At 41.8% G+C, this 57,671-nt stretch carries 44 protein-coding genes and 1 pseudogene (1 of these 45 cut by a window edge); 16 read left to right on the top strand and 29 right to left on the bottom strand.

Annotated elements, in window-relative coordinates; translation table 11 throughout:
* Positions 1–482, top strand: partial view of a calcium/sodium antiporter gene (locus BCU57_RS12665; protein WP_241901121.1) — the 3' end only. 514 nt of this gene lie to the left of the window's left edge; 482 of the gene's 996 nt are visible here — the last part of the coding sequence; the start codon falls outside the window, past its left edge; it ends in the stop codon at positions 480–482.
* A gap of 134 nt (positions 483–616) precedes the next feature.
* Here the strand turns inward: BCU57_RS12665 and BCU57_RS12670 are convergent, their stop codons facing one another.
* The 4 genes from BCU57_RS12670 to BCU57_RS12685 all read right to left on the bottom strand — a co-directional run bounded on the left by BCU57_RS12670 (position 617) and on the right by BCU57_RS12685 (position 6,628).
* The gene (locus BCU57_RS12670) at positions 617–3,907 is read right to left on the bottom strand and encodes an EAL domain-containing protein (RefSeq protein ID WP_102439131.1); all 3,291 of its coding nucleotides are present in this window, start codon (positions 3,905–3,907) and stop codon (positions 617–619) included.
* A gap of 472 nt (positions 3,908–4,379) precedes the next feature.
* Positions 4,380–5,276: a dienelactone hydrolase family protein gene (locus BCU57_RS12675; RefSeq protein ID WP_102439133.1), complete on the bottom strand. Its 897-nt coding sequence runs from the start codon at positions 5,274–5,276 to the stop codon at positions 4,380–4,382.
* Between the two features lie 157 nt (positions 5,277–5,433).
* The gene (locus tag BCU57_RS12680; RefSeq protein ID WP_241903533.1) at positions 5,434–6,165 is read right to left on the bottom strand and encodes an LrgB family protein; all 732 of its coding nucleotides are present in this window, start codon (positions 6,163–6,165) and stop codon (positions 5,434–5,436) included.
* A gap of 1 nt (position 6,166) precedes the next feature.
* Positions 6,167–6,628 (bottom strand): CidA/LrgA family protein, encoded by a 462-nt coding sequence (locus BCU57_RS12685; protein WP_102439135.1) that lies wholly within the window; start codon positions 6,626–6,628, stop codon positions 6,167–6,169.
* 105 nt (positions 6,629–6,733) lie between these two features.
* Between BCU57_RS12685 and BCU57_RS12690 the strand changes: the two genes are divergently transcribed.
* On the top strand, positions 6,734–7,630 hold the full coding sequence (locus BCU57_RS12690; protein WP_102439137.1) for a LysR substrate-binding domain-containing protein: 897 nt from the start codon (positions 6,734–6,736) through the stop codon (positions 7,628–7,630).
* Between the two features lie 652 nt (positions 7,631–8,282).
* Here BCU57_RS12690 and BCU57_RS12695 read toward each other — a convergent pair.
* The 10 genes from BCU57_RS12695 to BCU57_RS12740 all read right to left on the bottom strand — a co-directional run bounded on the left by BCU57_RS12695 (position 8,283) and on the right by BCU57_RS12740 (position 19,816).
* A complete protein-coding gene (locus BCU57_RS12695; protein ID WP_241901119.1) occupies positions 8,283–8,861 on the bottom strand; it encodes an LPP20 family lipoprotein in 579 nt (192 codons plus the stop codon).
* A complete protein-coding gene (locus tag BCU57_RS12700) occupies positions 8,858–10,111 on the bottom strand; it encodes a transglycosylase SLT domain-containing protein (RefSeq protein ID WP_157936439.1) in 1,254 nt (417 codons plus the stop codon). The genes BCU57_RS12695 and BCU57_RS12700 overlap by 4 nt, the downstream gene beginning before the upstream one ends.
* 10 nt (positions 10,112–10,121) lie before the next feature.
* Entirely contained in the window at positions 10,122–10,916 is a 795-nt protein-coding gene (locus tag BCU57_RS12705; RefSeq protein ID WP_241901118.1) for an ETEC_3214 domain-containing protein, read from the bottom strand.
* A gap of 54 nt (positions 10,917–10,970) precedes the next feature.
* Complete coding sequence (locus BCU57_RS12710; RefSeq protein ID WP_102439142.1) at positions 10,971–11,696, bottom strand: hypothetical protein; 726 nt, start codon at positions 11,694–11,696, stop codon at positions 10,971–10,973.
* Positions 11,696–12,988, bottom strand: a complete 1,293-nt coding sequence (locus BCU57_RS12715; RefSeq protein ID WP_102439143.1) for a hypothetical protein — start codon at positions 12,986–12,988, stop codon at positions 11,696–11,698. The genes BCU57_RS12710 and BCU57_RS12715 overlap by 1 nt, the downstream gene beginning before the upstream one ends.
* Before the next feature lie 17 nt (positions 12,989–13,005).
* Positions 13,006–14,370: a hypothetical protein gene (locus BCU57_RS12720; protein WP_102439144.1), complete on the bottom strand. Its 1,365-nt coding sequence runs from the start codon at positions 14,368–14,370 to the stop codon at positions 13,006–13,008.
* The gene (locus BCU57_RS12725) at positions 14,367–15,494 is read right to left on the bottom strand and encodes a hypothetical protein (RefSeq protein ID WP_102439145.1); all 1,128 of its coding nucleotides are present in this window, start codon (positions 15,492–15,494) and stop codon (positions 14,367–14,369) included. Before BCU57_RS12725 ends, BCU57_RS12720 begins: the two co-directional genes overlap by 4 nt.
* Positions 15,495–15,502: 8 nt before the next feature.
* Positions 15,503–16,405 (bottom strand): LPP20 family lipoprotein, encoded by a 903-nt coding sequence (locus tag BCU57_RS12730; protein ID WP_102439146.1) that lies wholly within the window; start codon positions 16,403–16,405, stop codon positions 15,503–15,505.
* Entirely contained in the window at positions 16,405–17,118 is a 714-nt protein-coding gene (locus tag BCU57_RS12735) for a hypothetical protein (RefSeq protein WP_413211434.1), read from the bottom strand. The genes BCU57_RS12730 and BCU57_RS12735 overlap by 1 nt, the downstream gene beginning before the upstream one ends.
* Positions 17,119–17,824: 706 nt before the next feature.
* Positions 17,825–19,816, bottom strand: a complete 1,992-nt coding sequence (locus tag BCU57_RS12740; RefSeq protein ID WP_102440446.1) for an alkyl/aryl-sulfatase — start codon at positions 19,814–19,816, stop codon at positions 17,825–17,827.
* 147 nt (positions 19,817–19,963) lie between these two features.
* Here BCU57_RS12740 and BCU57_RS12745 point away from each other — a divergent pair, with 147 nt between their 5' ends.
* Entirely contained in the window at positions 19,964–20,791 is an 828-nt protein-coding gene (locus BCU57_RS12745) for a LysR family transcriptional regulator (RefSeq protein WP_102440445.1), read from the top strand.
* Between the two features lie 91 nt (positions 20,792–20,882).
* Positions 20,883–22,028 (top strand): serine hydrolase domain-containing protein, encoded by a 1,146-nt coding sequence (locus BCU57_RS12750; protein ID WP_102440444.1) that lies wholly within the window; start codon positions 20,883–20,885, stop codon positions 22,026–22,028.
* 173 nt (positions 22,029–22,201) lie between these two features.
* On the opposite strand, the gene BCU57_RS12755 is transcribed toward BCU57_RS12750, so the two are convergent.
* On the bottom strand, positions 22,202–23,389 hold the full coding sequence (locus tag BCU57_RS12755) for a kynureninase (RefSeq protein ID WP_102440443.1): 1,188 nt from the start codon (positions 23,387–23,389) through the stop codon (positions 22,202–22,204).
* A gap of 153 nt (positions 23,390–23,542) precedes the next feature.
* On the bottom strand, positions 23,543–24,388 hold the full coding sequence (gene kynA, locus BCU57_RS12760) for a tryptophan 2,3-dioxygenase (protein WP_102440442.1): 846 nt from the start codon (positions 24,386–24,388) through the stop codon (positions 23,543–23,545).
* Between the two features lie 408 nt (positions 24,389–24,796).
* On the opposite strand from kynA, the gene BCU57_RS12765 reads away from it, so the two are divergent.
* Entirely contained in the window at positions 24,797–26,356 is a 1,560-nt protein-coding gene (locus BCU57_RS12765) for a phytoene desaturase family protein (protein ID WP_102440441.1), read from the top strand.
* Positions 26,349–27,566 carry an FAD-binding oxidoreductase gene (locus BCU57_RS12770; protein ID WP_102440440.1) on the top strand — a complete coding sequence of 406 codons (1,218 nt, stop codon included), beginning with the start codon at positions 26,349–26,351 and terminating at the stop codon, positions 27,564–27,566. Before BCU57_RS12765 ends, BCU57_RS12770 begins: the two co-directional genes overlap by 8 nt.
* Here BCU57_RS12770 and BCU57_RS12775 read toward each other — a convergent pair.
* From BCU57_RS12775 to BCU57_RS12785, 3 genes are all read right to left on the bottom strand, one after another.
* Positions 27,556–28,209: a TetR/AcrR family transcriptional regulator gene (locus BCU57_RS12775; RefSeq protein ID WP_198589377.1), complete on the bottom strand. Its 654-nt coding sequence runs from the start codon at positions 28,207–28,209 to the stop codon at positions 27,556–27,558. The genes BCU57_RS12770 and BCU57_RS12775 overlap by 11 nt on opposite strands.
* Positions 28,210–28,564: 355 nt before the next feature.
* Entirely contained in the window at positions 28,565–29,656 is a 1,092-nt protein-coding gene (locus BCU57_RS12780; protein ID WP_102440438.1) for a two-component system response regulator, read from the bottom strand.
* Positions 29,640–34,283 (bottom strand): transporter substrate-binding domain-containing protein, encoded by a 4,644-nt coding sequence (locus tag BCU57_RS12785; protein WP_198589986.1) that lies wholly within the window; start codon positions 34,281–34,283, stop codon positions 29,640–29,642. The genes BCU57_RS12780 and BCU57_RS12785 overlap by 17 nt, the downstream gene beginning before the upstream one ends.
* Positions 34,284–34,870: 587 nt before the next feature.
* On the opposite strand from BCU57_RS12785, the gene trmH reads away from it, so the two are divergent.
* Positions 34,871–35,572, top strand: coding sequence for a tRNA (guanosine(18)-2'-O)-methyltransferase TrmH (trmH, locus tag BCU57_RS12790; protein WP_102440436.1), 702 nt, complete (start codon positions 34,871–34,873; stop codon positions 35,570–35,572).
* A gap of 203 nt (positions 35,573–35,775) precedes the next feature.
* The gene (locus BCU57_RS12795) at positions 35,776–36,534 is read left to right on the top strand and encodes a hypothetical protein (protein WP_102440435.1); all 759 of its coding nucleotides are present in this window, start codon (positions 35,776–35,778) and stop codon (positions 36,532–36,534) included.
* Between the two features lie 51 nt (positions 36,535–36,585).
* On the opposite strand, the gene BCU57_RS12800 is transcribed toward BCU57_RS12795, so the two are convergent.
* Together BCU57_RS12800 and BCU57_RS12805 are read right to left on the bottom strand one after the other, a co-directional pair.
* Complete coding sequence (locus BCU57_RS12800; RefSeq protein WP_277869113.1) at positions 36,586–37,422, bottom strand: cation:proton antiporter; 837 nt, start codon at positions 37,420–37,422, stop codon at positions 36,586–36,588.
* Positions 37,328–37,738, bottom strand: a complete 411-nt coding sequence (locus tag BCU57_RS12805) for a cation:proton antiporter (protein WP_277869112.1) — start codon at positions 37,736–37,738, stop codon at positions 37,328–37,330. The genes BCU57_RS12800 and BCU57_RS12805 overlap by 95 nt, the downstream gene beginning before the upstream one ends.
* A 115-nt stretch (positions 37,739–37,853) precedes the next feature.
* Between BCU57_RS12805 and BCU57_RS12810 the strand changes: the two genes are divergently transcribed.
* From BCU57_RS12810 to BCU57_RS12820, 3 genes are all read left to right on the top strand, one after another.
* On the top strand, positions 37,854–38,717 hold the full coding sequence (locus BCU57_RS12810; protein WP_102440449.1) for a universal stress protein: 864 nt from the start codon (positions 37,854–37,856) through the stop codon (positions 38,715–38,717).
* 298 nt (positions 38,718–39,015) lie between these two features.
* Positions 39,016–39,627 (top strand): protein-disulfide isomerase, encoded by a 612-nt coding sequence (locus BCU57_RS12815; protein WP_102440434.1) that lies wholly within the window; start codon positions 39,016–39,018, stop codon positions 39,625–39,627.
* A gap of 209 nt (positions 39,628–39,836) precedes the next feature.
* Positions 39,837–40,889: a flavin-containing monooxygenase gene (locus tag BCU57_RS12820; protein ID WP_102440433.1), complete on the top strand. Its 1,053-nt coding sequence runs from the start codon at positions 39,837–39,839 to the stop codon at positions 40,887–40,889.
* Positions 40,890–41,020: 131 nt separating this feature from the next.
* Here the strand turns inward: BCU57_RS12820 and BCU57_RS12825 are convergent, their stop codons facing one another.
* From BCU57_RS12825 to BCU57_RS12845, 5 genes are all read right to left on the bottom strand, one after another.
* On the bottom strand, positions 41,021–41,662 hold the full coding sequence (locus BCU57_RS12825; protein WP_198589375.1) for a LysE family translocator: 642 nt from the start codon (positions 41,660–41,662) through the stop codon (positions 41,021–41,023).
* 317 nt (positions 41,663–41,979) lie between these two features.
* On the bottom strand, positions 41,980–42,678 hold the full coding sequence (locus BCU57_RS12830) for a polysaccharide deacetylase family protein (protein WP_241901132.1): 699 nt from the start codon (positions 42,676–42,678) through the stop codon (positions 41,980–41,982).
* A gap of 241 nt (positions 42,679–42,919) precedes the next feature.
* The gene (locus tag BCU57_RS12835; RefSeq protein WP_102440432.1) at positions 42,920–43,360 is read right to left on the bottom strand and encodes a hypothetical protein; all 441 of its coding nucleotides are present in this window, start codon (positions 43,358–43,360) and stop codon (positions 42,920–42,922) included.
* A 24-nt stretch (positions 43,361–43,384) separates the two neighbouring features.
* Positions 43,385–45,796 carry a winged helix-turn-helix domain-containing protein gene (locus BCU57_RS12840; RefSeq protein ID WP_102440431.1) on the bottom strand — a complete coding sequence of 804 codons (2,412 nt, stop codon included), beginning with the start codon at positions 45,794–45,796 and terminating at the stop codon, positions 43,385–43,387.
* 450 nt (positions 45,797–46,246) lie between these two features.
* Positions 46,247–46,498 (bottom strand): hypothetical protein, encoded by a 252-nt coding sequence (locus BCU57_RS12845; protein WP_102440429.1) that lies wholly within the window; start codon positions 46,496–46,498, stop codon positions 46,247–46,249.
* 537 nt (positions 46,499–47,035) lie between these two features.
* Here BCU57_RS12845 and katG point away from each other — a divergent pair.
* Complete coding sequence (gene katG, locus BCU57_RS12850; RefSeq protein ID WP_102440428.1) at positions 47,036–49,210, top strand: catalase/peroxidase HPI; 2,175 nt, start codon at positions 47,036–47,038, stop codon at positions 49,208–49,210.
* A 165-nt stretch (positions 49,211–49,375) separates the two neighbouring features.
* Here the strand turns inward: katG and BCU57_RS12855 are convergent, their stop codons facing one another.
* A complete protein-coding gene (locus BCU57_RS12855) occupies positions 49,376–49,624 on the bottom strand; it encodes a DUF3297 family protein (RefSeq protein ID WP_076539562.1) in 249 nt (82 codons plus the stop codon).
* Between the two features lie 458 nt (positions 49,625–50,082).
* On the opposite strand from BCU57_RS12855, the gene BCU57_RS12860 reads away from it, so the two are divergent.
* Positions 50,083–51,438 carry an NCS2 family permease gene (locus BCU57_RS12860; protein WP_413211435.1) on the top strand — a complete coding sequence of 452 codons (1,356 nt, stop codon included), beginning with the start codon at positions 50,083–50,085 and terminating at the stop codon, positions 51,436–51,438.
* Between the two features lie 359 nt (positions 51,439–51,797).
* Here BCU57_RS12860 and BCU57_RS12865 read toward each other — a convergent pair whose 3' ends face one another.
* Both BCU57_RS12865 and BCU57_RS12870 read right to left on the bottom strand, forming a co-directional pair.
* A complete protein-coding gene (locus BCU57_RS12865; protein WP_102436795.1) occupies positions 51,798–52,259 on the bottom strand; it encodes a hypothetical protein in 462 nt (153 codons plus the stop codon).
* Between the two features lie 9 nt (positions 52,260–52,268).
* Positions 52,269–53,186: a C-GCAxxG-C-C family (seleno)protein gene (locus BCU57_RS12870; RefSeq protein ID WP_102436797.1), complete on the bottom strand. Its 918-nt coding sequence runs from the start codon at positions 53,184–53,186 to the stop codon at positions 52,269–52,271.
* Between the two features lie 696 nt (positions 53,187–53,882).
* On the opposite strand from BCU57_RS12870, the pseudogene BCU57_RS12875 reads away from it, so the two are divergent.
* The 3 genes and pseudogenes from BCU57_RS12875 to BCU57_RS12885 all read left to right on the top strand — a co-directional run.
* Positions 53,883–54,524: pseudogene (locus tag BCU57_RS12875) on the top strand (solute carrier family 23 protein); the annotation flags it as partial.
* Between the two features lie 363 nt (positions 54,525–54,887).
* Entirely contained in the window at positions 54,888–55,364 is a 477-nt protein-coding gene (locus BCU57_RS12880) for a cytochrome b/b6 domain-containing protein (protein ID WP_198589374.1), read from the top strand.
* Between the two features lie 772 nt (positions 55,365–56,136).
* Positions 56,137–57,510, top strand: a complete 1,374-nt coding sequence (locus BCU57_RS12885) for an MATE family efflux transporter (protein ID WP_102435658.1) — start codon at positions 56,137–56,139, stop codon at positions 57,508–57,510.
* Positions 57,511–57,671 lie beyond the last annotated feature (161 nt).

Here is a 57,671-nt window from a genome sequence, read left to right on the forward strand (position 1 = left end):
TGGAAACGCTATTAATGCTAAGTGTGCTGTTAGCCGCCTCACAACTGATGGTTTGGGGCGCTGTAGAACTGGCTAAAGCTGCCGGGATCAGTGAGTTAATCATTGGGCTAACCGTTATTGCCTTTGGTACCAGTTTACCAGAGTTAGCAGCAGCCATTGCTGGAGTGCGCCGCGGTATGCATGACATGGTATTTGCAACTGTGATTGGTTCAAATATTTTCAATATACTTGGGGTGATTGCCTTCCCTGCGCTGTTAGGTGACAAGCAGCCATTACCAGAATTATTGGTCGCCCGTGATTACCCTATGATGCTGTTACTCACCGCTATCGTCGCTGTGGCATTTATGGTTACTTATTTTAAACAAAGAAACATCCCTGCTACTGAAAAAAGTTATACCTTTGGCCGCACTGCGGGGGCGCTGTGTTTAGTGAGCTTTAGTGGCTATATGCTTTATCTCGGCGCTGTGACAATGCAGGCCTAGTTGGCTAGGTAAATATTAACTAGGTAACCATTGGCTAGGTAAACAAAAGACAAATAACAGTGGGGTTCGAGTGCCCCACTGACCTTTACCCTTCGCTTACTTAACCTTCTCATTCCTATTCTGTATTTTCTTGATTACTGCCAAGCGCTATCAGGCTTCCAACTCTCTGCCCACATTGGTAATTGCTCAGCAGGCATTGGCCGTGCAATACCATAACCTTGCGCTAGCATGCAGCCCATAGACAATAGCTGGGTTCCATGTTCGATGGTTTCAACACCTTCAGCAATAACTTGGCGATGAAAAGCCCGCGATAAACTAATCACCCCCATCACAATGGCGCGGTCATCAATATCAATCAGCATGCCTTTGACAAAACTCCGATCAATCTTCAGTAGGTTGGCAGGTAAACGTTTAAGGTAAGTGAGTGATGAAAACCCTGTGCCAAAGTCATCAAGTGCAAAGCTGACGCCAATATTAATGCATTGCTCCATTGTCGCCAGCACTTGCCCCATATCCCCCAGCGCGCTGGTTTCTAGTATCTCAAGCTCCAATGAACTCGGTTTAATCAACGGTCGCTGCGCTAATGCTGCTGAGAGTTTGGCAGTAAAATCTTTTTGTTGTAATTGTAAGGCGTCAATATTAACGCTGACAGCAATATCAAAGCCAGCAAGGGTCCATGAATACATCTGTGAAAGCGCGGTATCAATAACCCAATCTCCCAAAGTGACACTGATGGAATGATTATCAATAAAAGGAAGAAACTCCCCAGGTAATAGCAAGCCTTTCTCTGGGTGCTGCCAACGGATCAACGCCTCACAACCGATCACAGTGCCTAATTTCATATTCACTTTCGGCTGGTAATATAAAACAAACTCATCTTGCTCAATCCCCCGCTGAATATCATCAATCACCTCAAGGGTGCTTTGTAAGGATTTGTCTTTATTGACATCAAACAGGTGATAGCGGTTTTTGCCACTTTGTTTAGCTATATACATGGCCTGGTCGGCATGGCGTATCAGTTGATCTGCACTCACACCATCTTGAGGGTACAAGGTAACGCCAATACTGGCAGACACCTGCAAAATGGCTCCAGCAGCTTTAATCGGACAACTTGCTACCTCTAGCATCCGCTCTAGAACCAACTCACAATCGTGCATGCTTTCTAAATCCACCAGTAAAGCAATAAATTCATCACCACCAATACGGGCCAGAATGTCTCCATCTCGCAGAGTTTCGCTCATTAACTGCGACAAAGTAATTAGCAACTCGTCACCGACATTATGGCCATAGGTGTCATTAACGGCTTTGAATCCATCTAAATCAAGGTAAGCCACGGCTAAAAATTTTCCGCGTCTGATGCTCTGACTCATTGCATGATCCAGTCGTTCCGCCAGCATTACCCGATTGGCTAACCCTGTTAGCGGATCATAATGGGCAATGTGTTCTAGTTGTTGTTGATGGCGCTTCATTGAGGTGATATCTGAAAACAGTGCGACATAGTTTTGGGTTTGCCCCTCGGAATCTGTAACCGCACTAATGGTGATTAGCTCGGCAAATATGTCGCCATTTTTACGCTTATTCCACAGCTCGCCTGACCACTGCTTATGTTGTAATAACGATGCCCACATCCTGTTGAAGAACTCGCTGTTGTGCCTACCTGAGTTTAAAAAACGTGGGTTTCTGCCAATGACTTCTTCTCGCTCATAACCGGTAATCGCGCTAAAAGTGGCGTTAACATCAATAATAACCCCATTAATGTCGGTGATCATGATGCCCTCACGGGCATGAGTAAAAACACTGGCTGCGAGTTTAAGTTGATCTTCAATTTTTTTATTATTACTAATATCAATAACTTCAATAACTCGTGCATTACAGCCTTTATAAGTAATATTTTTTCCCTTAATGCTTAGCGGATATCGTGTTCCGTCCTTGCGAAGGCCTTCAGCTTCAAAACTATTTCTATCATCTTGATGCATTCTTATTTTTACCGTTTCAAGATACTCTTTCGCGATTAATTTCAAACCATCCATACCAATGAGCTCTGAGTAACTGAAACCAGTAATAGTGGATAAACCATTATTACACTCAAGGATACGGCCCTGATCATGGATAACAATACCGCCATAGGTTGCTTCGCTAAGAGCCCTAAAGCGCTCCTCACTTTGCTGTAAAGTCGTTTTAGCCTCTGCCAAACGTCGATTAAACAAGTGCATATAGAGAGTGATACTACTGGCTAAAACCACCAAAAAAAGCGCTATGGATAATACCGGGTAGAGCCAGTTAGGAGTTGATGTAGGGCTATCATTATAAATAAAGCCATCAAGGTGACGAATATCATTGACCACACTGGCCTTAGCAAAGGTATTTGCCATATGTTGCCAGCGATCAGAGTTCATATGCCCAATTTGGATCAAATTAGGCAGAATCAAGTTTTGCATTGCATTAGCTTCATAGAGCAAATGCTCACGGGTTTTATTAACCTGATACTTAGCCATTAATATATCGACTATTTCTTCAGGGTTGTCCATGGCATAGCGCCAACCTTTGAGGGTCGCTCGCCTCATTGCCGCTACACGTTTTGGATAATTATTTAACTCAGCTTCAGTAGTGAAAAAAATATCACTGTAAAAATCAACTCGGTAGCTTACTGGATCAATAATGTCATAGGGGACATTAGCTTGAGCAAGTACATAGGGTTCATTGGTAATATAAGAGTTAAAAGCATCCACCTTGCCCGTGATTAAATCATCAAGCTGAAAGCTGCTGGGGACGATCTCAAGCTGTGACAAGGAAATGCCTTCATTAACTAACATGGTCAAAAAGCCTGCATCTTTACCCTTATTCGCCAGCATCACTCTTCTGCCAATAAGGTCATGGGCAGAGCGTATTCCTGACTCTTTTAACGTCAACAAGATAGATGGTGAATGCTGAAAGATAGCAGCCAAAGCAATAAGTGGTTCACCTAAAAGGCGATGGTATAGCACCTCACTGTTACCTACTGCATATAAAGCATTACCCGATAACACTTCGGCTACCGGTAAGCGTTGCGGATCGCCTTCAAGCAAACGAACCTCAAGACCTTCTTCTTGATAAAAACCCTTTTCTAACGCAGCATAATAGCCGGCGAATTGAAATTGATGATGCCAACGTAACTGCAAATATACGATATCCACTGCTTTTGTTGACGCTAGTGATAACGATTCTGATATTTGGGTTATTTTGAGCTGTGCTGAGGTTTTTACAGAGCGTTCAACTAAAGGCTCAGATTTAGGCTCTGATAAGGGGGCAGATAAAGCAGCAGCGAACGAGCTAGATACGCTTACGATTAACAAAGTCACTAAGACAAATAGCACACACACAACTGCTGCACGACGCATCATCGAAGCATAGATACAATTTCTGAGCGATAATAAACCAAACCACATGCAGTAAACCTTAGCGCTAACAGTCGATAAAGGGTGCTAAATGCTGTACTTAAACCATGAATTTATTGGTACTGAGATTAAGAAATAAACGGCATTGCCATCGCAGGGAGGGGAATATAACTAAAGCTATTAGAATCTAAAAATTGCTCTTCTTCCCTGATATTAAAATCGACTTAAACCGCTAAAACTACTTTTTATCTTTGCAGCCAAAACACTGAATAATAAAAGTATAGAAGATAACAACACCTTCGCCATCAGCCAGGCTAGTTTAATCTAAAAAAGTGTCAAATAACGCCAATTTGTGGCAAGTATGTATTCAAGCTGAGTGTGAATAGCTTGGATATACTGCCAATAAAATATGCAAACCGATAAGATAACCCAGCAAAGAGTTCACCTGACTCTGAACTCTGGAAAAATAGCACTGAGCAGGTGGGCAAGTTAACACATGCCCACACACAGCTTAGCGCTCAACTCAGGCTAGTCTTGCTTCAAAAAATGCCACGGTTCTTGACCAAGCAAGTTCAGCATTTTTCTCATCATAACGGCCGGTAGAGTCATTATGAAAACCATGATTAGCATTGGGATACATGTGCATAACGTAATCGACATTGGCCGCTTTTAAATCCGCTTCATATTCTGGCCATGACGCATTAACCCGTTTATCAAGCTCACCCAATTGGATCATCAGTGGCGCTTTAATATTTACCCGTAAAGCTTTTGCGGCTGGCGTGCCATAAAATGGAACTCCAGCATCAATCAGATCGCTTTCTATCGCGGCTAAATAATTCACCATATAGCCACCAAAACAAAAACCTACCGCACCCAGCTTGCCATTAGATTGCTGATGCGATTTTAAAAACTTAGCAGCGGCAACAAAATCATATTGGATTTTTTCACGATCAAGGGTGCGCTGCATGGCTCTGCCTTCATCGTCATTGCCGGGGTAGCCCCCTAATGGAAACAAGGCATCGGGCGCAAACGCAATAAACCCTGCTTTAGCCAGCCTACGGGCCACGTCTTTAACGTAAGGGTTTAAGCCTCTATTTTCATGTACTACCAGTACCACAGGGAATTTACTATTAGGATTGTCTATAGCTTGGGTAGGTAACACTAAATAGCCTCGGCCTTCGCCATGGCCTTGAGGTGAAGCAAAGTTCTGATAACTGGCTTTAATGTCATTATCGTTAAATGACACTTGCTCGGCTAAGGCATAATTAGGTAATAAGGCAGTGGTTAACACTGTCATTGAATAGCCCAGCGCCACCAACCCCGTTAATTTTTTCATAAAAGTACGACGGTCCATGCCGCCATGGGCGTATTCATCGTACCAATCAAAAGCTTCTTGTGGAATATTATTGTTTTTCATCATGTTACCCGTAATAAGTCAGCAGCGATGGTTTTATCAATTTGATGATTAGCCCCATAGCAGCATTTAGCTAAATAAATGAGAATAACAATCAAAACCATTGTGGCTATTTAATATGCGGTAACCTTGCTTAAAAAGCAATCATAGGACAGTGGCTTATTTACACTAAAACATAAGCAAATAACGGGGCACCAATCACCATAGCAATACCGGTAAATATCATAGTAAGGCTGGCAACCACCCCTTCCTCTTGCCCAATCTCAGCCGCCTTGGCCGCGCCCACACCATGGGCAGCGCCGCCTAAAGCTGCACCTTTTGCCAATGGGCTTTTAATTTTGGCTAATTTAAATACAGGGCCGCAAAGTAACATGCCTAGCACCCCAGTAATTAATACTAAGGTTGCAGTTAAATCAGGTGCACCGCCAAATGCGGTAGTTGCCTCAATAGCAAATGGGGTTGATACTGAACGAACCAATAAGCTGTTTGATAACTCAGGCGGTAAATAAATAAACTGCTCTATCAACCATGAAGATAGCAGCCCCACTAACAGCCCAGTGATCACCCCAATGCTAATTGTTAATGGGTAACGACTAATTAATTTACGCTCACGGTATATCGGCAGCGCAAAGGCAATAGTTGCTGGCGCAAGCAAAGCGCTAAGATAATGGTTATAAACAAAATAAGTAGGTAACGGCACTGAAAAAATCACTACCAATACCATTAAACTCGCCGGAGTTGAAATAATCGGTGATAACCACCAGTAATGGTAATGTCGGTGCAAAAACTTACTACTAAAATAAGCCACTAAAGTCGCTAAAAGACATATCAGCGCAGCGGTTTGTGATGTCATCCATGGCGACGTCATTAAGGTCAATGAGCTAAGAAACTGCATATTAAACTCCCACCGTATCTGACGTTGCCAGCGCTGCATCTGCTAACATTTTTGTCGCTCTGTTGCGCCTTGCTCGGTTTCTACGGCGCTCGAATCTAAATACCCTATCAATAACAAAGCCGGTGATCACTAACACTGAAATACTGCCCAGCACTAAGGTGAACATCAAACTACCCCCAAACTCTTCAAACATAGGAGCATAATGGATTGAGGCGATAACCGGAGGAATAAAAAACAGCAATAATTCACCAATTAACCACATTGCACCCACCGCGACAAACCGCTCAGGTAACCACTTAAATGCCAGCAGGCTGTACAAAAAAATCAGGCCAATCACACTACTTGGTATGGGTAACGCTAACAGCTCAACCAAGTATTGGGCGCTAAAAGCTAACCCACACAAAAAAGCCACTTGTAACAGCAAATGGGAAGTTCGTTTTACAAACAGCAGGGAGGAAGTCATAACACATCAGATTGAATTAGTTTCGATGTGGCTATTTTACCCTTGCAATAAAAATAAAAATAATGAATATTATTTACCAAATAGATAACTAATGGTTATGTAATTATGGATCTTAAAACGCTGCAATATTTTGTCGACATCGTAAACTGTGGTGGCTTTAATCGCGCTGCAGAAAAAATCCATATTAGCCAACCTGCGCTGTCAAAATCCATCACCCAATTGGAAGCTGAACTTGAGCTTACGCTACTCACCCGTGGTAAACGCGGCACAGCCGTAACCCTTACCAGCTACGGCCAGCTGGTGTATGACTATGCGCAGCAGTTACTCAGCACCAAACAAGCGCTGTTTGATGAAATCGCTTTACTTAAAGGACTCGATAAAGGCGAATTAAAGTTAGGTTTAGCGCCACTGGGTAGCGCCGAGCTATTTGCGCCAATTATTGCCAAATACCAGCAACGTTATCCACACATTAATAATCAGCTGTTAGTTCGCGGTGGAGTGCAACAAACCTTAGCATTAAAAAATGGCGAAATAGAGCTAGCAACAGGTATTATCGAGCTTAATCAAGAGTTTGAAGGAATAGCAATTCATACCGAGCCTATGGTCGTGGTGCTGCCAAGTCAGCACCCGCTGGCAAAGCAGCCGCAAATATCCATCAAGGCACTGGGTAACTGCGAGCATATCTTATTTGAAGCAGAGTTTTCACTGCATGAGATGGTCATTAATGCTTATCAACAGGCTGGTATCAGCATAGAAAGCCCAATCTTAGTGAATCAACCTGAGTTTGGCATAGCGCTGGTTGCTGCAGGCACTGGGATAATGTTATTACCTAAGTTTATTGCCGAGCGTTATCAACTGGAAGGCGTGGTGCAGCGTGAACTTATTGATACCAATTTAAGCTGGAAGATGAATTTATTTTGGAGTAAAGGCAAGCCATTATCTTTTGCCGCAATGGCCATGATTGAACTGGTTAAAGAGCACCTAAACCAGCTAGCGCTTTAAATGCTAAAGTTGAATCATTTCAGATGAGATATCTCGCTATCAAACAACCTGAAAGTGATAATAGAAATGGATCGATTCTAAAGACAATTTAGGGCATAAGTGATTGAGTAATGCCGCAGTGGACGAAAACCCGGGCCAAGCGGCGGCTTTTTGCTTTTTCTGGCAGACCTTGTTAAAAGTAGTCACGACTGACCCAAGATGCGCCAGTGAACGAACACGCAATGACATAAGAGCCATGACAAAGTTTTCGCTTCTTTACATGTACACTTTAGCATTCTCGTGAAATCTAGTACGCTCTGATTTCCATCAGCTATCCTTACGGCCATACCCATGATTGAAGTTTCAAAGAACTTCATTAGCTGTTGAGTTGACATCATCCTTTTATTATCTTCCGCAGCTTCATGTGCTATGAATTTCTCGCCTTTCCAATCTAACAAGTTTACTAGCAAGAATCAGGGCAAGATAACGATGCCAATTTACAATAGAATACGGTCTTAGATGTTATATCACATTCTAAGACCTTCTATTACTTAATAGGATCCAGTTAAAAGCTATAGCCAATATCTGTACCGTTACTGATACTCAGAGTTTCACCGAGTAAGGTGAAACTCATTTCTGATGAATCATAAGTAGTGACTTTATAGCAAACTTATTAAAGCTTTTTTGCAGATGAAAGTTCAGCTTCTAGCTCTTTCATCGCTTTTTGAGTTTTAAATTCAGAATAAAGTACGGCTTCATCGTTAGGATCTAGCTTTTTACCAGACTCTTTAATTAACTTGTCAAATAAAGGCTTAGTATTTTCCATAATGACTAATGCACACAATTGTTTTTGATCATCAATACGAGCAAAAGCGACTTCTTTTGGTATTGCGCCTACAAGACTTTGTTCAGCAATCTGTTTGCTTACTTGTGCAAAGCTTGAACTACTTGTAGTCGTGTCATCTTCTTGTTGCTGTTGGTTAACTAGCTTATCCATCACCATTGCTTTAGTGTTTATTTGCGCAGCTAGATCTGCACGTGCGTTGGCAATCGCTTGTGCTCTACTTGCAGCCATATTACCGCTCCACTGAACACAGCTTGAAGATGCTAAGCCTGTTTCATGTGTCGGCATCAATACCCAACTCGGGACACTGTCATTTTCAGCTAGCGGTGTCGACTGAGGCTCTTGAGTGCTACTACATGCACCAACTAAAAGAAGGGTGCTAGCGATCATTAAATGTTTCTTCATCATAATTTACTGTTTCCATTCCATGTGGGTAATTTTGCTTGGTATTGCTCTTCTAATTTACGAACTTTTTTAAGGTAATTCTTAGTTTCAGAATAAGGTAAATCTTGCATTAGAGTGTGATAAACCTGCTCACTAGACATGGTATTTATTTTCCCTAATGCTTGTTTAACATTGCGATTGCTACCACCATTAAATGCCTTAGCGACATTACCTGCACCGGTATTGTAAGCCGCTATAACGCAGTATTTTCGACTTTGAGGATCAATAATGCCCTTAAGGTAGCGCTCAGATAATATCGAAAGATAGCCTGCTCCATAGAGAATATTTGTTTCTGGCTGATAGAGTTCGTTTGCGGTGGGAGCAGCTTCTTGTTGAAGCAACTTATTAGCCACATCCATTCCTGCCGATCTCGGGACAATCTGCATTAAGCCAAAGGCTGGTATATGGGATTTTGCTTCTGGATTAAATGATGACTCAGCATGGGAGATTGCTAACAATAAAGCCAGTTCTTGTCGCTGCTCACTGGCTTGTGTATTAAACGAATCCAAATATGGTGATGCCTTTTTATATAAATAGTCGTCAGGTAACGCAATCGTATACGACTGTATATTCTTATACTTCACATCCTTCTTTTTAACTTGCTCTACTTGTTTTTCAAGGTTTTTAACTCGTAACTGCTGTTGCTTATCAAGCTGTTGCTTCTTAGTCTTTAGCTCAGTTTCAGTAAGCCTTTCGTCAGCCTCAAAGCTATTTACGACTTGCTCATGCTGCACAATAATTTGTTGTTTTAGCAAAATTTCAGATGCTTCGACTTGAGGTTGCTGAATCATTTTTGGCGTTGTTTGCTGTAACAATTCAAAAGAATCGTCATTGTCGATGACGATTTTTACTAACGTCGCTGTATTGCTTTTATCCAGTTCTGCTGACGTTAAAGGATCATCCCCAACAAGCTGCTCTATGGTTAACGTATTGGCTTGTTCGTTAACAATAATCCTGCTGTTTAAATCGTCACTATAAACAATTTCTTGCTCAATTGAGCTTTGCGCAGGTGCAGCCCATTGCTCTAGCAGTTGGCCACGAAATGCATCATATTCTGCCAAGTATTGCTGCCTAAATGTGTCATATTCTTGCTGTCTTTGTTGGCTGAAATCCTGTTGCTGCTGTTTCCAGCCTTTTTTAAACTCATCAAAAGAGGCATCTGTTGCGAGTACCAAAGACGGTAGAAGTATCATTGGTAGCAGTAGTTTACGCATGACTATGTCCTTAAAAGTAAGCATTGAATTCATACTTTGTCAGCAATGAATCTGCAATATATTGCGGTGAAATCTCAGAAATGCCATAAAAATTAGCAGTATAAGCCGCTAGTTTTTGTGTTAATTGGCTTACCTCTGCAGAATTGTCTTCTAACGTTGCATGTTCAAGCTCATTCAAGGTTAAAGTGGCATTTGTTTGAACTTGTTCATATTCAGTGAAACCGGCCAACAAATTTAAGTACATTCCCTGTGCCCCTAATTCTTTAGATTGCAGGTAGTAACTCACATTTTGATAATCATAAAAAAATAAATTTGAATCAGCTGTTATATCTGCAATGGTATTGGCTTTAAGTAAGTGGTCAGTAAAAGGTACTGCTGGGGTGAACTCAGCAAGTAACGGATTTTCATGTTGTAAGCTATGTAGCACAATTCCCACAATGCGCTGCTCTTTGTTAATTAGCGTCAGCAGATATTTAGGATCTTTATAATAACGATATTCGATATTGGGATCTAAATTCGAGGTTTTAATCACCTGAGGAATACCCACACTCTGCTGCACAAACTCAAGATAATTACCAATATCCAAAGCTGCTACTCTTTTATCCTCTATCTGGTGAGTAAAATGAGTAATGAATGCTTGATAACCCTCTGTAAGTAATTGCTTGGTGTCAGCCCAATTACCCAAGCCCATTAGCACCACCATCAGCACTAAAAAGCCTGAAGCGACTCGAGCAAAAAAGCCTTTTTTCTTGGGCTGGCCACCGGTATTGACGGTGTTTTTATTTAAAATATCTTGAGCATTCATTCGCTAAATTTTTATCCTTTACGTTTTACAATATGGCTTTATTGTTCTTAGTGATTAAAAATAACTACTTAAATCATCGGCTTGACTAGCTTCAATTTGTTGTAATTTGTCCTCTGCATTTTCAAGCAATTGCAGACAGACTGGCTCATCACAGGCCCCCATTAAGTTCACCACTTCATCAAATTTTTCAGCGGCTAACCATATTTTCCCGACGGCTATTTTACTTTGGTTTAGGGTTAATTTTTCAGGGTGTAAATGTTCGTCTAAATAGGCTAAAGCTGATGCTAAATCAGTTTGGCTCGCAATTAATGCCACCGCATCGGCTTGTGTTCGCCTATGCTGTAACGCCACCTTTAGCATCGCACGTAATAACTCAATATCACCGTCTTCTGCTGCCCACCAAGCGCCAGTGAGTGCCAGCCCGGCTATATTATATGAAGCATCACTAGAACTAACCTTACCTTCACAATTCAAACCATCGTGTGTTTTTTCTTGTTGATAATCCGTAATATTGGCATCTATAAAACTCAATGGTTTTGGCAGTACTTGCGACGTACGCGCCATTAAATCCGCGCGCACTTGCTCTCGTAGCGGTAACGTTAACGCACGCCGACAAGCTGCTTGTAAAGCAGCTTTTGAGTGTGTTTTTAAAGCCACCACTTTAGCGCTACTACCATTTGCCTCACTAATAAAAAAAGGGCTAGTTTCTCTAACGACACCACTACTATCTACGGAAATGTCGCCAGAGAAAATCGAGGCAGCTAAAACAATAGATAGCATTAAAGCTCCTCGGTGCTCGATACCTTGCCTGAAGCTGCTTGTGGGTTTGCCGCGTTATTATTTACACCGCCAACAGCCTTAATTTTGCGAGCTGAGTTATCGCTGGCATTTAAACTTTGCCCACCCACTTGCATCTCTTTATTGGCTTTTTTCGCTGTAGCTTCAAGGCTTGGTGAATACACTGCAATACTGTACTGCCAGTAACCATCTTCACTACTAAAGCTTTTTACACTGACACCCGCAGGCAGTGTTCCCTTTGCTAGTGTCGAGTAATCATCAGATTGTTTAAATTGGTTAACAAAGGTTTCACGATCATTTTCAAGCACTTTTACTTGCTGAGGATCTTGCATGTAAGGGTCGTCATATTGAAATTGTGAAGAACCTTCCATTTGCTTTTCATCAAAGCTACCTTCCCAATACACTTTCTCACCTTGCATGGTTGCCAATAATGCTGAGCGAGCTCGGGTTTGCGATTGTGACTTGGCTGCAGAGCGTAACTTATTGGCTACAGACTTATTTTTATTTTGTCGAATAATCGCAGAGCCATACCCCATAACAACAACTTCACCGGTTTCTGCATGGGTGAGGATTTTAGCGCCGACTGGAGGTAACACCCCACCTTTGATATCGCTAACAACTTGTTTAAAAATGCTATTAGGATCTGTGGTGACCGCTACTGCACCATGCTTTTGACGCACTTGAGCACGTGTTTTAGGCGTAGAAATTAAACTCACACGCACATTACTTGCTGCAACATCGTCATACACATCAAATGTCACGAAGCCTGCAAGAGAACCTGAGATCGACTCCTTACAGGCTTCCATCATTTTTGTTTGTGTATTGGCAACACTATCAACGCCAGTATCAATCGCATCCATACTGGTCTGAACGAGATTACTACATTGATGATCAACCCCTGTCATGTTTTCGATTAGCTGCTTTTTTGCGATCAAGTAAGCTTGGTTATAGGCGCCTCGCTTAGATAGTAATGTGGCATTGAGGTTGTCATAGGTGGTGTAACTGACGCTACCAATAGACAAAATCCCTGTTCCACTACCAACCTGGATCATTTTGACACCGTCTTCATCATTTTCAATCAACGCTTGATGTGCAACCGCAACCGCCAAACTGGCATCATCAGCGACGATGGCATCACCTTGCACGAGCACATCATCGCTATCAACCTGTTCAGCACCAGGTCTTGCCGGCACCATATCGGTTAAATCAAAGTCATCGCTCGCCATTGCTGGCATAGAAAGCGAAAGCGCTAGAGTTAATATTCTTAATTTCAAAATAGTTTCCTTACTTTTTAATATCTAAGAGTAAAATCATTTTCAATACTGATGGCGGATAATCTGTTACCAGTGGTAGTTAACACTTGATGCACGGCATCAGCGAGGTCACCTGTCGCGCCTTTATATCTCAGGCTAGCAACAATGTTGTTATCTTTTTCATATATGGTCACATCAGACACTCCGCCCAAGGTACTTAACAATGCTTGAAGTTTTTGCGGTTGCTTGATTTGGGATTGGGGTAACCATATTTGGCGGACTAGTCCGCCTCGAGCAACAACTTGAGTAAACGCCTGTTGCAACGCTTGTTGTAAATCTTGGGCTTGTTGTTCATGGGCAAGATGAACTGACATTAAGTCTTGTTCAACTCGCTGACCACTGGGCAAAGCTAATAGCGCAGGGTTATTTTTCCAGTGGCCATAGATATTACCGCTCAAATCTTGAACGCTCACATTGAGGTGTAATCGACTGGTATTGGTGGTATTCGCTAACTCAGCAGCGGCCAATACCACTAAACTAGCCACGTTAGCGACTTCCACACCTTGCTCACCTAACCATAAGGTTAATTCGGTTTTTAAAGGCTCTGGCGCAATCACTTTCACCCGCGGCGAGCCTATTACTGATAAAAGCTTGGATGCTTGCTGCACTAGCGGTTTTTTTTCAACTACCGCATGCAATGTCACTTGCAAACCATCATTATCGATATTTTGGCTATCTAAAATCTGCCACTCTTTAACTAAACCTTCGCTATGGCTGGATAACTGTTGCCCAATAAGCTCTTGCATTTGGGTGGTTTCAGTATCATTTAACACCTGTAAGTTCATCAATGATGACTGACTGTGCTGCTGGGTTAACCACACGCCAACCACCTGTGAAACAGCTCGTTGTAAAGCATCCATTTCAGCATGATGACGAGCGGTTTTGCCATTTTTAGGCCAACCTTCACCCGACACGGTAACACTGATATTTTGAGTACCTTCTTCCCAGTTTTGATGGCTAGGAGCAGGAATATCCAGCAAAGACAAGCTAACGCTGACACAAGTATCATTACCACTTAAGCTAGGTGATGAGGTGTTTAATGGAATAGCCCCCATACTTAACCCCTCAATAATGTCACTACGTTGCTGCTCATAAAGGCGCACAGTGTCATCATCTAACGATGCTCCTAAAAACTGATTATTGTCGGTAATAGCTAAACTTTTATTACCTTTAATAAATGCTGCCAGCTCTGCCGCAGCTTGGGTTTTAGCACTAGAAATAGCCAAGTTACCACGACCATAAGCGCAGGCAGTTGTTTTCATCATGCCATCAGGGAGAACCTTCACCTCTGCCGCCAGTGGCGTAGACAATAAGGCTAATAAACTTAAGCCTATTGTTCTCATGTGCGTTTCTCCAAAAAGCCTTGTGGCGTCCCTACAGAAACAGCAAATACCTTACTGTTAGGATTAGGGCGATAAATTCCACCTTTAGCTTTTTTCTTGATTGAATCCGCAAGGTCATTATCTTTCCAGCGAATGATCTCGCCAATAGAACTATTGGCAGAAGGAGTCACATGAGCAACACCAATAGGTTCAACAAACCCTGCTTCATAGCTAAATACAATCATGGTTTCATTGGGTAATACACCTGCATTTTGACCGCGGTCTAGACTTAGTTGATTACCTTTTATACCCATTACCTGAGTAGTTGCAGGCATTTCTGTCAGCATACGCGTTAATAAAATATCAATGCCACGAGAAGCCATATCATTGACTACGGCATTAACATGAGCACTATCAAAATAACGGAAGCCACTCACATAACGATTGCTGGCAGTGACGTATTTGAGTTCAGACCGCTGGCGCACATCTTCAGATTTAACTCTAATTTTGCCTAAATTAGGGTGAGATAATTTTTCACGAGTGTAAGGATTAAGCACCGAACTGGTTAGCTCTAAGGTGTAATCCATCCAACTGGTGATACTGCCTTCATTTTTAACCGTTCGTAGTGAATCTAATTTAACGATGTAATCTGGATGAAGCACTTGCTGGCTACTGACTTTTTCAGCTAATGCTTTAGCCCCTTGCTGATCAAGAACTGTTTGTTGTTCTTGTGAGACAGTTTTATCGTCACGGGTAACAATTCTAAAACGATTAATGCCAGCAAACTGATTCTCTAGCATCATTAACAGTTGCTGATCTTCAAAGGCACTTAATGCTTCAACCCCTTCCCCTTCACCAGTAACCCTAGCGACGTCAAAATACATCCGGACAATAGGTTTTTTCAGTGGGCAGCCATCATTTTCATTGTTTACATCGAAACTACAGCGGTCTAAACCCTGAGTATCAAAATAAGACGGAACACGAATGTCACTGTCTTTAAATTCGTAAGCACTTTTTGCCACTTCCGCATTAGATGCTCGATTACTGACTTTATCTGTGCGAGTCTGCTGTGCAGGAGTACTTTGACAACCCGCCAGCACAGCTAAAGCGAGTAGAGAAAAAGAAGCATATTTTACAAATTTCATAACAAATCCTAATTATCGAACATCCAATTACTGATAGGGTCTTGTACTTGTGTTTCTAACTGCTGCAGCGCAATTGACTTAGCTATCGCAGAATCAGCACCGACGCCTTCGGCAACAACATTGCGCTGATGTAATACTCTAAAAGGTGACTTGGTTTCTGTAATCGACAGCAACAAATTGGCTTGGGCTAAGCGCTTAGCACCACGATTAGCGTATTTCCATTTCAGATTAGCTTTGACCCACAAAGGCGTATTACCACCTTGAGGAAGTGCGCTGCTTAATACTGATTTAACCGTAGCTAATTCATAACTGGCGATGACTTGGCAGGACACAGAATCAAATGCCTGCCGCTTATGCGCCATAAAACCCTCAAGCTGTTGATAAAAACCACTATTACTAGCATTGAGTAAGCTCAGGACCCTTAAGCGTTTATTGGCAACATCGAGGGTTTCATCATAACGAAGCGCCCAAATAAATTTCAGGCTAGGATTTGAGGGAGGGGGTGACAGACGGGACAAAATAGCCAACTCATTTTCTAAGTTAGCGATGAGTGTCGATTTTTTTATTCCAAGCAATAAAGCGGTTTCTGTGTCGACTTGCGCAGCCTTTAACTCCTCTACACCTTCAAGCGTAAAAGGCAAACTACTCATCTGACTCGTTTGCGTAAATTGACTTTCTGCATGGCTGTTTTTAGTCGTTATAACCTGAGTTTGTTCAACGCTATAATCAACACTTAATTGTGCCACTATCTCGCTTAAAGCCGCATCTCTGGCAGCGATACGATCGCTGCCAGTCCCAATACCAATGATGTAATCATCTTTGGTCGGTGTATGCGTTACCCACTCAGGCCAAGCATATACAGAAGTGCTAAAAGCAATTGCCATAAAAAAGGCAAATAGGCTTTTAATCATTAGCTTTTAGCTTCCTGCTCTTCTTGAAGCTGTTTAACTGCATCAATTGTTTCTTTTTCTAAATCAATAATTTCATTAGCTTCTAGTGCTAGTGATAGTTGATCCGTGGCTTTTAATAACGCAGTGCCAAGATCTTGTGGATCCTCTTCTTTTTCTTCTTTATTTCCGAAGTAACCACTTACAGTATTTAATGTATCTTGACCTACTTTAACAGCAGTTGCTTGAGCCACTGCTGTGCCATGTTCAGATAAAATATAAGCAGACTTAGCCATTTCTAACATCAAAGTCTTTGTTAACTCAACATTTTGGTTGTAAACATTTTCATTAGCTTGGCTATAAGCGGTGATTTTTGGCTCAATCATTTCAGCTTCAGATTTTGCACCAGCATCAAACGTCGCAATGGCGAGTTTAAGTTCTTCTGGCGTAGCATCTTTATATGCATATAAAAATGCTTGCACGTCTCTAAAGTTTTCAGTTTGTGTTCTATATTCGCCAATAACTTTACGTTGACGCTCCAATATAGCTGCAGCCATATTCAAAAACTCATCAACGCCTGGTTGAATAGTTACTGGGTTATAGCCTAAGTTATCCATTTTGACAGTAAGCTCTGATACAGCTTGATCTCGATCAAGCGTTGCAGCGTTATCAGATGTTGAAGCACAGCCAGTAAATAATGGTACGCAGATTAATGCACAGATGAGAGATTTTTTCACGTGATAGTTCCTTTGATAATAGAATTATCAAGGAAGAAGGCGCAGGCAAATATTATAAAAAATGGATCTTCCATAATAAATTTCTTAACTCTTCCCTGAATCGTGGTTTCATACTACAACAATAAAAAAATATAAACCACAGGAAAGTAACGCATTTTTACATCACAATCACAAATTTAGACACTCAGCACAAACCGACAACAACCCAGTAAATAGCATGTACATTAGAAAAAAAACACAAAATAAAACTATTACAAAAACAAATTACAGAATAAAATTCCGCATATAAATTAAAAAATAACAACTAGGTTATCGTGAACGATAAAATTCACTCAATATTTATTAATTTAATATAAAAATATTAATATCTTTATATTAAATTTTTGAAATATATAAAAAGTACTTTTCTCTTCCTCCTCTATACCTCAATTAAGAGTGTGCAGTTATTATTTGAATTCGGGTTTTCAATGCTTAGCTAAACGTAATATATAATTTATTATTAGGCATGTTGCCATGATACATACCTTAAATAATCGCCATAAAATAATAGTTTCACTAATGCGCATCTAGTTAACCAAGAGATATTTAGCATTTAAGCCAGCCTAAGCGAAAAAATCCCTAGCTTAGATAGCTAGGGATTTTTTGTTGGTGAACTAACTCGTCTGCCTTTAACATTGAATGTTACAAATCGATTATACTCGTTCCCCTATGGCACAATTTTAAACGATGGGTTTGCTTGGGTTAGCGACTTAGCGAGTTTTTGAATTACTGTCTGATCGCCTTGTAAACTGGCTTGCTTGGTTTTCAGTAATTCCGCGATGCTCACCTGCTGTAAACTAAACTTATCAACATCTTCTTTGTTGATGGTAAAGGTTGCATCTGCAGCGCTCTTTTTAGTCACTTTGATGTTGTTGAGGTTACCGTTACTCATTTCAACATAGTAAGTTTCGTTAATATCAGGCAGTACGATATTCATGGTAAAGCTATTGTGTTGGGCAACACTGGCATCAACTTGCACTGCCAGATAATCTAAAATCATCCCCATGTCCATTTCACTGATCACATCAGCAGAATTGCCTTTTAACACTGTTTCTTGAATGCCATGGCGCAGTTCATAAGCACCACTTAAATACACGTTGCGCCAGCCCGCGCCTTCACTTTGATAACCCAGTTGCTCGTAGGTATCAGCCAGTAAGTCGCGGCCTTGTTGTAGCTCAGGGCAAGCGGTTACGACTTTATTCATTGCCGTGGCAACAAAGTTATATTCGCCTTTGTCAAAGTCGCCCTGCGCTTTGGTTAACACCGCTTTACAGCCTCCCATGTATTCAACAAACTTAGCTGCTTCAGCTTGGGTTGGCAGTGGGTTAAGGTTTGCCGGATTCATATCAAAATAGCCAAGATACAAATTATATACCGCTCTGGCATTATGGCTATAGGTGCCGTGGTATCCATTGGTATGCCATGCACTTTGTATGGTTTCTGGGATCAGGTTTTGGATCTCCCAGCCAATGTCTTGCATCACTACGCCGTTATTGGCTAAACGCAGCGACTGATTATGAACAAAGCCATAGTTGTCTCGTTGCAGTTTAAGAAAGTCATTTAAATCTTCATTGCCCCAAATCGGCGCTGAGTGCGCAGCAAATAACACATCCGCTTCAGCACCAAACTCAGTGATCACCTCATTAATTTTCTTTGACCACAGTAGCGCATCTCTGGTTTTCGCACCGCGTAAGGTGTAAATGTTATGCATGCCTTTATAGGTCAGCTCTGCTGCCCAAATGGCGTTCATACTTGGAATATAGGCCACAGCTTCTGAGGTCGCCTCTGTACCAGACGCATTCATGAAAATAAATTCAAGTCCATCAATAGTCCAAGACTCAATATCAGCTTTATGATTAGTTTCAATTGGTTTGACGTAGCTTAGCTCGCCTTTAGTGACCGCATTTGATAGCGCTGCATCAACAATACCGGTTTCACCAATTGGCAATACGGTGCCATATTGATAAGACACGCGGCGTGACATGGCATTACCCGCTAGCACGTTTTCATCAACTATTTCTTTGGTGATGTTTTTAGAGCCATAAGCCACTACATCAGGGAACATTTTTTGAATACCACGCGCGCCGCCAAAATGATCACCATGGGAGTGGGAATAGATCATCGCTACCACAGGTAAATCGCCGTCTTCTGGTAAGTTGTTTAACGCAAAACGAAGCGATGCTTCAGCAGCTTCTGGGGTCGTTAACGGATCTAAAATAATCCAGCCTGTTTCACCTCTAACAAGACTCATATTGGCAAGGTCGGTGCCGCGTACCTGAAAGATTTTATCTGAGACTTGATACAAGCCTGCCGCCTTATGGTTCACTTGCCCTTGACGCCATAATGATGGATTCACCGTATCAGGGGTTTTGCCTTCTAAAAATCGATAGTCATTCCAAATGATGGCTGCGGTCGTTTCATCAAATTCGGCGATTAAGCCTTTACGGGTTTCTTCAAAACCCTTGGTATTGTTAAAGTCTAAGGTTTTGGCAAAAGCTTTATTGGCTGCAATCGTCGCTTTGGTGGCTGGCTTTCCTTGGTATTCGAATGTGGTAGTAAGCGCATGCTCATCAGTGCCTGCGCTATGGTCATGATCGTGCGCCACGACAGCTGAAGAACATACAGACAAAATTACTGTAGTAATAATTGATTTTTTCATAAACACCTCGGTTTAAAGTAAAGCCAGATATCAGTTTAAGGGGACTAAATATCATCAATAGGTGTATTATATATAAGCTGTGACAACGATGAATAAGCTACAAGTGATGTTAAACATAAGCCTGACTTATAATAAAGAGGCCATAATATGGATTTGAATCTGCTAAACACCTTCATGAAAGTGTATGAATTACAGTCATACACTAAAGCTGCCGAGCATTTTAATATCAGTCAGGCGGCGGTGAGTATGCGTATAAAACAACTTGAAGCCGATATCGCTAATACGTTATTTATCCGCAAAGGCCGCTCTATTGAGCCTACTGCCCATGCCAATTACATGATGACTAAACTCGCGCCAGCGTCAGATTTAGTTTATGAAGCCCTATTTAAAGTAGGCCATAAAATTTATGCCCCTGATTTATTGGTTTATGACTTAGCCAGCCTCGACATTGACGTGTATACCCCACCGCTGAATCAAGAGCAGATTTTTACTGATATCAGAAATCGAAAGGTCGACTTGGTATTAGACTTTGTCACCATTAACGACCCAAGCGTGGTGAGTGAAAAGGTATCTGAAGAAGAAGTGATGGTTGCCGTAAGACAAGATCATCCTCGGATTGTAGACTCAATCACTGAACAAGAGTTTTATAATGAGCGCCATGTATCCATCAATGTCAGGCGCGAAAAGTCGAACTTATTTATGCTATTAAGTGACGCGCCAAAACCCAGAGATATTGCTCATGAGGCCACTTCGCTAGTCTCGCAGCTTGCCTATGTTGCCCATACTGATGCCATATCCATCACCCCGAAACGACTTGCCGCGATTGCAACAAAGCTAGGCGTAAAGCTACTTGCTTGCCCAATGAAAATGAATAAAGCGCCCATCTCGATGCTTTATCATCGATCATTTTTACATAATGATGAGCATATAAAATTAAGGCAAAAAGTGAAAAATAAAATCAGCCTTCGCAATTAAGGTTAAGCAACTGATTTTTTTATTTGAATGTTGAGATAACAAGATAGTTACCCCCAAAAAATATGCTGCCCAATAATGTTAAGGACAACTAATGACCGTTTGTGTAAACACCACCAAATTAATCTGTTTTTTATTATTACTAACTAGTCAAAGCTATGGCTATGCCTCCTCGTTATTAGGTAATACAGCGCCTAAAAAAGTCAGCATTACAACTACATTAATAGCAAGGTTAATCAAGGACACCATAGATGATTCACCTCAGCCATTTAGTGGCAGCGTCATTTTACTAGAAAATGGTAAGCCACTGCTCAAGTTACAAAAAGGCAAAGAAATTACCCAAGGTTCTAGCTTTGTTATAGCATCTCTTTCTAAACAAATTACCGCCACTTTGATTCTGCAAGCTGTCGATGCTGGTCAGCTAGACTTAAAGGGTTCACTGAATAGTTATCTTTTTGATGAGGCTGCCCCTAATCAACCCAAACAGCACAACAGTATTGAGTCGAGCTCAATCGAAAAAACTCATTTTGATCCTAAACGATATAACGAAACAATTACCATACATCACCTCCTTAGTCACACCTCTGGAGTTGACAAGTTAGGCCAGCCCAATAAATTTGAACCTGGCAGTCAATTTCAATACTCTAACTTTGGTTATTCTCTTTTAGGGCAACTACTCGAACAGGTAAACCAACAATCATTTGCTCAACAGATTGTGCAGTTTTCACAAAATAATAAGCTAGACGAGCTTTATGCAGAAGTGGGCAGTATTGATAGTATTCGACGAAAAGTGACTTCACTGGCTGTCGGCCTAAATGAATCAGATGTTCTTACAGCTACAGATTTAGTGATTGACGAAGCACTTCTCCCTGCAGGAGGGTTAATTGCATCCACAAAAGCTTTTGCCTCATTTCAGCATAAATTACATTCTGGTAAGTTTATCAGCCCAAAAAGTTATGGGCTTATGACACAGTCTCATAGCAAGATTAAATTTTTATGGCCGGACATGAGTTATGGCTACGGGCTTAGGATCAATAAAGAAGATGGCATTTTAGAGTACAGCCATACTGGCTACTTATCTGGCTACCTGTCTATGTCACTCCACTACCCAGAATATAATGTAGATTTGGTCATGTTAGAAAACATATCCTTAAATCTAAATGATCTCAGCCGCGTCTTCGAGCTTCACACCCAGATACGACAAGCTATTCGTCACAATTTATCCCTCAACAAACGATAACGCCTCTGTAAACATTAACTCCCCAGTAAATAAAGTGAAGCGCTCAAAATTAACTCCTCAATATTAACCAGCCAAGTAGCATGGCTGGTTAATCTTTTAAGCAGACAAGCGCTGCAAAAGCTAAGCAAAAAAACTTTAGTAACAGAAATTTAGTAAAAAAGTTTAGTAAAAAACTAGCTCAAGCTTTTAGCCAAGTCCTCAATCGCATTCAGCGCATTAGATAACTGCGCATTTGATAAGTATGGTGCGGGGCCAAAGCGTAACTGATTGCCGCGACTGTCACATGAAACGCCTTGTTTCCCCAGCGCCACAACCCACTGATTGGCTTTGGCGGTGGTTAAAGACAAAAATCCAGCATTATCAATGATGTTATGTGACGGCAAAGCTAAAACGTCACGGCTTAAGCCCATAGTTTCAATCCCTTGCCATAAAACGCTAATTTGTTGCTGACTTATCGCCCTCAGCTTGATGTCAGTAAGCTTATGTTGCTCAAAAAAATCAAACACTTCAGCGGCGCGGTAATGGCTGGCGGGATCATAAGTCGAGCCTGCAAAAGCGCTTTGACCCGGGCCATAACCCACTTTCCCCGGTACGTGATCAAGTACCTCAAATTCCGCATACCAGCCAGTGATAATCGGGCTGCCCTGATAATCTGCAGGAATGCGCAGCATGCAATTGCCTTCACCTGCCTGACAATATTTGTAGCCACCAGCCACGATAAATGCCGATGTGAGCTGCCAAGCATCGAGATTAAATGGCACTACATTAAGGGCATGATAGGCATCAACCAAACAAGGGATCTTTAAATCTTGTGCCGCTTTTGCCACCAAGCCAACGTCGTTAAATATCTCACTGGTGCCAAAAAATACTGCTGATAACATTACGGCATCGGTATCGCTATCAAGCTTGTTGATGATGCGCTCAGCTAAAGTGTCACTTGGCTGCACCTCAACCACTTCAATATCAACATTGATGTCTTTTAAACGGCTCAGCTGGCGCCTCAAGGAGTGAAATTCACCATCTGTAGTGACAATCTTAATCGGGCGTTTAAGGGGCTGTTTAAAGCAATGCAAGTCGGACAAAAAGCGTAAGATCAGTTCATGGGTTGAAGCGCCTAAGGCAATTTGCGCTTGGGGCTCCCCCAATAAACCACGGTAAAAGTCACGTACTCGGTCGGCTTTTTCAAAGGCTAATGACCATTTTTCATCTATGTGTTTTGCGGCATCATCAAAGCACTTTACTAAGCCCTGCTTTGCTTCATCAGGCCAAGCTTGATGAGAGTGCCCCGACAATAAAATACGCTCGCTAACCTTAAAGCTCTGATAGTGAGTTTGTAGTGTTAGCGCAAAATCCTGATCCATGCTTGCTCTCCAAAACCGATTATTTTTATTGGTAATCTTGTGTTATTTGTAACTGATACTATTACTGATATCGCTACTAATATCGCTGCCCGCGCTCATACTCGTACTTGTGCTAGCAGGGTTGTAAATATAGCAGTAAACCCGTTATCAAATTTACAGATGGGTGCGTAACTCAAACAGCTCAGGAAAAAAGCTAATATCCAGGGCTTTTTTCAAGAAGCCCACCCCAGATGAGCCGCCCGTACCCATTTTATTGCCAATTATGCGCTGCACGGTATACATATGCTTAAAGCGCCACTGCTGAAAACTGTCTTCGATATCAATTAACTTTTCGGCGAGTTCATACAGTTGAAAGTGCTCGTCGGCATTTTGGTAGACGTTTAGCCATGCATTTAGCACTGAATCATTACGCTCATAGGGCTGGCTAAAATCACGATTTAACTGCAATGCTTCAATATGTAAACCACGCTCATGCAATACTTTTAAAGTGACATCATACAAACTAGGCGCTTCTAGAATTTGCGTTAACTCTTGATGCACCACAGGATCGCTTTCATGCACTTTAAGTAAAGCGGCGTTCTTGTTACCCAATAAAAACTCTAACTTGCGATAACCATAAGACTGAAATCCCGATGAGTGGCCTAAAGAATCTCGAAATTTAAGGTAATCCACAGGGGTTAGTGTTGAGAGGATATTCCACGACTGAGTTAACTGGTTAAAAATCTGTTTGACCCGAGAAATAACTTTAAAAGCATGACCAAAATCGCCCTGCTGGATATTGGTAATCGCCACACTGAGTTCATGCCCTGCTAGCTTTAACCACAATTCACTGGATTGATGGATCACAATAAACAACATCTCATCGTGTTGATCTGATAATGGCTGCTGCGCCGACAACACTTGATTTAACTGTAGATAATCGCCATAGGACATATCGTCTTTAAAGTCGGTGTGGATATCCTCTTCCATCGCTCGATAGTTACTGTGGGGACAACTCATGTTTATCGCTCCTGTTATTATTTTTATGCCTCAAAAACGATTTATTTAATCACGAACACTGCCTCAAGTCAGTGAGGACTGAATATTAACGTCATGCCTTACTGTACGCCTGAGTTAACACTGACGTTACAAGTGCCGATAACAAAACTGACAGCTCAACCGATAACTAAACCAACAGCCATTGTCCAAAAGCCAGTTAATTGATCAAAAAAACAGAGATGATTAACTGAATCAATCTTGACAAAGCACACATAACACACATATCTTTACAGTATAAAGTTTACACCGTAAGGATTGCTTTTTAACTTTGCCTTACTCGTTCGAGCCTTATCTGTTCAAAGGGACACAAGGGATTTATACCGCAAGTCGATATAACAAATTGATACTAACAATGGAGCTGAAACCACAATGACAGATTTTGATGCGATTGTAATTGGAGCAGGGAACGCTGGCTTAACCGCAGCAACCACCTTGCAAAGAGGCGGAGCAAGAACATTATTGCTCGAACGCCATAATATTCCTGGAGGTTGTGCCACCTCTTTTGTGCGCGGTAATTTTGAATTTGAAGTGGCTCTGCACCAACTTAGCGGCATGGGCACTGAGCAAAATCCGTTTATCATGCGTCAAATATTCACTGAACTGGGCATCATGGATCAACTTGATGTGGTTGAAGAGCGCGAGCTATATCGCTTTGTGATGCCATCAGCTAACGGCGCTAAGCCTGAAATTGATATTACTTTGCCAGCACATTGGAAAGCGCTGGGTAAAACACTGGTGAGTCACTATCCAGAAGAAGCAGACAATATTGGCCAGTTTTTAGATTTATGTGCAGGCCTTGCCATGGAATGCTTTATGGTCATGCCTAAAGTAAGGCATTCAAATGATGAAGCAGTTTTAAAAGCAAGCTGCCCGTTATTTGTGAAGTACGGCTTAAGGCCAGCCAAAGAATTACTGGATCAATTTTTTACCAATAAAGATCTTAAAGCCGTTATCGCCGCCTACTGGTGCTATCTGGGTTTACCGCCAAAAGACTTCCCGTTTCGTGACTTGGCAGTGATGCTATATGCCTACGCATCATTCAAACCTTGTCATATTAAAGGCGGCTCACAAGCTATTTCTAGCGCCTTATTGGAATCATTCCTTAATGCGGGTGGTGAGGTTCGTTTTAACTGCGGCGCTGACAAAATTATTACTGATAAAAACCAAGTTGTTGGGGTTAAAACTGAGCACAATGAGATATTTACTTGTAAGCAAGTTATCTCCAATACCAGCCCATTACACACCTTCAATGAACTGCTGGATATCCCAACGCCGAAACAAGCCGCATTTGATATGAAGTCGCGCCGTATTGGCACCTCTGCTTTTGTGCTTTACCTAGGGTTAGATTGCTCCCCAAGTGATATCGGCGTGACTGCGGCATCCAACTTTATTATTGATGATCGAGATGAAGAAGTGGCTCATGAGATCATGCAATCGTTAACGCCGCCAAAACACACCATGATGACCTGCTATAACCATGATGATCCCAGTTTTGCCCCGCAAGGTAAGTCGGCATTATCTTTACTTTGTTTGCAGTATGGCGAACCTTGGCAAGCACTCAGCCCTGAAGATTATGCTCGTACCAAATACCAGTTTGCAGAAAAACTCCTTGATCACGCCGAGCGAGTATTTCCTCACATTCGCGAGCATATTGAAGAAGTAGAAGTGGCCACCCCATTAACCATGATGCGTTACTTAAATACCCCCCATGGGGCGATATATGGTTTCCAGCAAAACACCCAAGATGCCAATATATTTCGTCGCCGCGTCAGTGAAGTAGCCGGTCTCAACTTAGCAGGTTGCTGGAATGGCATGGGCGGCTTCCAGCCAACCTATATGGTCGGTCAAAGCACCGCCAAAGAAGTACTAAAGCAATTATCAAAGCCTAAAGCGGCCTCGCAACCACAACAGGAGTTATCACATGCCTAATTCAGTCATCGAAAAAGAACAACGCACCGTGGTGAATATTTTGCATGCGGTCGACGGTTACAATGAAGCGCTAGCACACCAAAAAAACTTGTATCAGGCAGGCACCGACTTTAACGAACAAAAAGGCAATGTGGCCCAAACTATCGCTCGGTTACATCCTAAAAGATTAAAGCTCACTGTCAGTGAGGTGATTGTCGATACCCCAAGCACTGTCACCTTGCGCTTAACCTCAAACACCCAAACCCTGCCACCATTTCAGGCAGGCCAATATATTAATTTATTTGTCGATATTAACGGCACTAAAACCGCTAGACCTTACGCCATATCGTCAGCGCCCCAACAACGAGATTATTATGACTTAACCATCAAACGGGTTGAGGGTGGCTTTGTATCTAACTATTTATTAGATCAAGTGAAACCGGGTGATAGCTTTGAAAGCACAGGTCCCATGGGCACCTTTTACCATAACCCGTTATTTCACGGTGATGACTTAGTCTTCATTGCAGGCGGTTCAGGCATTGCGCCAGCCAGAAGTATGATCAAAGACATTGTTGCCAACACCTTAGTTGAGCGGAAGAAAAACCAAAAATTACATCTCATTTATACCAGCAGTTATCAAGCTGATGTGATTTTTGATGAAGAATTAAAGCAACTTGAAAAAGAGCATGATTTTTTGCGCATCAGTTGGATCATTACCCGTCCCAACGAGCAATACCAAGGGATGACAGGACGGATTAATGTTGAGCGGCTGACACAATTGTTAGGGGATGACGCTGAAAAATTATCACAGAAGATGTTCTATGTATGCGGGCCTACCAGCTTTCATGACCACTGCGCTGAGCAACTCAGGCTACTTAACGTCAAAGCCAGACGAGTACGAATAGAATGTAATGGCCCGCCTAAAAACCCACAAAACTTAGCGGGATGGCCGAGCAATGTTAACGCCTCAGATGTGATTAAGGTGACGATTAAAGGCCAAGGCAGTTTTGAAGCCAGAGTGGATGAGCCATTACTCAACAGCATGGAGCGTTATGGCTTTAGCGCCGAGAATGCCTGCCGCTCTGGTGAATGCAGCTTATGTCGAGTGAAGGTGTTAAACGGCGCGGTATTTAACCCCGCAGAAGCAAAGCTACGCTCAACCGATGAAGCTTTTGGCTGGTGTCATTCTTGTGTGGCTTTTCCCTTAAGCGACATTGAAATTATGATTTAAGCTTGAAATAAACCGAGCTGGCGTCAGCTAAATATTGTTTTAAGTTAACCCCTTGCGGTAACTGAATATGGCCTTCGGTCATAAGTGCCGCCATGCCGTGTACCATAGCCCAAGCGCCAATTGCTTGGGCTTTTACTTTTTGGTTGTCTTCATTTTGTAAGGCAAAGGCGGAGCGAAGCAAATTAAATGGTCGTCTTAGTTGCTCATTTTCATTATGACTATTCTCACTATGGTTATTTTGTTCAGTCGACGAACTTGTCTTTAATGCTGGCGTTTTCATTGCTGAAGCCTCAACTTGACCAAGCATCAAACGGTATAGTTGTGGATTCGCGATGGCAAACTCTAAGTAGCTCACCCCATAAGCCAACACTAACTCTCCCGCTACCGCAGCATCATTTTTATCTAGATGTGCCGTGCAGTGTTCCATCGCATCAGCCATGAGTACAAAACCAGACTCAATAATATGACTCAGCAATTGTTTTTTGTTTTTGAAATGCGCATAAGGTGCCATATGAGAAACACCCACTTCAGCCGCTATCGCCCGCAGTGACAAGGCATTAGCGCCATCGCGTTGCAAGATAGTATTGGCTGCAGCAATCAAAGACGCCTTTAAGTCACCGTGATGATATTGTTTATCACTCATAAAACTCATACACCTTAAGTCTAATATGTTAATTATTATAATGAGGGCAACGTGAGAAATCATTAGAAATATATAATAAATCCAATATCTTGCTTTAAATTAGATGACGAGTTTTACAATAATGCTTGTACCCAATAGCCAAAAAGCCTATTTAACGATTAGCGCCACTGTCACGCAGTAGTCTTTATTCCCCCTCAACAATCCGCTGACCCTTTTTTGAGATAGCAAATCCGCCAAACAGCATAGGCTCTTTAAAATAACGACAATGTTATAAATTGATTTAAAATAGAACGTTAGCCTAAGACTTAAAGTGCATTAGGCTTGTCACGCCTCTTTTATTGCTTAATCGTTAAGGTTAATCATCATCCTGAAAGCGATCGGCAATTTTAATAAACTCTTCTTGAAGCGCATCAAAGGCATCAGCTATATGTGGGTCGAAATGACAGCCGCGGCCTTCTTTGATTATGCTTGTAGCCTGTTCGTGTGTAAAAGGCGGCTTGTAAACTCGACGACTAATAAGTGCATCATAACAATCGGCAATGGCCATAATCCGTGCCGACAAGGGAATATCTTCTTCAGCTAAACCTTCTGGATAGCCGCTGCCATCCCAACGCTCATGGTGACTATAAGCTATATCTTTAGCGATGCTTAAATAGCTTGAATTTCCGTATTCATTTTCAGCGCTTTCCAGTGCTGATTTACCATATTCGGCATGCTTTTTCATTTCACTCCATTCGCCTTCATCAAGCTTGCCAGGCTTTAGTAAAACGGCATCCGGAACCCCCACTTTACCAATATCGTGTAACGGCGCTGATTTAAACAATAGGTCAATGTAAGCATCATCAATACTCGCAGAATAAGGTGAGTTTTCTCTTAAATATTCAGCTAAGGCTTTAACGTAATATTGAGTGCGACGAATATGTTTACCGGTTTCATTATCACGAGTTTCTGCTAGCGAGGCCATACAGTAAATAGCGACATCTTGGGTTCGAGATATTTCAGCCGTTCGCTCAAGCACTTTGGCTTCTAAGTCATGGTTTTGCTCTGCCAGAGCTCTATTTGCCGAAGTTAAGGCCAAATGGGTTTTAACTCGAGCTCGAATAATGGGAAGGCTAAAAGGTTTGGTGATGTAATCAACAGCACCCAATTCAAAGCCCAATATTTCTTCTTCTATTTCAGCCTTTACCGTCAAAAACATTATCGGTATGTTGCTAGTGTCAGGGTTACTTTTTAACTTTTTACATACTTCATAGCCGTCTAATCCAGGCATCAAAATATCCAGTAACACTAAATCAGGCATAAAGCCTTGGGCGATACGCTCCAGTGCTTGTTCGCCACTTTTCGCCACAGAAACATGGTATTTACTCCCCAAAACCTCGATCAATACACTAATGTAAAATGCTTCATCATCAACAATTAATATTTTATCTTTAAGATATGGTGACATGTTCAGTTTCCTGTTCAGTTTCCTGTTCTGCTTGGGCTATGACTTGGGCGATTAATTCTCTAGCATTATCAAACTCAAATTCATTGACCTGCTCGATAAGTTTCTCAATCAGATGACTATCGACCTCGCCATCGAGGGCTAATATGTTTTCTTTAGCTTGCGGATTTCCAGCTGCTAATAGCTCATCAAGCGGTGATAAAACCCTGCTTAAATTGGCTGATACTTTAAACGGCTGTCTTATGTCAGTGCTATTACTTACGGATTGATTAATCCATTGGCATTGCTCAAGCCCTGCGATTAATACCGTAAGACTATCGGTAAAAGCTTGCCACTCAGGGACATCAAAGGGGGATGGGTGACTATGCAGTTGGCTTTCTAGATTAGCCGACGCCTGCTCTAGTTGTTTAGCGCCAATATTGCCAGCAACACCTCTTAAAGTATGAACGGCTCGTATGGTTGATTTTAAATCGTCAGCATCTTGATAACTCTGCAACAAGTGCAACTGATCTTTGTGACGCTGATAAAACTCACCAATAAGTTGCGCATAAAGCTGTTGGTTGCCCCCTAATCGCTTAATACCCCAGTGCACATCAACTCCCTCTATGGGGGCAAGCGACATATTTTGCTGCCCCTGAACTTTCTGGCTTTGTTTATGGGTAAGGTAGGGGCTAAGGGCTAAATAAAGCTGATCGGGCTCAACGGGTTTAGCCAGGTGAGCGTTCATCCCAACTTGTAAGCACTTATCGCGATCCCCTTTCATCGCATGGGCGGTCATCGCAATAATCGGGAGTTGTTTTTTATCAAAACGGCTGCGGAGGATTTCGGTGGCTTCGAAACCATCCATAATCGGCATTTGTACATCCATCAAAACAACATCAAATGTCTGCTCATCAACCATTTCTATTGCTTGCTTACCATTGTCGGCTACTGCTGAGGTTAACCCCATACGCTGTAAAAATTCAGTAGCGACCTGTTGATTAATCGATTGATCTTCTACCAATAACACATGGCCCTCTAACTGCTCAATCGTATTCTTCTCTGTTGCTGGCCCCATGGGCTGCGAAGGCTCAAAGATTTTCATCAAGGTATCAAATAGCACTGACGCATTAAGCGGTTTAATTAAAAATGCATCCAGCAAATCATTTTCCACCTCATTCATCACATCTTCACGCCCGTAAGCGGTAATTAAGATTATTGACGGTTGCTTACGCAGCGGTAAGTATTTAATGCTTCGGCTAGCCTCAATGCCATTCATTTTTGGCATCTGCCAATCCATTAACACTAATTGATATGGCCGCTCATCTTCCATATTGTTGATCACGCTAAGCATTTCAATCGCTTGCGCACCACTGACTGCGGTCTCAACTTCAAAGGAAAATGACTCCAGCAGCTCTTTTAAAATTTCTCTGGCATTGTCATTATCATCAACCACAAGCACTCTCATCCCTTTAAGGGAAGCACATTCCGTAATGACTGATTTTCGACTAGAAGTGACTTTAGGCACTGCAAGATTAAGCCTAAAGCTAAAGGTGCTACCTTGATCGGGTTGACTGGTTGCAGAAATATCACCTTGCATTAATTCAACTAATTGCTTACTGATGCTCAAGCCTAAACCAGTACCACCATGGAGCCGAGTAATACTGCCATCAGCCTGAGTGAAGGCATTGAAAATACTAGTTAAATTAGCTGGTTCAATCCCTATACCTGTGTCTTTAACTGAAAATTCTATGGCTACTTGCTCGTCTGTTTGCGACAGCATTTTAGTACGCAGCAATACCTCACCTTTTTCGGTAAACTTTATCGCATTTTGGGTTAGGTTTATTAGCACTTGCTCAATGCGTAACGCATCACCAATAATTGTTTCTGGTATTTTAGGGTCTAACTCAAACTGCAGCTCAATGCCTTTATCGACGGCTTTTATCCCCAATAGGTTGGCAATGTTAGTAAATACTTCATGTAAGAGAAACTCGCTCTGTTCAATTTCGAGTTTACCCGCCTCTACTTTTGAAAAATCGAGTATGTCATTAATAATCCCCAACAAACTTAAAGACGCTCGTCTTATTTTTTCAGAATAATCCTGTTGTTTATGATTTAATTCTGTCCCTTGCAATAAATGCGTCATACCAATAATGGCATTCATGGGGGTGCGAATTTCATGGGACATATTGGCAAGAAACTGACTTTTAAAAGCGCTAGCCTGTAATGCATCACGCTTTGCCTCCTCAAGTTTTTTACTACTTTGTGTTAATTTAAGCCTTGCTTTATTAAGCTTTCTATTCCAAACAAGGGTATACAGTATCATTGGCAACAATATGCCACAGGTAATTAAGATAGCCCGCCAAATCTGATAATGATTATCCTGATGTTCAAACTGCACAGAAAACCACTTATTTTCGATAGCTTGCCGTTGCTGAGGGTCAATTCTCGCAATCGCGAGATTGACAATTTCCAACAATTCAGGCCAATCTTTGCGAATACCGATTGATTGTTTAAAGGTATAAGGCGTGGTTGCGGTCACTTTTACATTACGAATACCGAGTTCTTCTAATGTCCAAGATGAGGCATTTAAATTACCAATATAGCCATCAATTTCACCAGCGCTTAGTGCAATCAGTGCCTCTTTATTGGATGAAAATGGTACTAAATTAAATTGTGGATAATCATGTTTTAATGTCTCTTCGATGGCATAGCCTTTAACCACACCGACTTGCTTATTATCAAGATCATCAAGACTGGTCACAAAACGGGTATCTTGATGAACTAACACCATATATGGACTTTCCAAATAAGGGGTAGAAAACAGCATCACCTCGCGCCGTTCAGGTGTGGGGGTTACAGCAGGTAAAATATCTAGCTCTCCAGCGGAAAACTCTGCCAACACTTGGGACCAGGGTTTGTTAACAGGGGAAATAAACTCTGCACCAATTAAATTTGTCAATCTGGACATCACATCTGCCGACATCCCAGAATAAACACCGTTATCATCAATAAATTCAAAAGGCGGCCAGCTGTTATCAACTCCTAGTCGCCAAGTGGGATGAGCCTCCAACCATGCATGCTGTTTTTGAGTAAAAATAAGTGGACTGCTAATTTTACTGTCTTGATTAATCCAATCAGTATGTATTTGCTGGCGTCTTGACACACTTATCGAATCGAGGGCTTTATTGAGAATGCCAAGCAAGGGCTCCCATTCAGGATCTTTATAAATGGCAAATCTTTGATGAGCGGGCGCAAACATAGGATCGCCACTAAAGGTTAAATTAGTCAGCTGCAAACTATCCATAAGCCAAGTGACAACCGCTTGATTGCCAATATACGCATCAACTGTACCGAAAGAGACCGCTTTCAATGCCTCTTCAGTTGTTGAAAAGGTCATTAGATTAATCTCGGGATGATTATTGCTAATTTCATCGACTAAATAAAAGCCTTTCTCTAATGCTAATCTCTTGCCATACAATTCTGTCAATTTGGAATATTGTTGTGTGCCAGTTTTAGAAACAATCACCTTAATCGCACTAAAATAAGGCGCACTAAACCACAGGTTTTTGGCACGGTCTGGTTTTTTTACTAATGTTGCACCTAGTTTTAAATTTCCAGAACTAACCGCAGAAAGCATATCTTGGAAACTACCAAACACTCGAGTGTCAAAGCTCACTCCTAACTGCTTTTCAAAAAGGGTTAAATAGTCATGTAAAATTCCCGAGTGCTCACCATTAGGGTCGATAAAATCTACCGGCGGCCAACGACCGTCTACGCCAATAGGAATAATCGGATGAGCAGCTAGCCATGCTTTTTCTTCTTCTGTAAGGGTAATAATTGGCTGTGTCACTAATAACGGTTCAGCTAAATTTTGATACTCCCAATGAAAACCACTCCACTTAGCAGATATCGCATCTTTTTTCTTATTATCTATTTGTTGTATGCCTGTATCTATTGTTTGCAGTAATTCAACGTTTCCCTTCTTCACTGCTGCGCGAAAAGGATGTGAATATAATGCGGATTCAATGGTTTTGAATTTAGTCGTTGCAGGTGTTTGTTTTAAATAGGTGTCAAGGTAAAGCGGCTGGCAGATAAACAGGCTTATTTCGCCATTAATTGCAGCATCAAATAATGCTTTATAGCCTTTGAAAGTCCTGATATCGGCATTGGGGAAATATTTTTTTAGCCAATTATGATGAAAACTATTGTGGGTAACACCAATACGGTATTGTGGTATTTGTTTAATAAATTCAATACCTTGCTCTACAGTATTGGCATATAAGAAATATTCACTATGTAACAGTGGCGCAGAAAAAGACATACTTTTAGCGCGTTTTTCATTTTGAAATACCCCAGCCAACAAATCGACTTTATTCTGCGCTAACCAAGTTTGCCCTTCTGCATTAGAGCCTGGTACAAATTCAACGGCTTTACCTGTGATTTGCGACCAAGTACGCCAATAATCAATTAAAATACCAGCAGCTTGGCCTTTGTCATTAAGATATTGCAACGGAGTGCTATCAGTTCGGTAAGCAATACGCACTACTTGCTCATCATTAGGAATTGCTTCAGCTTCAGCTGCTGCCGTAAGGTGACAGAAAAAAGGACAAAAAAAACCGAGGAATAGGCAAGCTAACCTCAATTTCATTGCAAAGTGGCTTACTAAAAGTAGACGAGGCATCCTTGTGAAGCGACTCATGCTAACTCCCTGTATGAGCTTAAAATAATAAATTCCTTATGTGCTTACCTGCACTGAATTAATCTTAGCACTCAAATGGCCAGATGCAATTTTGGCGATAAAATTTCAGCATCAAAACAGTAATTAATAATTCATTTTTAAATCCTTTTATTATTTATTGAAAACAAGTCAACCTAGAGAAAGTTCGTCCCTGAAAAATGACATACCCACCAATGTAAAGCACATAATAACTCCGCAAGTCATTAATGCTATTGACCAACGCAGCCCAAAAAGTACAACGAGACGGTTAGCCAAATAAATTAATACCTTGCGTCAACTCATCATGTGTACGGGGGGAGTAATTTAAAATGAATTATTTAAGGTTTTGTCCCCTAACTAAGATTAATAACTAAAATCAAACATGTACAACTGAATAGCATTTTAGCTTTAGCAATTAAGCGTTATAATGACGCAGATATTAACTCAGCAGTTACGGACGGATTATACGCCTTTTATTAATTCGCTTTTTCTTAGATAAAACCAAGTAGAACAGCCCCATGAGCCCAGAACGTTTAGCCCGAATAAATCAGATGCTTGATAATCGCCAAGTCGACCTGACAGTTTGCCTCGATAAAGTCCATAAATCGCAAAATATTGCAGCCGTGGTGCGCACCGCTGATAGCGTTGGCATCCATCAAATTCATGCGGTTATGCCCGATAACAGCCTTTGGGTTTCAGGCAATACTGCATCTGGTAGTCAGCAGTGGGTTAATACCGTCAATCACCGCAATTTTGATGATGCAAATAAGCTATTTAAAGCGCAAAAAATGCAGGTGTTAGCCACCACATTTTCAGACACTGCGGTAGATTTTCGCGAAATCGATTATACCCGTCCAACCGCCATCATCATGGGTAACGAGCGTGATGGTGTCAGCCCTGAAGCCATCGCAGCCGCCGATCAACATATCATCATCCCTATGATTGGCATGGTGCAATCACTGAATGTATCAGTCGCTGCAGCCTTAGTCATGTATGAAGCCCAGCGTCAACGCCAACAAGCTAATATGTACGGTAGCCGCCAGCTTGATCACAGCTACTGCCAAACCATGTTATTTGAACAAGGTCACCCAATATTCGCCAAGGCCTGCCGTAGAAAAAACATCCCATACCCAGCTATCGATCTGCAAGGGCAAATTGATGCTAGCGATGAATGGTGGCAGCGCATGCGCGCGCCAGATCCACAAGCTGAGCTCGGTTAACATTAACCTTTACTGATATTAAACAAGATAAGAATATCCTCAACACTGAGGCCTAGAGTCTCAGTGTTGTCGGCTCTCGCTTCCTCAATAAACATCCTCTAGCGGCTCTTTGATAAATAAAACTCCAGTTGTGAGCAACTTAACCGCTAACAGCGTCTATGCTTATTGTTGTAAATAAAAATTACTTACATAAGGAAATAGGTATGGGGATAACTGCTAAGAATCATTCAAGGGTAAAATTAACAGGAGTTGCCTTAGCAACACTACTTGCGCTTTGTGGCTGTCAATCAACCACCTCTGTCATCAGCGCTAAAAAAGACCTCGATATCAGCGTGACACAAAACACTGGCAGGTGCGTGACGGATAACAATGCCAATATCGGCTCACTCAGCGTATTTACAGCCAATACCCTATCAGGCTATATCGTTGATAATAAATTTGACCAATATGCTAAAGCCCATATTCAGCAATACCAAACCGACATTGTCATCAAAGATATATACCAAAGCGAAGATGCCAGTTGGAGTCAACTTTGTGTCAGCACCCAATTAGATATGACCTTTACCGATAAAGCAGATGCCAGCAAAACATTAACGCTACCTCTATATTTATCATTAGATAAAGGCAGCCCTGTACTTGAGATCCACAGCAATAAAACTGATATTGAGTCAGTAAAAGCCAGTGTCTTTCAAAATAATGCTCGCCCAGGTAAGGCGACGCTAGTGATGAAATGGGTCACCCAATGGCGAGAAGATAATCAAGGAAAAGAACTGCAGCTTTGGAACGGCGAGCTGTTATCGTTTACCTTTGACGATAAAGGCCAAATAAGCGTAGATGGACAATCAGGGCAACCCTATGTCACCTTCCCAATGCCATCGTATTCTATGGTCAATAACCAGCCGTCACAGTCGGTGCAAAAGTTAACCTTTACTCTGACAGTGGTTAATGACCAAGCTGAATAAGGTTTATTCTACTTGTGAATGATGACCATGTTTGTTCAAACCCCATTTGAGCTACATGGGGCCGATTAACGTGGTGATTGCGATGATCACCACTAACTCGGTAAATAATTTATTGTCGATAATGTTCGTCTTCAGCCCCATTTCAGCAAACACTAAGCCGACCTCCCCTCGCGGCACCATAGCGCTACCCACAATAAGTTTCTTTTGCCAGTTACCACCAGCAACCGTGCCGGCAACCAGTTTGCTGGCAATGGCTAACAATGACAGCCACAGCAATACCCCGCTAGTACTGTAATCTAGCTGGCTCAGATCTAAGCTTATTCCAACGTAAACAAAAAATATCGGGGTAAAAACGTCAACTAATGCCTTACTTGATTGCTCCATTTTGTGGGTAAAGGCAAAAGGGTTAACTAGGTAGCGATTGAGTGGTGAGGTAAATTGGCGGCTAAGTGCTAAGCCAACCGCAAAGCCGCCTAACAAGGCTGGCGCACCGAATAAGTGTGCTAGCCATGCAAACAAGCACACTAAAATCATAGTGATGATAACTTCATAACCTGAATTATCGCTAGCCGGTTTTAGTACTCGTGCAAAATACAATAACACCCTAGCCACGGGCGGCGTCAGTAACAAAAACACCAGCACTTTAGTGATAAGTAATAGCGTGCTAAATACATCAAACTCCCCATGGGCTGCAAAGTTGAACAAAATGCTGAGCAAAATCACTCCGCCGATATCATCAAACACGGCGGCGCCTAAGATAATATGTCCCGCGGTCGTTTTTGCATGATTGGCATTAACCAACACCCGTAATGAAATGCCAATACTCGTCGCCGTTAAGGCACACCCTAAAAATAGCGGTGAATATTGAGTCGGTAAGATAGTAGGCACCACTCACGCCCATCACAATAGCCGGAACAATAATTCCCACTAAGGCCACGCTTACCGCGCGACCACCAGCTTGATAAAGTCTTTTAATTGAGCTTTCACAGCCAATGGAAAACAGCAGCAAGATCACCCCAAGCTCTGCCAATACAGTCAAAGTAGGATCAGGGCTGATAACATTAGTAAGCGACGGGCCCAATAATAAGCCCGCAAGAATCTCTCCCACCACCTCTGGCAGTTCGAAGCGTTGAAAAATCTCGCCAAAAAGTTTGCCCAAAAACAAAATCAGGCAAAGTGAAATAACAAACTGGTCAACGTTCATATTAACCTTAATCTTTTTATTGTTATTGATTAAATATTGAGCGCTTAGATGACAAGGATCAAGGTTGATTTTTAACCAACTGCTAAGCTTATACTTAGTGTCAGAGGAAATGAAAATGAGTAAATTATTTATTATTTCACAACAGCATCAGCAGCAAACTAATGCCATAAAAGAAGGGATTAACCTCGCTAAACAGTTAGGCTTAGTTCCTGAAATCATGTCCTACAGTTATGAGTCCTTAAGTGGCGATGCTTACTATAATCCCCGTATTGCCGGCGTGGTTCGAGAGCAAGTTCGCGCCGATGATAGCGCCGCAGTGAAGCAACAACTGAGTGTTCTCAATGCCAATGAGGTACAGTTTACTAATATGTGGTGTAAGCATTTAGTTGAACATGTATGTGAGTATGTCACCCCCGACAAGTACGCCATGATGCTAAAATCTATTCATGAATCAGCCTGTTTTCGCCCTTTAGATTGGCAGCTTATTCGTCATATCAAAGTACCGTTGATGTTATTGAGTAATCACCCCTTGCATAAGGCAAATTCAATTTTAATGGCGCTGGACTTGGGCACTAGCGATCCACTAAAACAAGCCCTCAACCAAGATGTAATTACCCAAGCCCAGCAACTTGCTAAGGCTACGGGTTGTGATTTACACCTAGGCTACGTGGTGCGTTTTCCGCAAATACTGCGGGATATGGATATCGTCAATACTCACACCTTAGTGAAAGAAGCTTACCAGCGTTATGACAGCAAGATTGCAAAGCTTGGCCTAGATAAGGAGCATGTGCATATCCTGACAGGCAATGCCGATCTATGCCTGTTCGAATTAAGTTGTCGCCTAAAAGCTCAATATCTTGTTATAGGCGCTCGCCAGCGAGAAGGCATTATTGGATTTATGCTCGGAAATACCGCTGAGTCGATCTTAGAGCGAGTTCGCAGTAACGTTTTAGTGGTGCCACATCGCTTGGCAGATTAATGCCATTGCTATGACCAAAGGTTTTAAGTTACTTGCTAGCTTCATTTTGTACCTCAAAAAGATTACTTAGGACTTAAACGTCTGGTTCGATTAAATCAAGCCCTACCATCGATATGTGCTATCGTTTGATGGTTGAATTGTATAAGGAAAAATTCAAAGCACGATATCGATTGTAAAGGGTCAGCCCCTCTGCAAGATGTAAACAGCCAACTTATTAGCTATGTATGCTTTCAATCATTGAATAATGGCCACAAACTCACTAGGATCAACTCATCAGATAGCAAACAAGAATTTTCCTATGACCACCGAGCTTTATTTCATCTACGACTCACATTGCCCTTGGAGCTACGCCGCAACACCTTTGGTGAATGCATTACAAGAAGCCTACCCTGAAATGAATGTAAACTTATTACATTGCGCCAATTTCATCGGCAAAGACAGTGCTGGCGAAGAGCAAATGGAAGCGGCAGCAAGAATGAGTGGACTTAAGTTTGGCAGAGATCATATTCGTTATGCCAATAGCCCTAAAAACTCAGTCAAAACCGCTAACCTAATGGGATGGTTACAAAGCAAGCAAGCGAATAAACAACTGCCTGTACTTAATGCGATTCAAAGAGCACACTTTATCGAAGGTAACCCGCTTGATACTAAGCATGATTTCAATGCTATCGTTGAAAAGTTTAAGCTATCGCCATCAAATAAAGTCTTTAAAGATGAGCTGAGTATGGACGCTGAATATGTACTGGAAAGCATTGCAGAAATCCAACAGGTCATTGGTACTAACAGTTTTCCAGCATTAGTGATGACTGTAGGTGATAACGCTATATTTATCGATCACTCAAAATACATCAGTAGCCCGCATACTGTGGTGGCAGCTGTTGAGCAAGAAATAGCTGCGTTTAAGAAGTAATATAGCTAAGACTAGTCACAAACAAAAAACCACGGTATTTACCGTGGTTTTTTATTGAAATTAAACCTTTAGAGTTTAATTTAAACGCTGAAAAGCGACCAAGGTTTACAGTAACGCCATTAACTCTTTTAAGGCCACAGCCGATTCAGCGCTGATGTTCTGTTAGAATGCAGCCCATAATAATAACCATATGTATTAATTGGGGTTCCATGAAAGAATTTATCATCATTGGCGCAGGGCAGTCTGGCCTGGCTATGGCGTATAACTTATCGAGCAATAATAAAGACTATCTCATTCTCGATGCCAATGAATATATAGGGGCTCCATGGCTCAAGCGCTGGGACTCTTTAACCCTGTTTACTCCCACTGAATATAACCATCTACCGGGTATGAAATTTCCTTTTCCCAAAGGTTATTACCCCAATAAATATGAAGTGGCAGACTACTTAAAAAGTTATGTAGATAAGTTCTCGATACCGATTGAGTTTAACCAAAAGGTCACCTCGATTAAAAAAGTGAATGGTATTTTTGACATAACTACTGCCAGCACAAACTATAAAGCCAAACAAGTCATCATTGCCACCGGGCCGTTTCATACCCCTTACACCCCACCTTGTCATGCTGATATTGCCAAAGATGTTGTTCAACTGCACAGTGAAAACTATAAAAGCCCATCTCAACTGCAACAAGGTGATTGTTTAGTCGTGGGTGCGGGTGATTCTGGGGTGCAAATATTATCTGAAATAGCCGATACCGGCCGCACAGTGCATTTTTCTGGCACCAATAAAATCAAAGCCATTCCCCAAGCCTTTTTAGGTAAAACCCTATGGTGGTGGTTCACCAAAATCGGCTTTTTATCGGTTAACCGTTTTAGCAAAATTGGCAAGTGGTTGAGCAGCGGCGTGCAACCTGTCATTGGCACTGACGTAAAATCACTACTAGCAAAAGACAATGTCATCCACATGGGCAGAACCTTGTCAGCCGATGAAAGCAGTATTAAATTTCAAAAAGGCAGTGTGAGTAGCATCAGAAATATTATTTGGGCTACAGGCTTTAAACCCAACTTTTTTTGGATTGACGGTATCTCATTTGATGAAATGAACTACCCCAGCAATTATCGCGGTGTCAGTAATGATATTGAGGGCTTGTATTTTATTGGCTTGCCGTGGCTTTATACCCGAGGCTCTGCCACCCTAGGCGGCGTTTACAAGGATGCGCAGTACTTAATGAATTACATCTCTGAAAACGTTAAAGCGGCTTAAAAGCAGATATCAAGAACACGCTATGAATATTAATGGTTTGTTCTCTAAAACAAAAAACGGAATGAGTGGCAGCTCATTCCGTTTTTTATTTTTAAGCAAAGTCGCTTTAAAATTCAATACCTTATATTGGCCTAACTAATGCTTTGCACTTGAGAAGCTAACAACCAAATGGCTAAGGCAAAAAATATCAATCCCATAAACTTATTTTGATAGGTTCTAAACTTGTCATTTTTAAGCAGCGGCTTACCTAAACTGCCCACTAAAGCCACCAGCAGTAAATTAAAAGCGAGCCCCATGACGTTCAGTATCAGCCCAAGAGTCAACATCTGCTCGCCTGAGCTGGCACTAAGCTGGGTTGAGACAAACTGCGGCAAAAATAACACAAAAAATATCAGCGCCTTGGGATTAAGCAGGTTACTCATTACCGCGCGGCGATAAAGTAATTTGGCTAAATTATTTTGCTGCTCAATTTCAGGGGCATCAGCTGCGCTGCTGCGCATACAATCCCAGCCCATTTTTAATAAATAAGCGCCGCCTAGCACCCGCAGCACTTCTAATGCCATCGGGTTCATTGCCACTAACGCCGACACACCCATAGCTGCCAGCAAAGTTAAAATAAGCCCAGAGGTCGCATTGCCAAAGCTTGCATACACGCCCACCTTGCGGCCATAACTTAAACTCGAGCTGGCGATCAGCAGCATGTCAGGCCCAGGTATTAGCAGTAAAGCGACCACAGTGGTTAAATAAACAGGAAGTAAAGCCAGATCAATCATGATAAATACAAAATTAGTGATAAAACAGCCGCGGATTCTACAGTTATCCAACATGAATAAAAGTCATCTTGTGTTTAAATGAGATCTTGAGTTGGCAGAGTTTATTTACAGCTAATATTAGAGGCTGATGTTAAAGGCTGATGTTAAAGGCTGAATTAAGCTAAAGATAGCGTAAGCTGAAACAAGCTAAATAGAATTAGCTGCTATTACTTCGCAGCTGCATAGTTCATCAAATTACGGTATGAATCCACATGATACTTGTCACTGCCTCTCACTAAATATAGCCAAAGCTTAAAACACCCAAATCTAAAAAAGTGTTATTGCTGAGCGGCTGCATAGTTCATCAGGTTAAGGTATGAATCGACATAGTACTTGTCACGGTTGGCCGCTAAATAAGCCAATAGTTCAGCATGAGCTTTGGATGATACCGATAAGTAATCACCGCCCACCCCATGAAAAACTAAGTTAATCAGCAAGGTATCTGTAGAGGTATTATTAATATAAGCAATTAACGCTTTACCGGTTTCGCCGGTTGGGTAAATGATGGGGTTAAAGCGTGTGTCAGCGCCGTGGCCTTTAATCGCGGTAAAGAGGTGGTTTACTTTGTTAAGGTACTCTTGACCACCAGTCGAGTCATCATCTAAGCGTAAAGCACTGCCCACCAGTAAATCACCGCAAGGGACGGTATAGGTGCGCTCAGTTTTACCATCAATAGCATTTAAAAAAGTATTAGCAGCACTAAGCTCATCAATCATCTGTGTGACACTATAATGATCAAGGTCTTGCTCTACCTTAACCCAGCCCCTATTGGGCAATGAGGCGCGGCAAGGATGCTGCATACTGTGATTACCTAGCTCATGACCTTGTTTAACTGCAGCTTGCCACTCACTCTTTCGCTGCGCTAATACCGAAGACGTGGAGATAACATAAAAAGAGCCCTTAAAATGATGCTTATTCAGTGCTGGCAACACATTATCTAAATGGCTGTTTAAGGCATCATCATAAGAAAGGCTCACTGCTAGTTTTTCGCCGTTAGGCCAAGTAAACCTTTGAGTTTCAGCTGCCGACGCTGAAAAACAGGCCAATGGGAGTAAGACCATTGACCTTAAAATCTGTAATATTTGTTTATTGATAATCAATTTCGCGCCCATAAAAGTCATGCCAGCCCAGATTTTTATAAATCCAAATATAAAACAAGCTATAAACTAACATATAAATCAGCCTATTATGCATACTCTGACTTTCACTGAGTCGTTATTATTTCGAAATAACAATACGTGGATCTGTGCCTTCATCACAGCCTTCAAGCATCACCAAATAGTCAAAGCTTTCCCCAACGTCAAGCTCTTCTTTCACTTTGCACTTTACTTTACCTTTTTTAAAATTCTTACCACATTGTTCTTTAAGCGGCGAATTTTCGCTAAACTTTAACTTAAATTTGGCTCTATTATTATCGCTCATTTCCCAAGTGATAAAGTCACCTCGCTTAGCGCAGATACACGCTTCAACCCCTTCACATTGCCCTTGCTCACAGCCGCTACCTTCATTAGATGTTACCGTGACAGCGCACTCACTGGCAACCAAACTAATGGTTTGATCTTCAGCAAGACTTTGTCGTGAAAACATCCCCAATAGACCTATGAGTGTAACTAAGGTTAATGCTCGAGCTGTGAGTAATGGTTTTATAGTAATATTCATTGCCTTCTTCCTTGTTTTATTGCGTTATGGCATCGCCATGTTGACGTAAACACCTTGAAACTGAATATCTCTAGCCAGCAACTTTTTCGAATAGCCTAATTTAAGGGCATTATCGATATACTGAATAGCCAGTTGTTTTTCATCACAATTTATCGCCGCAATGGCCATATCATAAAAAAGATATGGATCGGGGCTATCTTGTAATTGAGTTGAGGTTATTTTTTGCAATGCCGGTTCACACTCCCCAAGCTCTGATTGATATCTGGCAAACATTGCTTGCATAACATGGTCGTTAGGATTAACTACAAATTGCTCACGAGCTAATTTATAGGCTTGTTGATAGCTTTGAAGGGCTTGAGTGGTATCACCGGAAAACTTTTCTGCATCCGCTAAATTAGCCCACAACACAGGGTCGTTGGGGCTCAGCTTAATGGCTTTACGATAACTTTGAGCAGCATCAGTAAACTCATATCTAAAAAAGAGTGCTGTCCCAAGGTTTGAGTAAGTTAACGCATTAGGTGCTAAAGATAATGCGGTTTGCCACGCCATAGTGGCCTTTTCTAATTCATCATCAAGAAAATAGGCGCCGCCTAAACTACTGTAGCCATTAGCGTAGTTAGGCTTTAATAATGTGACTTTAAGGTATTTATCTTTGGCTTTTTTATATTGACCATTATTAAAGTAATAATTGCCAAAGCGCTGATAATTTTTCCAGTATCCCGGCTCTAATTGAATCGCATTAGCAAATAAATCCACCGCCTTATCATTGTGACCCAGTTGAGTCTGACTGTCGGCTGCGCCAATAATTGCTTCAATATTTTTAGGGTTAAGGGTTAATGCCTCGTCAAAAAACGCAATAGATTGTGAATAACGGCCACTTAAGCGCTCTAGGTTACCTAAGGCAACTAAGCCTTCTTCTTTTAAATTCGACACCTGAGTCAGTGCATTACAAATTTGCTGGGCTGATTCAAACGTCGCAAGTTTTTTATTTATCTGGTATTGATTTAGATAGGTTTGGCATAAACCAGCGCTGGCTAAGGTAAATTCCCCATCAAATGCCAACGCCTTCATAAAATGAAATTCAGCTTGGGCTAATGTGGCCTGAGTGGGAGCTTTAAACAGCTCGCTTTTACCTTGTATATAACTGTCATAAGCTTTGAAATCATCGGTGCTGATAAGGTCCTGACTATCTAATTCACTCGACTGTGCAATCAGTGATAAGGCATTAAAAAGCTCACGATATATTTGTTTTTGCACCAACAAAATATTGCCGACATCACCTTTAACAACCGAAGACCACACCTGTAAATACGTTTTGATATCAGTAATATGTAATATTATTGAAAATTCACCTGCATTTTCAGTAATGGCGCCATCGACTAAATATCGCACCCCGAGTTTTTCGGCATAGGTGGATAGTTTGCTGTTTTGGGGAATTTCATTTACTGCCCGCTGAGACATTAAATTAAAAGCGCTTTGCTTGCTTAAGGCGCTAATCACTTCGCCTTGAAAGGTGGATTCAAAATAATGTGGTAATTGGCTTTGCTCATCAAACACAAAAGGGATAACCGCAATGAGATTATCTTGAATAGGTAGGCTAGTTTTCAGCGCTGCGACCTTGGGTTTTTCATTATAAATAGAGTCAATTAAATGCAGCGATAAAAAGCCACCTAAAATGGACAACGCGCCAATAAAGAAAAAATCAAACGCCAACTGTTTGTAAAACACCTTTTTCTTCGGATGATTTCTATCAGCTTTAAATAAGTCTTTTTTGACCTTAATATCCTGAAACCATGTGTAAATAAGTAATATTGGAAAACCGACAACCAGTACTAAAACAACAATTTTAATGCCCCAATCAGGCACATTAAAAATCGGAAAGATAATGGCTATAATTTGAATAATGAGCCAAGTCATAATCGAAAAAGCCACGCTAACACGAAATAAATTAGAGTTTTTTAACAGGGCAATATTTAAGTGCCATTGCGGTGTATGTGCGCTATCGGCAGAATGCGTGGTAGACAACGGCGCTTTTAACGCAGCACGCTTTCGGTTAAGCGCCTCTTCATCAAGGGGGGCGACTGTCGCGATTAATCGATAGCCCTTTCGGGTAATGGTTTGGATAAAAACAGGGGACTCTTTGTGATCATCTAAGGCGTGGCGAATTTCGCTAATTACATGGCTCAAATTTCTACGCTTTCGATTAAGTTTCCCCCAACCAAAAGCGAGCAATCGCTGACTTGAAAGCAACTGCTCAGGGTTTGAACATAAATATAATAAGATTTCAAAAGCTTTAGGAGGCAAATGACGCCGTTCCCCATGAACAATCACTTCACCATCGTCGGGTAATACCACAATGTCATTTAACACAAAACCTTGACGTAAGTTAGGGTCGATTCCTTCCATATCGCTTTGATTTCTGCCCTTTGAGTCCATAAAAATTGAGCCTTATAGATTCTAATATTCGCTTGATTATGCGGAAACTTACACTGTTAAATGGGGAGAAACTTGATATTAAACTGAATGTTCAGTCTAGGTAGGTTTTGTATATTGCGCAAACCATGTGAGCCCCTTGATTCAGCGGTGTTTATCACAGGAAAATGACTCTAAAGCGGCCATATCAGGCGATATACGCGCTAAGCGTAAATGTTGCTGACTCACTTTAGTAACTGAAATTACATACATAAGTAGTACAAGATAATAGAGTCTTATATGTACTTTAGTTGCATGCTTGTTATTGTTTGAAGCTAAAATTTTAGCACTCATTGATAACAGCATATTAATACAGTAGGCAACCGGCACCTATCGACCCAATGATTGCCCCTCTAAGCCAAAAATAAAAAGCGCCAGTGATAACTAGCGCTTTTTGGGGGTAACTCCTTTAAATTAGTCTTCGTTCAACTGAACGGTGACGTTAGCAACATCATTTGCCTCGTTACCTTCATTATCTTTAACCACCACCTCAACGAGATCGGCAAGGTTACTGGCATAAGGGGTAACGTCACTGGTGTCATATTTAAACACATTTTCAGCGGCGTCATTTTCAGTGGCAAGCAGATGCACATCGAACTGACATTCATAATAATCGTTAGCTAAAATGATTTGTGTACCATCAGTGCTACAACTGCTGTTACTCACCTCAAATGAGTTCGAATTAATTGCCGTACCGGAATCGGGGACGACCTGATCAAATCACCAAATTAATGTGCCGCCAACGGATGGCAAGGCTGCATTTCAAATGCTTAGTTATTTTTCAGCAAACCAAGAGTTGCAAATACCTCATAGTGGTGAATCCCATCAATTAGACTCACTATCAGTTTATTCGTCTAACCAGCCGTAATGACACGAGCAAAGACTAAACCGAACAACAAACTGTAGATGCCCTAAAAATTGGCAACACAAAAGATAGCCATGTTTTGTTTATCCCCATTCAGATAAAAACCATCAAAACGATTGAGCTTAAAAGCGCCAAAGTCTGACTTTATGAACTAACTTGATAGATAGTCATATCGAAAAGCAGTGACTATCGCTTTCATCATACGCCAATTGTGGGAGGTAAAAAGTGGGTAGTCATTCAACCTGAACACCTAATGTACTGCGCCTTATAGCAATCATATTGTGCAAGCTATGCTGCTAAAAGCGGCTTAGGGTTCTACATACTAAGGAAGTTAAGCTATGAATAAAAACACCACAAATACTGGTGGCAAATGTCCAGTAATGCACGGTGCTACGACCGACAACAGCATGCCAAATACCAAGTGGTGGCCTAAAGCGCTTAATCTGGATATTTTGCATCAACATGATGCTAAGACCAACCCCATGGGCGATCGCTTCAATTATCAAGAGGAAATTAAAAAGCTTAATGTGGCCGAGTTAAAACTAGATATGCATGCACTGATGACAGATAGTCAGCCATGGTGGCCTGCTGACTGGGGGCACTACGGCGGCTTAATGATCCGCATGTCTTGGCATGCGGCGGGCACTTACCGCACTGCTGACGGCCGCGGCGGTGCTGGCACAGGTAATCAGCGCTTTGCCCCGCTTAACTCCTGGCCTGACAACGTCAACCTCGATAAAGCCCGTCGGCTACTGTGGCCAATTAAGAAAAAGTACGGCAACAAGCTCAGTTGGGCAGATTTAATTGCCTACGCAGGCACCATAGCCTATGAATCCATGGGGCTTAAAACCTTCGGTTTCGGCTTTGGCCGTGAAGATATATGGCATCCTGAAAAAGACATTTATTGGGGAGCTGAAAAAGATTGGCTGGCTCCAAGTGGCAGTGAAGGCAGTCGCTACTCAGGTGAGCGTAATCTCGAAAACCCACTAGCGGCAGTGATGATGGGGTTAATTTACGTCAACCCAGAAGGCGTTGATGGTAACCCTGACCCACTAAAAACCGCCCATGATATACGGGTGACCTTTAAACGTATGGCCATGGACGATGAAGAAACAGTGGCCCTTACCGCTGGCGGCCATACCGTGGGTAAAGCCCATGGTAACGGAGACGCAAGTCTACTGGGCCCAGAGCCAGAAGCCGCTGACATTGAACAACAAGGCATGGGCTGGAATAACCAAGCGAACCGCGGTATTGGTCGTGATACGGTTTCCAGTGGTATAGAAGGCGCATGGACGACTCACCCAACCCAGTGGGATAATGGCTACTTTCAACTGTTACTTAACTACGATTGGGAGCTCACAAAAAGCCCAGCAGGTGCTTGGCAGTGGCAGCCCATCAATATTAAAGAACAAGATAAACCTGTTGATGTTGAAGACCCAAGCAAACGTTACAACCCCATGATGACTGATGCTGATATGGCGATGAAAATGGATCCTGAATACCGAAAAATCTCCGAGCGTTTCTATCATAATCCTGATGAGTTTTCTGATGCTTTTGCCAGAGCTTGGTTCAAGCTGACTCACAGAGACATGGGGCCTAAAACCCGTTATGTCGGCCCTGATGTGCCAGATGAGGAGTTGATTTGGCAAGATCCTATTCCCGCAGGAAACCGCCACTACGATATTCAATTGGTAAAAGAGCAAATCAGCGCCAGCGGGTTAAGTGTTAGCGAAATGGTAACAACAGCATGGGACAGCGCCAGAACCTTTAGAGGCTCAGATATGCGCGGCGGAGCCAATGGTGCCCGTATTCGTTTAGCACCACAAAATATGTGGCAAGGCAATGAGCCGACACGCCTGTGTAAGGTATTAACTATACTTGCCCAAATCGCGACAGATACCGGCGCCAGTATCGCCGATGTGATTGTTCTAGCAGGTAATGTCGGGATTGAACAAGCTGCCAAAGCGGCAGGTTATGAGATGATAGTGCCGTTTTTTCGCGGCCGTGGTGATGCAAGCCAAGCGATGACCGATATTGACTCCTTTGCCGATTTGGAGCCGCTTCATGATGCATTTCGTAACTGGTTAAAGAATGATTATATTGTCAGCGCCGAAGAGTTAATGCTTGATCGCAGTCAACTGATGGGGCTCACTGCCCCTGAAATGACGGTACTTGTGGGCGGTATGCGGGTGCTTGGCACCAACTACGGCAATACATTACATGGGGTATTTACCGATAATGTTGGCGTGCTCAGTAATGACTTTTTTGTCAACCTCACCGACATGAATTATAGCTGGCAACCAAAATCAGATAATCTGTTCGATATTTGTGAACGTCAAACAGGCAAACTCAAGTGGACGGCAACACGGGTAGATTTGATTTTTGGCTCAAACTCACAGCTGCGTGCCTATGCTGAAATGTATGCCCAAGATGACAATAAAAAACGATTCGTTCGCGACTTTATTACAGCGTGGGCAAAGGTGATGAACGCTGATCGTTTTGATTTAATCTAAGTCGTAAACAGGCATGAACGCAATTTAAGTCTAATGCTAACAAAGCGTCGAGATTAAAAAACAAAAAAGCGAATCAATCGATTCGCTTTTTTATGCTTTAAGTTAACAACTCAAGCTAATGCTTTTTGATCTTAACTCAAGCTACTGATTTAAAGATTAATCAGCTTACTTGTAAAAGGCTTCAATAGTGCCTTTAACTGTCATCATTAACGGTTGACCGCGACGGTCTAACGCTTTGTGAGACGGTACTTTAACCCAACCTTCACTGATGCAATATTCTTCAACGTCAAAACGCTCTTTACCGTTAACGGTAATACCAATGTCGTGATCGAAAATGGCAGCCACATGATGTGGGCTACGTGGGTTAACGGAAAGGCGATCAGGTAAAGCGAGTTTCTCAGTTGAGTCAGTCATGGTCTGCTATCTGTAGTAATAAATATATCCGCTATTGTAGGCAATAGCGCCGTTTTGCTCAAGCGCAGCAGTCATAAATATCAACTAACTAAATAGCATAGACTTTCAAATCAAAAGATTTGTTTAACTATCGATATCGCTTAGGTCAAATCATTCACGTAACTTTCACACTTGTTGCGTAAAACTGTTAGCTGTTTCAAATTTCGCTATTGGTTAATCCTGTAAACTTCGCGCCAACAAAAGCTATGTTGGTAAGAGTAAATTTTACCAGATAATGTGTATAACAAATTTGTTTACTACATTTGTTTACTACAATAATCGCAGGTCACTAACGCTTATAGCGCTAAGTGGATCTCTCACCCAATACCATAAGGTTTTGGGGCTCTACCTGCCGTAGCTATGTAGCCAATGAATACTCATTGGTTAACTGATATTTAAGAGATCAAAGGTTATCTACTATGACGTCTAAACAGACCACCAAGGCTACTGCAGCCTCTGCTCCATTTATCGATCGCTATTTCAACATTTCTGCTCGTGGAAGTACCTTAAAACAAGAAATCATTGCTGGTTTAACAACTTTTTTAGCCATGGTGTACTCGGTTATTGTGGTGCCAAATATGCTTGGCACAGCAGGCTTCGACCCTGAGGCAGTATTTATCTCCACTTGCTTAATTGCCGCTTTTGGTTCTTTACTCATGGGGTTATGGGCTAATTTACCCATGGCCATTGGTTGTGCTATCTCACTCACAGCATTTACGGCATTCAGTATGGTACTGGGTCAGGGGATATCAATTCCGGTGACTCTGGGCGCTATTTTTCTTATGGGTCTCATATTTACTTTTGTGAGTGTTACAGGGATCCGTCAGTGGGTACTGACTAATTTACCTAAAGGTATTGCTCACGGTACAGGTATTGGTATTGGTTTGTTCTTACTTTTGATTGCCACCAATAGCGTGCAATTAATCGTCTCTAACAATGCTGGCTTACCGGTAAAATTAGGTGACATCAATAGCCTGCCCGTTATTGCTACCATTATTGGACTTGCGGCCACCATTGGCCTTGAACGACGCGGGATACCAGGCGGTATTTTACTGGTGATCATTGGCTTATCGCTATTTGGGTTATTGTTTGATCCCAACGTGACCTATCAAGGCTTGTTTGCCTTACCTGATTTAATGTCTGATAAATCATTAATTGGTCAGCTCGATATTATGGGCGCATTAAACCCTGTAGTACTACCCATTGTCTTGGCTTTGGTGATGACCGCTATTTTTGATGCCACAGGTACCATACGTGCCGTTGCAGGCCAAGCAGAATTACTTGATGACAAAGGTAATATTATTAGTGGAGGTAAGGCACTTACCTCAGATTCTGTAAGCAGTATTTTTGCAGGCGCAGTCGGTGGCGCCCCCGCTGCAGTGTATATTGAATCAGCTGCAGGTACCGCGGCAGGGGGTAAAACAGGACTAACCGCAACCATCGTTGGTGTATTATTTTTACTGATGATGTTTTTGGCGCCATTAAGCTATTTAGTGCCTGCATATGCCACCGCGCCCGCGCTGATGTATGTTGGCCTGCTGATGTTAAGTAATGTCAGTAAGCTTAATTTTGACGATAAAGTCGATGCAATGGCAGGGCTAACTTGCGCAATCTTTATTATTTTAAGTTGTAATATCGTCACCGGAATTATGCTTGGGTTTGTTACCTTAGTCATTGGCCGAATATGCAGCGGTGAGTGGCGTAAACTTCGAGTGGGCGTTATCGCCATAACCCTTGGTTTAGTTGTTTTCTACATGGGTGGTTGGGCGATTTAGCTACCCTTGCACTAAATAAAAAACAAAAAAGCCAAGATATTATCTTGGCTTTTTTAGTGGAGAATGTCCCGTCCAGAGATAAGTTGACACTTTGGAGACTTATTTATGAAACCTTCAAGTTCAATCAACTGTAAACGTACACAACGTGACTAAGGATACTGGACAAAACTGTAGCTTTATTTCGCCACGCAATAACCTTAATGGCCACTGTTGACTCATTTGCAAAGCCGGTTTGGCATCGTACGCTAAGGGAGCTTTCGCGCGGATTTAGCCGATTCAATAAGGTGAACCAGAAGAGTCACAACCACATCACTGTTGGCTGTGACTCTATGACTCAATCAAGCACTTTTAAACCCAGCTTAATATAGTCTAGGTTTTGTTTGCGATAATAAGCCGACAATAGACACAGAGACTCTGATCCTGGCATTTTTCCCATCAAACTCTGGTAGCGTTACCGTGTCAAAAGTATAATGCCCGGCAGATATTTCTTTCAGCTCACCTCGACACTCGTGCTCAGGCACTACTCCACATTGGTATAATTCAGCATAATGCCAAGGGATATCAAAAGCACTCGCGCCTGAAGTCGTCCCATCACCTAAGATCATGACTTTATAATCTCTAGCTCCAGTGACCATCTCACCCTCTTCATTTTCAAGCTGAAAAGTCGAAGTGTAATCCTGCGAGCTAAACTTAAAGTTAGTCATCTTGATGCTCGTGGCCTTATCGACATCAATACCACCAACGATCCCTTTATCACCATTGTCACTATTACAAGCCATTAAAAATAGCGACATTGCAAATACTGTCAGTCGTTTCTTCATGTTAACTCCTTAATCGTGGCAGTCTGAACAACTTAACTCTTCATGCACTGGCACTCCGCCTTTCATGTCGTGAGCAGTATGGCAAGTTTGGCATTCTAATGTTGAGTTAACATCAGTACCTAAGTAGGCATCAGGCTCGCGAGTTGTAGAGCTATGACAACCTGAACACTCAGCATTAGAAGGGGCAACCGTTTCCGCTTCTAAATTACCGTCAATAGAATCATTAAGGAAGGTCACTGTCATAAAGGCAATTTCAGCGGTAACTTGGGCGCATCGCTCAAGTTTAGCTTGATGGCTAGAGCCAAATGATGACGCTTTTGACCACAGGCTCACTGAGGTATGACACAGAATTGAACTAGCAATGGATTGACCAATATAGTCAGGATTTAAAGCTTCTCCAGCATCGTTGGTACGCGTAGGAGCGCCGATCCCTTCAAGGAACTCTTGAGTACCACGTGGCATACTGGTTTTTTCGTAATAGCGGAACACAGCTCTAATCACCGCGTTATTATTCAGATTATCCGCTTTTAATAAGTTAACTGTCATTGCTGTAGCATTAAGGCAACCACACAGAGAACCGATACCGGCAATCCCGCCGCCGCCATATGCTGCAATATTAGTTGGAATAGCACCAAAATTTTTAGCATCTTCATGACCTTGGGCAGCAAGCTCTTTAATGATGGCATCAAACACGCCGTACATACAGCCACCATGACCATAGCCAGCATACGCGCGCTTAGCTACCGCCATAGGCTCAACTTTGACATAGCTTAGACGATTTTCAGCTAAATCTGCATTGCCACCACTGCCAATACCAATGGGATCGTCACAGGTTTCTTGCGCCATAACTGACGGCATATAAGTCGCCCCAAAACCAACGGCTGACAATGTACACATTTTTTTTAAAGCACTGCGTCTATCTAACATGTTATTCCTCTCAAAGGATTTAATTCAACCCAAAATTTTCAAAGGCATGATAGGTGCTTTTAAATTTGAAATAGTCGAGCCAATCGACATATCTCTAAATAAGTAGCTTTAAAATTATAAATATTAGAAATAAATCATATAAACAAGAAAAATACCTTGTGAGTATACTTTCCTAAATAAATGGGACTGACGCGTAAAAAAATGCGGTGAAAAACTTTACCTCACAGCGATAATGCAATAGGCGTGTATCACTACGCTATCGCCAATGAAACAACTGTTAGATTAATGCACCGCAAAAGTTTCCAACCATAACTTCATGCTATAGCAAGCGTTTACAACCGACAAACTCGCAACCTCTACACTACAGTCTTCAAACATAAATCAGTAAGGTGTAAATGATAACGCCATTCATTTTTATTTAATTTATAACTCGGCGATGCTTTCATAATGTAAATTAATCGTATTTAACCAGTTAAGTAATTGCTTGGTTTAATGCAGATCTATTTTATCCCGGTCACTATCATGTCCTTAACCACATCGAAAGAACGCGACTTTGGAACGATAAATATAACCATCACGCTAAAGTAAGAGTCATTATTAGCGCCACAAGTTGTTTAGTCGCGCCAATAAAACGATAGTGGTTTGCTGCATTATAAACACCAGAAAACGCTATTGATCCCATTTTGCCGTCGTTATTTAATGTCTGATAAATCATTAATTGGTCAGCTCGATATTATGGGCGCATTAAACCCTGTAGTACTACCCATTGTCTTGGCTTTGGTGATGACCGCTATTTTTGATGCCACAGGTACCATACGTGCCGTTGCAGGCCAAGCAGAATTACTTGATGACAAAGGTAATATTATTAGTGGAGGTAAGGCACTTACCTCAGATTCTGTAAGCAGTATTTTTGCAGGCGCAGTCGGTGGCGCCCCCGCTGCAGTGTATATTGAATCAGCTGCAGGTACAGCGGCAGGGGGTAAAACAGGACTAACCGCAACCATCGTTGGTGTATTATTTTTACTGATGATGTTTTTGGCGCCATTAAGCTATTTAGTGCCTGCATATGCCACCGCGCCCGCGCTGATGTATGTTGGCCTGCTGATGTTAAGTAATGTCAGTAAGCTTGATTTTGACGATAAAGTCGATGCTATGGCTGGGCTAACTTGCGCAATCTTTATTATTTTAAGTTGTAATATCGTCACCGGAATTATGCTAGGGTTTGTCACCTTAGTCATTGGCCGAATATGCAGCGGTGAGTGGCGTAAACTTCGAGTGGGCGTTATCGCCATAACCCTTGGTTTAGTTGTTTTCTACATGGGTGGTTGGGCAATTTAATACCCTTGCTTACGATAGCAAGTACTTACGATAGCAAGGCCAACTATTGACGTTGGCCTTTTTTTCTTTTTGTTAATGTTCAGCCATAAAAAAGCCTATCCACGCAAGGTGGCGGGCAATTCAATAGCCCCCTCTATCACTTCTGCGCATAACATCACTGTATCACCATTAACCACGACGAAAAGTCGACTACGAATGTGAAAAATACCAAGTGTAAACCAAAGTAAAGTTAGTTGATAAAGTCAATTAACTTAGGGTAAATTGCGCTGATTGCAGCAATCTATTTTCATGTCAGTCAATGAATATGAATCGCTAATTGGGATAATAAAATGTCATCGATGATGGTTAATGGAAACTTGATAAATGAAAACTTGGAAAGACGATTTAGGTAAAACACTCTACGTCATGGATGCACTACTGTTAATTGGATTTATATTAGTTTGCGCCCCTAAAGCCACAGGGGTTTTATTGCACGAATGGTTAAGCTTATTGTTTATAGTCCCTTTGGTTATTCACCTATTACTGCACTGGGACTGGTTAAAGTCACTGCCTAAAAAGTTTGTCAGCCAATTATCTGGTGAAGCCCGTTTTAATGCTGTGTGGGATTTTATTTTCTACCTAGCAATGGTGATGGTTATTTTAAGTGGCTTTTTGGTGTCAGAAGTGATGCTACCTCAGCTAGGGATTCATTTTGACATCCTTCCGGTATGGTCAAAAATACATCACGACCTAGGCAATCTATTGATGCCAATGCTAGGGATCCACTTAGCAATGCACTGGAAATGGATTAAGGGTATGAGTAAAAAGTTTTTCAAAAAACAAACAGCAAAAAAGGCCTAAATTATGAAATACCTTAGCCACAAATGGATAAGCCGTAGTTTTATTATTCTGTCAATTTCACTGCTATTCACCGCTTTATTGTGGACAGTATCCCTGAGTGAGTGGGCGACAACTATCAATATGGTTATTAGTGAGCCCCACTCAGAACCGAATATTTCACCATTACTTATCGGTGTTATTTCACTTGTCAAAGTCACCTTGTTGACACTGATACCGGCTGTGTTGTGTTTTGGAATTATGACTTTTGTCAGTTCAATATCGCGCTTTTTAAAGTTTCGTTCCCACAACATGAAGCTAAAATCCTAAGGATTAATACCTTGCGCTGGTAATTAATTGCCACAGCCGAACTGTAACATCCTCAATCCACAACTTACTTAAGCCATAGCAAAAGTAAGTTGTGTTGCTTTTCTCTTTATCGAATCGACCACTCAGTTACACCAGTTCCTATAACGTCCTATGCTCTTTGTTTTATCAGAGTATCAATAGCTAATCTTGTCATTTATAACCCCAAAACTAAAACCTCCCCCATAGCAACCAAAAACGATTTAAGTTATTGTAGTACAAATAGGTATAACTCGATGATAGTCCCTGTAAACGTTAGTAGTGCAGTGTGAGCTAAGCGCCTGTCAATAAGCTTATTGGAGCGATTATTCAAGATTGAAATATGGTTATTTAGCCTATTATTCAACGTTAACGCCTTCTATAACTTGATTAAATTTACAACTTATTCTGTTTTTAACTGATTTAACTTAACCGCATTTAAGGTCTAGCCGTGCCCTCTCAGTCCTATGTAAAAAAGAACCTTTCCCTTGCTTGGCCATTAGCATTAAATGGACTGCTGATGCAGTCCATGTTGATGATAGATACCTTATTAGTATCGCCTTTAGGCGAAATCCCCTTAGCGGCTATGGGCATAGCCACTGCTATTGTTGCTGCTATTTTGGGTATTCAAATGGCATTGGCCAATGGTACCCAATTGGTGTTGAGTCGCGCCGTTGGCTCTGGCAATAATCAAACACTATCAAAAGCATTCTGGTCTGGGATGATGATTAACTGCTCGGTGGGCTTGCTTTTTTGGATATTGCTAACCCTGTTTGATCGCCCTTTAATTGGCCTGCTGACAGACAATGTGTTGTTACAACAAGAAATTGCCAGTTACTTAGTGATTTCAAAATACATCATACTTTACACTGCACTAACCCAGGTGATGATTGCCCTGTTTAATGGCTTGGGTCGCACTAAAATTCCCTTTAAAGGGTATCTCATTGAGTTGCCCATTAACGCCGTCTTGTCCTATTTACTTATTCATGGTTATCAGTTTAGCGATACGATCGCAATTGAAGCTATGGGCGTTCAAGGCGCCGCACTAGGTAGCATTATTGCCATAAGCGTGCGGCTTATGTATCTGGGATCATATATGAAATTCAGCCCTGTAATCGAAATCACGCTGCCAGATAAAAACACCTCAATGAGCCGCAATATTCGGCTGCATTTTATTGAGATATTCCCGATTGCAGCCAACGTCACTATGCTGATGATAGGGGTGACTGTGTATCAGTTGCTGTACTCACAGCTCGACATTAATGCCTATGTCGCCATCACCTTGGTGATGCCTTGGATTAAAGCGGGAACCCAATTTATTGCGGCTTGGTCGCACTCATCAGCCATTACCATTAGCCAAGCGATTGGTTCTAATAAGATGGATGATTTGAGTAAAAACGTTGATACCAGTATCGATATTGCGGTGGTTATTTCAGTGATTTGCGCAATGCTGTTTGGTCTTATGAGCATTTTTATTGCCGATATTTACCCACATTTAGATGCAGCAACCTATCAAGCGTTAGCTGTCATTGCGCCGCTATATATCTTTTTGCCCATCGTGCGTGGTTACAACACGGTTCATGGCAATATATTACGAGCAGTGGGTAAAACTACCGCTGTATTCAAAATTAACTTTACTGGCCAATGGGTGATTTCAATCCCCTTATGTGCACTGATCATTTTAGTCTTTGATGGGTCAATTTTTTGGGCCTTTGCTATTCAGCCATTTGAAGAAGTCGTTAAAGCCCTGCCGTTTAGGCAACTCGCCAGAAAGTCGCTAAAAGAGTTCGATCATAAAAAAGCCCAAGCATTGATGTATGACTAAAACCTTTGTCTACAAAGTGCTGCTATTGTCAGTGACAAGTAGAGAATTGATACACTCAACAGGTTTAGATTTTTTCAGGCGCTATTGAGCTAGGCAGATTTATTGCCTTTACCAGCTAATCCACCATTTTATGATCTCGGCCAAATTACCAAATGCTAATA

Origin of the sequence: Shewanella sp. 10N.286.48.B5, assembly GCF_002874355.2 — a bacterium.
Taxonomy (GTDB): domain Bacteria; phylum Pseudomonadota; class Gammaproteobacteria; order Enterobacterales; family Shewanellaceae; genus Shewanella.

Coding starts and splice junctions, on each gene's coding strand:
- BCU57_RS12680 (WP_241903533.1), bottom strand. CDS start 6,165: ATGCAGTTTCTTAGCTCATTGACCTTAATGACGTCGCCATGGATGACA.
- BCU57_RS12840 (WP_102440431.1), bottom strand. CDS start 45,796: ATGGACTCAAAGGGCAGAAATCAAAGCGATATGGAAGGAATCGACCCT.
- BCU57_RS12780 (WP_102440438.1), bottom strand. CDS start 29,656: ATGTCACCATATCTTAAAGATAAAATATTAATTGTTGATGATGAAGCA.
- BCU57_RS12860 (WP_413211435.1), top strand. CDS start 50,083: ATGACGTCTAAACAGACCACCAAGGCTACTGCAGCCTCTGCTCCATTT.
- BCU57_RS12730 (WP_102439146.1), bottom strand. CDS start 16,405: ATGATTAAAAGCCTATTTGCCTTTTTTATGGCAATTGCTTTTAGCACT.
- BCU57_RS12835 (WP_102440432.1), bottom strand. CDS start 43,360: ATGAATATTACTATAAAACCATTACTCACAGCTCGAGCATTAACCTTA.
- BCU57_RS12865 (WP_102436795.1), bottom strand. CDS start 52,259: ATGAAGAAACGACTGACAGTATTTGCAATGTCGCTATTTTTAATGGCT.
- BCU57_RS12825 (WP_198589375.1), bottom strand. CDS start 41,662: ATGATTGATCTGGCTTTACTTCCTGTTTATTTAACCACTGTGGTCGCT.
- BCU57_RS12820 (WP_102440433.1), top strand. CDS start 39,837: ATGAAAGAATTTATCATCATTGGCGCAGGGCAGTCTGGCCTGGCTATG.
- BCU57_RS12690 (WP_102439137.1), top strand. CDS start 6,734: ATGGATCTTAAAACGCTGCAATATTTTGTCGACATCGTAAACTGTGGT.
- BCU57_RS12785 (WP_198589986.1), bottom strand. CDS start 34,283: ATGAAATTGAGGTTAGCTTGCCTATTCCTCGGTTTTTTTTGTCCTTTT.
- BCU57_RS12755 (WP_102440443.1), bottom strand. CDS start 23,389: ATGGATCAGGATTTTGCGCTAACACTACAAACTCACTATCAGAGCTTT.
- BCU57_RS12855 (WP_076539562.1), bottom strand. CDS start 49,624: ATGACTGACTCAACTGAGAAACTCGCTTTACCTGATCGCCTTTCCGTT.
- BCU57_RS12675 (WP_102439133.1), bottom strand. CDS start 5,276: ATGATGAAAAACAATAATATTCCACAAGAAGCTTTTGATTGGTACGAT.
- BCU57_RS12710 (WP_102439142.1), bottom strand. CDS start 11,696: ATGCTATCTATTGTTTTAGCTGCCTCGATTTTCTCTGGCGACATTTCC.
- BCU57_RS12720 (WP_102439144.1), bottom strand. CDS start 14,370: ATGAGAACAATAGGCTTAAGTTTATTAGCCTTATTGTCTACGCCACTG.
- BCU57_RS12805 (WP_277869112.1), bottom strand. CDS start 37,738: ATGAACGTTGACCAGTTTGTTATTTCACTTTGCCTGATTTTGTTTTTG.
- BCU57_RS12880 (WP_198589374.1), top strand. CDS start 54,888: ATGAAAACTTGGAAAGACGATTTAGGTAAAACACTCTACGTCATGGAT.
- kynA (WP_102440442.1), bottom strand. CDS start 24,388: ATGAGTTGTCCCCACAGTAACTATCGAGCGATGGAAGAGGATATCCAC.
- katG (WP_102440428.1), top strand. CDS start 47,036: ATGAATAAAAACACCACAAATACTGGTGGCAAATGTCCAGTAATGCAC.
- BCU57_RS12700 (WP_157936439.1), bottom strand. CDS start 10,111: ATGCGTAAACTACTGCTACCAATGATACTTCTACCGTCTTTGGTACTC.
- BCU57_RS12745 (WP_102440445.1), top strand. CDS start 19,964: ATGGATTTGAATCTGCTAAACACCTTCATGAAAGTGTATGAATTACAG.
- BCU57_RS12795 (WP_102440435.1), top strand. CDS start 35,776: ATGGGGATAACTGCTAAGAATCATTCAAGGGTAAAATTAACAGGAGTT.
- BCU57_RS12775 (WP_198589377.1), bottom strand. CDS start 28,209: ATGAGTGATAAACAATATCATCACGGTGACTTAAAGGCGTCTTTGATT.
- BCU57_RS12705 (WP_241901118.1), bottom strand. CDS start 10,916: ATGAATGCTCAAGATATTTTAAATAAAAACACCGTCAATACCGGTGGC.
- BCU57_RS12670 (WP_102439131.1), bottom strand. CDS start 3,907: ATGTGGTTTGGTTTATTATCGCTCAGAAATTGTATCTATGCTTCGATG.
- trmH (WP_102440436.1), top strand. CDS start 34,871: ATGAGCCCAGAACGTTTAGCCCGAATAAATCAGATGCTTGATAATCGC.
- BCU57_RS12725 (WP_102439145.1), bottom strand. CDS start 15,494: ATGAAATTTGTAAAATATGCTTCTTTTTCTCTACTCGCTTTAGCTGTG.
- BCU57_RS12815 (WP_102440434.1), top strand. CDS start 39,016: ATGACCACCGAGCTTTATTTCATCTACGACTCACATTGCCCTTGGAGC.
- BCU57_RS12695 (WP_241901119.1), bottom strand. CDS start 8,861: ATGATGAAGAAACATTTAATGATCGCTAGCACCCTTCTTTTAGTTGGT.
- BCU57_RS12750 (WP_102440444.1), top strand. CDS start 20,883: ATGACCGTTTGTGTAAACACCACCAAATTAATCTGTTTTTTATTATTA.
- BCU57_RS12770 (WP_102440440.1), top strand. CDS start 26,349: ATGCCTAATTCAGTCATCGAAAAAGAACAACGCACCGTGGTGAATATT.
- BCU57_RS12870 (WP_102436797.1), bottom strand. CDS start 53,186: ATGTTAGATAGACGCAGTGCTTTAAAAAAAATGTGTACATTGTCAGCC.
- BCU57_RS12810 (WP_102440449.1), top strand. CDS start 37,854: ATGAGTAAATTATTTATTATTTCACAACAGCATCAGCAGCAAACTAAT.
- BCU57_RS12685 (WP_102439135.1), bottom strand. CDS start 6,628: ATGACTTCCTCCCTGCTGTTTGTAAAACGAACTTCCCATTTGCTGTTA.
- BCU57_RS12740 (WP_102440446.1), bottom strand. CDS start 19,816: ATGAAAAAATCAATTATTACTACAGTAATTTTGTCTGTATGTTCTTCA.
- BCU57_RS12765 (WP_102440441.1), top strand. CDS start 24,797: ATGACAGATTTTGATGCGATTGTAATTGGAGCAGGGAACGCTGGCTTA.